General features: G+C 64.1%; 46 protein-coding genes, 1 tRNA gene and 1 pseudogene (1 of these 48 cut by a window edge). 22 read left to right on the forward strand and 26 right to left on the reverse strand.

What is annotated here, in order from left to right; translation table 11 throughout:
• The 3 genes from ACFW0B_RS01830 to ACFW0B_RS01840 form a co-directional block, all read right to left on the reverse strand.
• Window positions 1-21, reverse strand: partial view of an AEC family transporter gene (locus ACFW0B_RS01830; RefSeq protein WP_449146242.1) — the 5' end (the start) only. The gene continues 921 nt to the left of window position 1, outside the view; only the first 21 of its 942 coding nucleotides appear in the window; its start codon is at window positions 19-21; its stop codon lies off the left edge, out of view.
• Window positions 22-137: 116 nt separating this feature from the next.
• Window positions 138-698, reverse strand: coding sequence for a response regulator transcription factor (locus ACFW0B_RS01835; RefSeq protein WP_449146243.1), 561 nt, complete (start codon window positions 696-698; stop codon window positions 138-140).
• 24 nt (window positions 699-722) lie between these two features.
• Window positions 723-1,979: an ATP-binding protein gene (locus ACFW0B_RS01840; protein ID WP_449146244.1), complete on the reverse strand. Its 1,257-nt coding sequence runs from the start codon at window positions 1,977-1,979 to the stop codon at window positions 723-725.
• A gap of 346 nt (window positions 1,980-2,325) precedes the next feature.
• Between ACFW0B_RS01840 and ACFW0B_RS01845 the strand changes: the two genes are divergently transcribed.
• From ACFW0B_RS01845 to ACFW0B_RS01855, 3 genes are all read left to right on the forward strand, one after another.
• Window positions 2,326-3,042: an SIMPL domain-containing protein gene (locus ACFW0B_RS01845; protein WP_449146245.1), complete on the forward strand. Its 717-nt coding sequence runs from the start codon at window positions 2,326-2,328 to the stop codon at window positions 3,040-3,042.
• A gap of 212 nt (window positions 3,043-3,254) precedes the next feature.
• A complete protein-coding gene (locus ACFW0B_RS01850; RefSeq protein WP_449146246.1) occupies window positions 3,255-4,856 on the forward strand; it encodes an ABC transporter substrate-binding protein in 1,602 nt (533 codons plus the stop codon).
• Between the two features lie 55 nt (window positions 4,857-4,911).
• Window positions 4,912-6,492, forward strand: a complete 1,581-nt coding sequence (locus ACFW0B_RS01855) for an ABC transporter substrate-binding protein (protein ID WP_449146247.1) — start codon at window positions 4,912-4,914, stop codon at window positions 6,490-6,492.
• 153 nt (window positions 6,493-6,645) lie between these two features.
• Here the strand turns inward: ACFW0B_RS01855 and ACFW0B_RS01860 are convergent, their stop codons facing one another.
• Window positions 6,646-7,863, reverse strand: coding sequence for a M24 family metallopeptidase (locus tag ACFW0B_RS01860; RefSeq protein ID WP_449146248.1), 1,218 nt, complete (start codon window positions 7,861-7,863; stop codon window positions 6,646-6,648).
• Between the two features lie 161 nt (window positions 7,864-8,024).
• Between ACFW0B_RS01860 and ACFW0B_RS01865 the strand changes: the two genes are divergently transcribed.
• The 6 genes from ACFW0B_RS01865 (at window position 8,025) to ACFW0B_RS01890 (ending at window position 14,660) form a co-directional block, all read left to right on the forward strand.
• The gene (locus ACFW0B_RS01865) at window positions 8,025-8,588 is read left to right on the forward strand and encodes a cupin domain-containing protein (protein WP_449146249.1); all 564 of its coding nucleotides are present in this window, start codon (window positions 8,025-8,027) and stop codon (window positions 8,586-8,588) included.
• A 262-nt stretch (window positions 8,589-8,850) separates the two neighbouring features.
• A complete protein-coding gene (locus ACFW0B_RS01870; RefSeq protein WP_449146250.1) occupies window positions 8,851-10,452 on the forward strand; it encodes an ABC transporter substrate-binding protein in 1,602 nt (533 codons plus the stop codon).
• Between the two features lie 195 nt (window positions 10,453-10,647).
• On the forward strand, window positions 10,648-11,658 hold the full coding sequence (locus ACFW0B_RS01875) for an ABC transporter permease subunit (RefSeq protein WP_449146251.1): 1,011 nt from the start codon (window positions 10,648-10,650) through the stop codon (window positions 11,656-11,658).
• A 12-nt stretch (window positions 11,659-11,670) separates the two neighbouring features.
• Window positions 11,671-12,576 carry an ABC transporter permease subunit gene (locus ACFW0B_RS01880; RefSeq protein ID WP_449146252.1) on the forward strand — a complete coding sequence of 302 codons (906 nt, stop codon included), beginning with the start codon at window positions 11,671-11,673 and terminating at the stop codon, window positions 12,574-12,576.
• 141 nt (window positions 12,577-12,717) lie between these two features.
• Window positions 12,718-13,692, forward strand: coding sequence for an ABC transporter ATP-binding protein (locus ACFW0B_RS01885; protein ID WP_449146253.1), 975 nt, complete (start codon window positions 12,718-12,720; stop codon window positions 13,690-13,692).
• Complete coding sequence (locus tag ACFW0B_RS01890; protein ID WP_449146254.1) at window positions 13,689-14,660, forward strand: peptide ABC transporter ATP-binding protein; 972 nt, start codon at window positions 13,689-13,691, stop codon at window positions 14,658-14,660. The genes ACFW0B_RS01885 and ACFW0B_RS01890 overlap by 4 nt, the downstream gene beginning before the upstream one ends.
• A 141-nt stretch (window positions 14,661-14,801) precedes the next feature.
• Here the strand turns inward: ACFW0B_RS01890 and ACFW0B_RS01895 are convergent, their stop codons facing one another.
• The gene (locus ACFW0B_RS01895; RefSeq protein WP_449146255.1) at window positions 14,802-15,419 is read right to left on the reverse strand and encodes a LysE family translocator; all 618 of its coding nucleotides are present in this window, start codon (window positions 15,417-15,419) and stop codon (window positions 14,802-14,804) included.
• 134 nt (window positions 15,420-15,553) lie between these two features.
• Between ACFW0B_RS01895 and ACFW0B_RS01900 the strand changes: the two genes are divergently transcribed.
• On the forward strand, window positions 15,554-16,036 hold the full coding sequence (locus tag ACFW0B_RS01900; RefSeq protein ID WP_449146256.1) for an Lrp/AsnC family transcriptional regulator: 483 nt from the start codon (window positions 15,554-15,556) through the stop codon (window positions 16,034-16,036).
• A 143-nt stretch (window positions 16,037-16,179) separates the two neighbouring features.
• Here the strand turns inward: ACFW0B_RS01900 and ACFW0B_RS01905 are convergent, their stop codons facing one another.
• From ACFW0B_RS01905 to ACFW0B_RS01940, 8 genes and pseudogenes are all read right to left on the reverse strand, one after another.
• Window positions 16,180-17,100 carry a 5-oxoprolinase subunit C family protein gene (locus ACFW0B_RS01905; RefSeq protein WP_449146257.1) on the reverse strand — a complete coding sequence of 307 codons (921 nt, stop codon included), beginning with the start codon at window positions 17,098-17,100 and terminating at the stop codon, window positions 16,180-16,182.
• Window positions 17,097-17,774 (reverse strand): 5-oxoprolinase subunit PxpB, encoded by a 678-nt coding sequence (pxpB, locus tag ACFW0B_RS01910; protein ID WP_449146258.1) that lies wholly within the window; start codon window positions 17,772-17,774, stop codon window positions 17,097-17,099. The genes ACFW0B_RS01905 and pxpB overlap by 4 nt, the downstream gene beginning before the upstream one ends.
• Window positions 17,771-18,517: a 5-oxoprolinase subunit PxpA gene (locus tag ACFW0B_RS01915; protein WP_449146259.1), complete on the reverse strand. Its 747-nt coding sequence runs from the start codon at window positions 18,515-18,517 to the stop codon at window positions 17,771-17,773. Before ACFW0B_RS01915 ends, pxpB begins: the two co-directional genes overlap by 4 nt.
• A 194-nt stretch (window positions 18,518-18,711) precedes the next feature.
• The gene (locus ACFW0B_RS01920) at window positions 18,712-21,282 is read right to left on the reverse strand and encodes a PepSY domain-containing protein (protein ID WP_449146300.1); all 2,571 of its coding nucleotides are present in this window, start codon (window positions 21,280-21,282) and stop codon (window positions 18,712-18,714) included.
• A gap of 183 nt (window positions 21,283-21,465) precedes the next feature.
• Window positions 21,466-23,673: a TonB-dependent receptor gene (locus tag ACFW0B_RS01925; RefSeq protein WP_449146260.1), complete on the reverse strand. Its 2,208-nt coding sequence runs from the start codon at window positions 23,671-23,673 to the stop codon at window positions 21,466-21,468.
• Between the two features lie 243 nt (window positions 23,674-23,916).
• Window positions 23,917-25,020 (reverse strand): alpha-hydroxy acid oxidase, encoded by a 1,104-nt coding sequence (locus ACFW0B_RS01930; protein WP_449146261.1) that lies wholly within the window; start codon window positions 25,018-25,020, stop codon window positions 23,917-23,919.
• Window positions 25,021-25,168: 148 nt separating this feature from the next.
• Window positions 25,169-26,679 (reverse strand): annotated as a pseudogene (locus ACFW0B_RS01935) (TonB-dependent receptor).
• Between the two features lie 316 nt (window positions 26,680-26,995).
• Window positions 26,996-28,159 carry a type III PLP-dependent enzyme gene (locus tag ACFW0B_RS01940; RefSeq protein ID WP_449146262.1) on the reverse strand — a complete coding sequence of 388 codons (1,164 nt, stop codon included), beginning with the start codon at window positions 28,157-28,159 and terminating at the stop codon, window positions 26,996-26,998.
• 487 nt (window positions 28,160-28,646) lie between these two features.
• On the opposite strand from ACFW0B_RS01940, the gene ACFW0B_RS01945 reads away from it, so the two are divergent.
• From ACFW0B_RS01945 to ACFW0B_RS01955, 3 genes are all read left to right on the forward strand, one after another.
• Entirely contained in the window at window positions 28,647-29,921 is a 1,275-nt protein-coding gene (locus ACFW0B_RS01945) for a cation:proton antiporter (protein WP_449146263.1), read from the forward strand.
• Between the two features lie 143 nt (window positions 29,922-30,064).
• A complete protein-coding gene (locus ACFW0B_RS01950) occupies window positions 30,065-31,648 on the forward strand; it encodes a peptide chain release factor 3 (RefSeq protein ID WP_449146264.1) in 1,584 nt (527 codons plus the stop codon).
• A gap of 468 nt (window positions 31,649-32,116) precedes the next feature.
• Window positions 32,117-32,569, forward strand: a complete 453-nt coding sequence (locus ACFW0B_RS01955; RefSeq protein WP_449146265.1) for an REP-associated tyrosine transposase — start codon at window positions 32,117-32,119, stop codon at window positions 32,567-32,569.
• Window positions 32,570-32,838: 269 nt separating this feature from the next.
• Here ACFW0B_RS01955 and ACFW0B_RS01960 read toward each other — a convergent pair whose 3' ends face one another.
• Entirely contained in the window at window positions 32,839-33,852 is a 1,014-nt protein-coding gene (locus ACFW0B_RS01960) for a M14 family metallopeptidase (protein WP_449146266.1), read from the reverse strand.
• 98 nt (window positions 33,853-33,950) lie between these two features.
• On the opposite strand from ACFW0B_RS01960, the gene ACFW0B_RS01965 reads away from it, so the two are divergent.
• Window positions 33,951-34,574, forward strand: a complete 624-nt coding sequence (locus tag ACFW0B_RS01965) for a TetR family transcriptional regulator C-terminal domain-containing protein (protein WP_449146267.1) — start codon at window positions 33,951-33,953, stop codon at window positions 34,572-34,574.
• Between the two features lie 22 nt (window positions 34,575-34,596).
• Here the strand turns inward: ACFW0B_RS01965 and ACFW0B_RS01970 are convergent, their stop codons facing one another.
• The 4 genes from ACFW0B_RS01970 to ACFW0B_RS01985 all read right to left on the reverse strand — a co-directional run bounded on the left by ACFW0B_RS01970 (window position 34,597) and on the right by ACFW0B_RS01985 (window position 38,933).
• A complete protein-coding gene (locus tag ACFW0B_RS01970; protein WP_449146268.1) occupies window positions 34,597-35,292 on the reverse strand; it encodes an ABC transporter permease subunit in 696 nt (231 codons plus the stop codon).
• A 13-nt stretch (window positions 35,293-35,305) separates the two neighbouring features.
• Entirely contained in the window at window positions 35,306-36,016 is a 711-nt protein-coding gene (locus ACFW0B_RS01975) for an ABC transporter permease (protein WP_449146269.1), read from the reverse strand.
• 61 nt (window positions 36,017-36,077) lie between these two features.
• Entirely contained in the window at window positions 36,078-36,863 is a 786-nt protein-coding gene (locus tag ACFW0B_RS01980) for a transporter substrate-binding domain-containing protein (protein WP_449146270.1), read from the reverse strand.
• Window positions 36,864-36,929: 66 nt separating this feature from the next.
• Window positions 36,930-38,933 (reverse strand): aminotransferase class I/II-fold pyridoxal phosphate-dependent enzyme, encoded by a 2,004-nt coding sequence (locus ACFW0B_RS01985; RefSeq protein ID WP_449146271.1) that lies wholly within the window; start codon window positions 38,931-38,933, stop codon window positions 36,930-36,932.
• Window positions 38,934-39,161: 228 nt separating this feature from the next.
• Here ACFW0B_RS01985 and ACFW0B_RS01990 point away from each other — a divergent pair, with 228 nt between their 5' ends.
• Window positions 39,162-39,935 (forward strand): TatD family hydrolase, encoded by a 774-nt coding sequence (locus ACFW0B_RS01990; RefSeq protein ID WP_449146272.1) that lies wholly within the window; start codon window positions 39,162-39,164, stop codon window positions 39,933-39,935.
• A gap of 247 nt (window positions 39,936-40,182) precedes the next feature.
• On the opposite strand, the gene ACFW0B_RS25965 is transcribed toward ACFW0B_RS01990, so the two are convergent.
• The 4 genes from ACFW0B_RS25965 to ACFW0B_RS02015 form a co-directional block, all read right to left on the reverse strand.
• The gene (locus tag ACFW0B_RS25965) at window positions 40,183-42,213 is read right to left on the reverse strand and encodes a methyl-accepting chemotaxis protein (RefSeq protein WP_459251678.1); all 2,031 of its coding nucleotides are present in this window, start codon (window positions 42,211-42,213) and stop codon (window positions 40,183-40,185) included.
• A gap of 227 nt (window positions 42,214-42,440) precedes the next feature.
• On the reverse strand, window positions 42,441-43,277 hold the full coding sequence (ampE, locus tag ACFW0B_RS02005; RefSeq protein WP_449146273.1) for a regulatory signaling modulator protein AmpE: 837 nt from the start codon (window positions 43,275-43,277) through the stop codon (window positions 42,441-42,443).
• Window positions 43,278-43,293: 16 nt separating this feature from the next.
• Window positions 43,294-43,842, reverse strand: coding sequence for a 1,6-anhydro-N-acetylmuramyl-L-alanine amidase AmpD (gene ampD / locus ACFW0B_RS02010; RefSeq protein WP_449146274.1), 549 nt, complete (start codon window positions 43,840-43,842; stop codon window positions 43,294-43,296).
• Between the two features lie 290 nt (window positions 43,843-44,132).
• Window positions 44,133-46,400 (reverse strand): DUF1631 domain-containing protein, encoded by a 2,268-nt coding sequence (locus tag ACFW0B_RS02015; RefSeq protein WP_449146275.1) that lies wholly within the window; start codon window positions 46,398-46,400, stop codon window positions 44,133-44,135.
• A 320-nt stretch (window positions 46,401-46,720) separates the two neighbouring features.
• Here ACFW0B_RS02015 and nadC point away from each other — a divergent pair, with 320 nt between their 5' ends.
• A complete protein-coding gene (nadC, locus tag ACFW0B_RS02020; RefSeq protein ID WP_449146276.1) occupies window positions 46,721-47,569 on the forward strand; it encodes a carboxylating nicotinate-nucleotide diphosphorylase in 849 nt (282 codons plus the stop codon).
• Between the two features lie 383 nt (window positions 47,570-47,952).
• A complete protein-coding gene (locus ACFW0B_RS02025) occupies window positions 47,953-48,183 on the forward strand; it encodes a hypothetical protein (RefSeq protein WP_449146277.1) in 231 nt (76 codons plus the stop codon).
• Between the two features lie 76 nt (window positions 48,184-48,259).
• On the opposite strand, the gene ACFW0B_RS02030 is transcribed toward ACFW0B_RS02025, so the two are convergent.
• The 4 genes from ACFW0B_RS02030 to ACFW0B_RS02045 all read right to left on the reverse strand — a co-directional run bounded on the left by ACFW0B_RS02030 (window position 48,260) and on the right by ACFW0B_RS02045 (window position 52,387).
• Window positions 48,260-48,335: transfer RNA gene (locus tag ACFW0B_RS02030), tRNA-Thr, on the reverse strand.
• 61 nt (window positions 48,336-48,396) lie between these two features.
• Window positions 48,397-50,190 (reverse strand): PglL family O-oligosaccharyltransferase, encoded by a 1,794-nt coding sequence (locus tag ACFW0B_RS02035; RefSeq protein WP_449146278.1) that lies wholly within the window; start codon window positions 50,188-50,190, stop codon window positions 48,397-48,399.
• A gap of 42 nt (window positions 50,191-50,232) precedes the next feature.
• Window positions 50,233-51,849, reverse strand: coding sequence for a tetratricopeptide repeat protein (locus ACFW0B_RS02040; protein ID WP_449146279.1), 1,617 nt, complete (start codon window positions 51,847-51,849; stop codon window positions 50,233-50,235).
• Window positions 51,850-51,961: 112 nt separating this feature from the next.
• Window positions 51,962-52,387, reverse strand: a complete 426-nt coding sequence (locus tag ACFW0B_RS02045; protein WP_449146280.1) for a pilin — start codon at window positions 52,385-52,387, stop codon at window positions 51,962-51,964.
• Window positions 52,388-52,637: 250 nt separating this feature from the next.
• Between ACFW0B_RS02045 and pilB the strand changes: the two genes are divergently transcribed.
• Genes pilB through yacG form a run of 5 tightly spaced genes read left to right on the forward strand, consistent with a single transcriptional unit; the run spans window position 52,638 to window position 57,244 of the window.
• Window positions 52,638-54,344, forward strand: coding sequence for a type IV-A pilus assembly ATPase PilB (gene pilB / locus ACFW0B_RS02050; RefSeq protein ID WP_449146281.1), 1,707 nt, complete (start codon window positions 52,638-52,640; stop codon window positions 54,342-54,344).
• 2 nt (window positions 54,345-54,346) lie between these two features.
• A complete protein-coding gene (locus ACFW0B_RS02055; RefSeq protein WP_449146282.1) occupies window positions 54,347-55,564 on the forward strand; it encodes a type II secretion system F family protein in 1,218 nt (405 codons plus the stop codon).
• 2 nt (window positions 55,565-55,566) lie between these two features.
• Window positions 55,567-56,439 (forward strand): prepilin peptidase, encoded by an 873-nt coding sequence (locus tag ACFW0B_RS02060; protein ID WP_449146283.1) that lies wholly within the window; start codon window positions 55,567-55,569, stop codon window positions 56,437-56,439.
• Window positions 56,436-57,047 carry a dephospho-CoA kinase gene (gene coaE / locus ACFW0B_RS02065; RefSeq protein ID WP_449146284.1) on the forward strand — a complete coding sequence of 204 codons (612 nt, stop codon included), beginning with the start codon at window positions 56,436-56,438 and terminating at the stop codon, window positions 57,045-57,047. Before ACFW0B_RS02060 ends, coaE begins: the two co-directional genes overlap by 4 nt.
• A complete protein-coding gene (gene yacG, locus ACFW0B_RS02070) occupies window positions 57,044-57,244 on the forward strand; it encodes a DNA gyrase inhibitor YacG (protein WP_151131890.1) in 201 nt (66 codons plus the stop codon). Before coaE ends, yacG begins: the two co-directional genes overlap by 4 nt.
• The last annotated feature ends 427 nt before the right edge of the window (window positions 57,245-57,671 follow it).

The raw sequence follows: 57,671 nt of genomic DNA on the forward strand, positions 1-57,671 counted from the left end.
CTGCTGGACGACGGCGAGCATGGGGCAACCTTGGCGGCGGGAATAGTTAGGCGGCTAAGGATACCAACAGCGGAGGGGAAATTTCCTTGTGGGGGCGATTTCCTTCGTCCCCACAAGGAAGTGGCAAATGCAGGCGGTCAGCGGCGCACCGGCCGCTTCTGCAGCTTGCGTTGCAAGGTCCGGCGGTGCATGCCCAGGGCGCGGGCGGTGGCGGAGATGTTGCCGTCGTGCTCGGCCAGCACACGCTGGATGTGCTCCCACTGCAGGCGGTCCACCGACATCGGGTTTTCCGGCACCAGGCTGTCCAGGTCGGCGTGTTCCGAGAGCAGCGCAGTCAGCACGTCGTCAGCGTCGGCCGGTTTGCACAGGTAGTTGGTGGCGCCGCGCTTGATGGCCTCCACCGCGGTGGCGATGCTCGAATAGCCGGTGAGGATCACCACGCGCATTTCCGGGTCCAGTTCCAGCAGCTTGGGCAGCAGGACCAGGCCGGAGTCGCCGTCCATCTTCAGGTCGAGCACCGCGTAGTCGGGCAGGTCGTCCTTGGCCATCGCCAGGCCTTCCTCGGCGGAGCCGGCTACCGACACCCGCAGGCCACGACGGGTCATCGCCCGGGCCATGACGCGGGTAAAGGTGGCGTCGTCGTCCACCAGCAGCAGATGGGGTTGTTCTTCGCCTTCGATCAGGGGTTCGTCAGTCATCTCGCTTCCTCTTCGTCAAGGCACTCAGGCGACGCCATAGGTGCGCGGCAGGCGCAGCTCCGTCAGGGTGCCGCCCTCCTCATGGTTATAAAGTTTAACCGTGCCGCCGGCACGGGTAACGCTGGCCTGGCTCAGGAACAGGCCAAGGCCGAAGCCCTTGCCCTTGGTGGTGAAGAAGGGCCGGCCCAGTTGCTCGGCAATGGCCAGGGGAACGCCAGCGCCGTGGTCGCGGATGGTCAACACCATCCACTGGTGGTCCCAGTTGATGCGGATATCGAGCTTTTCCGGGCAGGCGTCGGCGGCGTTGTTGAGCAGGTTCAGCAGGGCCTGGGTCAGGTCCGCCGGGGGTTTCAGCCGAGGCGCCACGCCGAGGCCCATGCACTGGTAGCGGTAGGTGGCCTCCGGACGCATCAGGTGCCAGCGATTCAGGGTGACTTCCAGCCACTCGATCACCGATTGCTCCACCACCGCCTGGCGACGATCCGCTTCGGCGGCACGCACCAGTTGCTGGAGGGTGTCCTTGCAGAGCATCACCTGCTCCTGCAGCAGGGCCAGGTCGTCCTGCAGGCCTGGCTTGTCACCGTGCTCCTGGCGCAGTTCCTTGAGCAGCACGCTCATGGTCGCCAGCGGCGTGCCCAGTTCATGGGCGGCGCCGGCGGCCTGGGTGGCCACGGCGAGGAGCTGCTGGTCACGCATGCCTTCTTCGCGGCGCACCGCCTGCAGCTGGTCCTGGCGACGCAGCTCCTCGGCCATGCGGGCGACGAAGAAGGTGATCAGCGCCGCCGCCAGGGCGAAGCTCAGCCACATGCCGTAGATCAGCAGCGATTCGCGCTGGCCGGTAGGCATTTCCAGCGGATGGAACAGCACCAGCAGCAAGGTGTAGGCCGCCAGCGCAAGGCCCGCCAGGGTCACGGTGTAGAGCCAGGGCAGGGTCGCCGCGGCGATGGTCAGCGGCACCAGGTAATAGGAAACGAAGGGGTTGGTGGATCCCCCGGAGAAATACAGCAGCACGCTGTGGATGATCAGGTCGAAGCCCAGCTGCACCGCATACTCCAGCTCGGTCACCGGCCAGGGCCCGCGCAGGCGCAACGCCGAGCCCACGCAAAGGACCAGCGAGACGCCGAGGGTCACGCTCAATGCGACCCAGGGCAGTTGCAGCAGTTGGGTCTTGTAGGCGAGGCCGACCGAGCCGGCCTGGGCGGCCAGGACAAGGATGCGGATCAGGGTCAGCCGCAGCAGGTTCTGGCGGCTGGCAGACAGTAGCTGTACGGGTTCGAGCATGGGCACTCCCTGGAATCGCCGGAGTATAACCAAGGCGCACCCCGGCCCGCCTCTGTGCGGCAACTCGCCGCAGTGGGGATAATTGGCGGATACAACCTAATCCTGTGGGGGCGAATTCATTCGCAAAGAGACGCGCAGCGTTCCCGTTCCTGGCACCAGGGCAGGCCTGCGGCCTGCATAGCAAATAAATCGCCCCCACAAGGCACTCAGCCACCGTCACACTGGAACATCGGTCCCAATTCCTGGTCAATTTGCATCGCCGTTAACCCGAACGGCCGGATACCTTCGTCCACTATGGCGAATCACCGCGCAACCCGTGCGGAACCCTGTCCCACAAGGAGTCGACATGCCCAAGTTCACCCGTCTCGCCGCCGCTCTCGCCCTCTGCGCCGCCAGCCTCGGCAGCCTTTCGGCCCAGGCCGCCGACGAAGCCCGCTACAACCAGGTGGCAGTGCGTGCCGAAGTCAGCCAGGACGTCGCCCACGACCTGATGCACGTCACTCTCTATAGCGAATCGCAGAACACCGACCCGGCCAAGCTGGCCGACGAGATCACCCGCACCCTCAACAGCGCCGTGGAGAAGGCCCGCAAGGCCAAGGGCGTCACCGTCAGCCTGGGCAGCCGCAACAGCTACCCGGTGTATGACGAGAAGGGCCAGAAGATCACCGCCTGGCGCGAACGCGCCGAACTGCGCCTGGAAAGCGCCGACTTCGCCGCCCTGTCCCAGCTCAGCGCCGACCTGATGGGTCAGCTGAAGATGGCCGGCATGAACTTCAGCATCGCCGAGAAGACCCGCAAGACCCACGAAGACGACCTGATCAAGCAGGCCGTGGACGCCTTCAAGGCGCGCGCCCAACTGGCCACCGACGCCCTCGGCGGCAAGGGCTACAAGCTGGTCAACCTGAATCTGAACAGTGCCGGCTTCCAGCCGCCGCAGCCGATCATGATGCGCGCCATGGCCGCCAAGGGTTACGCCGATGCAGCCGCCGTACCGGAGATAGAAGCCGGCAACAGCCGCGTCAGCGTCAGTGCCGACGGCACCATCGAAGTGCAGATGCCCTGATCCGGCACGGGGCGCCATCACATCCGGAGTGGCGCCCTCCCCCTTCCCACGGCCTGGATTTGCAGAATTGCGACAGGCGCTTACAGCTTTATTCCGCCGACTACACTCTTTCCCGTCCGGCTATTGCCTCGGGCATATGCCCTGCATAGCTTCTCGCAAGGCCCCCACAAGGGGCCCCTCACGATGACAAACAGAATAAACATGAGGTCAACATGCGTAAAAACGCCGTCATCCAGGCACTTGTCGCGGCTGGGCTGATCGCCAGCGCACCCTTCGCCAGCGCTGCAAGCAACCTGGTGTTCTGCTCCGAAGGCAGCCCCGCCGGTTTCGATCCGGGCCAGTACACCACCGGCACCGATTTCGACGCCTCCGCCGAAACCGTCTTCAACCGCCTGACCCAATTCGAGCGCGGCGGCACCGCAGTGATCCCGGGCCTTGCCGAGAAGTGGGACGTTTCCCCCGATGGCCTCACCTACACCTTCCACCTGCGCAAGGGCGTCAAGTTCCACACCACCGATTACTTCAAGCCGACCCGCGACTTCAACGCCGACGACGTGCTCTTCACCTTCCAGCGCATGCTCGACAAGGACCACCCCTTCCGCAAGGCGTACCCCACCGAATTCCCCTACTTCACCGACATGGGCATGGACGCCAACATCGCCAGGGTGGAGAAGGTCGACGACAACACCGTCAAGTTCACCCTCAACAGTGTGGATGCAGCCTTCATCCAGAACCTGGCCATGAGCTTCGCCTCCATCCACTCCGCCGAATATGCCGACCAGCTGCTCAAACAAGGCAAGGCCGCCGACATCAACCAGAAACCCATCGGCACCGGCCCCTTCGTGTTCAAGCGTTACCAGAAGGACGCGCAGATCCGTTTCACCGGCAACAAGGACTACTGGAAACCCGAGGATGTGAAGATCGACAACCTGATCTTCTCGATCAGCACCGATGCGTCGGTACGCATGCAGAAGCTCAAGGCCAATGAATGCCAGATCACCCTCTTCCCGCGTCCGGCCGACCTGGAAGCGCTGAAGAACGACCCGAACCTGAAGATGCCGTCGCAGCCGGGCTTCAACGATGGCTACATCGCCTACAACGTCACCCACAAGCCGCTGGACAAGCTCGAAGTGCGCCAGGCGCTGGACATGGCGGTGAACAAGCAGGCCATCATCGACGCTGTCTACCAGAGCGCCGGCCAGTTGGCGGTGAACGGCATGCCGCCGACCCAGTGGTCCTATGACGAGACCATCAAGGACGCCGGCTACAACCCGGACAAGGCCAGGGAGCTGCTGAAAGCCGCAGGCGTTGCCGAAGGTACCGAGATCACCCTCTGGGCCATGCCGGTGCAGCGCCCGTACAACCCCAACGCCAAGCTGATGGCCGAAATGCTCCAGTCCGACTGGGCCAAGGTGGGCATCAAGGCCAAGATCGTCACCTACGAATGGGGCGAGTACCTCAAGCGCGCCAAGGCCGGCGAACACGACACCATGCTGATCGGCTGGAGCGGCGACAACGGTGACCCGGACAACTGGCTGGGCACCCTCTACGGCTGCGACGCGGTGGACGGCAACAACTTCTCCAAATGGTGCGACGCCAGCTACGACAAACTGATCAAGGAAGCCAAACGCACCACTGACCAGGCCAAGCGTACCGAGCTGTACAAGCAGGCCCAGCACATCCTGAAAGACAACGTGCCGATCACCCCGATCGCCCACTCCACCGTCTACCAGCCGATGCGCAAGAACGTGCAGGACTTCAAGATCAGTCCGTTCGCGCTCAACTCCTTCTATGGCGTGAGCGTCGGCGAGTAAGCCGGCAAACGGGGCCTTCGGGCCCCGTTTTCCTCACTGTCCACAAGGAAGACCGATGCGCCGACGCCTATTGCCCCTCGCTCTCTGCCTTCCCCTCCATACCTTCGCCAGCCAGGCACTGGTGGTCTGCACCGAAGCCAGCCCGGAAGGCTTCGACATCGTCCAGTACACCGCCGCGACCACCGCCGATGCCTCGGCCGAAACCGTCTTCGACCGCCTGGTGCAATTCGCTCCCGGCAGCACCCGCTTGCAGCCGGGCCTCGCCGAGAGCTGGACCATCAGCCCCGACGGCCTGGTCTACGAGTTCCAGTTGCGCAAGGGCGTCAGCTTCCACAGCACGCCCTGGTTCACCCCCAGCCGCGAGTTCAATGCCGACGACGTGCTCTGGAGCTTCCAGCGCCAGCTCGACCCCGCACATCCCTGGCACAAGCTCTCTCCGCGCGGCTATCCCTATATGGAATCCATGGCCTTTTCCCAGTTGATCGAGCGTGTCGAGAAGCTCGACGACCACCGCGTGCGCTTCACCCTGAGACACCCGGAGGCGCCCTTCCTCGCCGACCTGGCCATGGGCTTCACCTCCATCTATTCCGCCGAGTACGCCGACCAGTTGCTCAAGACCGGCCAGACCGAGCGGCTCAACCGCGAACCGGTCGGCACCGGGCCTTTCGTCTTCGAGCGCTACCGTAAGGATTCGCAGGTCCGCTTCCACGCCAACCCGACCTACTGGGCAGGCAAGCCGGCTGTGGACAAGTTGTTGTTCGCCATCACCCCCGATCCCAACGTGCGGGTGCAACAGCTCAAGGCCGGCGCCTGCCAGATCGCCGTGTACCCGCGCCCTACCGACATCGCCAGCCTTCGTCAGCAAGCAGGGCTCAAGGTGCTGGAACTGGATTCCCTGCTGGTCGCCTATGTCGGCCTCAACACCCGCCATCCACCGCTGGACGACGTGCGCGTGCGACAGGCCATCAACCTCGCCTTCGACAAACACGCCTACCTTCGTGCGCAGTTCGGCGAAGGCAACGCCAGCATCGCCGTGGCGCCCTACCCGGCCAGCCTGCTGGGCTACAACGACAAGCTGGAACCCTGGCCCCACGATCCCGAAAGAGCGCGCCAGCTGCTGGCCGAGGCCGGCTACAAGGACGGCTTCAAGCTGGCCATCTGGACCCGCCCCGGTGGCGGCCCGACCAACCCCAACCCCGGCATCGGCGCACAGATGCTCCAGGCCGACCTGGCCGCCATCGGCATCAAGGCAGAGATTCGCGTCTATGAATGGGGTGAGTTGATCAAGCGCGCCAAGAATGGCGAGCACGATCTGGTGTTCATGGGCTGGGCCGGCGACAACGGCGACCCGGACAACTTCCTCACCCCCAACCTGTCCTGCGCCGCAGCGCGCTCAGGGGAAAACCAGGCAGGTTGGTGTGACGAGAAATTCGACGCGCTGATCCGCGAGGCCCGCGCCATCACCGACCCCGCCCGCCGCGCCGAACTCTATCGGCAGGCGCTGGCGATCTTCCACGAACAGGCGCCGTGGATCCCCCTCGCCCACCCCAAGCAGTTCGCTGCCGTGCGCGAAGGCGTGGAGGGCTTCCAGTTGAACCCGATGGGCTCGAACAACTTCGCCAGGGTGAAGCTGTAGGGGCGAATTTATTCGCCAAGCAGACCGCAGGTCTGCCCCTGGAAGTCCGAGCGGGCACGACTACCCTCTCCCCAACCCTCTCCCTGAAGGGAGAGGGAGCTATCCGCAGTCCTGTAGCGGCTTCAGTCGCGAAAGCAGGCCGAAGACCTGCCCTCAGGCCTCCAACCCGAACGGATCGTCGATGGAATGGCTCGGCTGGGTAAACCAGCGCGGCCCGGTGGGGGTCATGTAGAAGTGATCCTCCAGGCGAATGCCAAACTCGCCCGGTACGCAGATCATCGGCTCGTTGGAGAAGCACATGCCCTCGGCCAGCGGCGTTTCGTCGCCACGCACCAGGTATGGTCCTTCGTGGATATCCATGCCGATGCCGTGACCGGTGCGGTGCGGCAGGCCCGGTAGCTGGTAATCCGGCCCCAGGCCACCGGCTTCCAGGCAACGGCGGGCGGCGGCATCGACCGAGCCGCAGGGCGCGCCAGGACGCGCAGCCTCGAAGGCGGCCAGTTGTGCCGCCTTCTCCAGGCTCCAGAGTGCGCGCTGGCGTTCGCTCGGCAAGCCGAACACATAGCTGCGGGTGATATCCGACTGATAGCCGTGGAGCTGGCAACCGGTGTCGATCAGCACCATGTCGCCGTCCTTGAGCACCTGCGCATGTTTCACCCCATGGGGGAAGGCGCTGGCCTCGCCGAACAGCACGATGCAGAAGGTGGAACCCGGCGCACCCACCTTGCGGTGCGCCTGGTGGATGAACTCGGCGACCTCGGCGGTGCTGATGCCCTCGCGCAGGATGCTGGCGGCAGCCTTGTGCACTTCCAGGGTCATGTCCTTGGCGCGCTGCATCAGCGCCAGTTCGGTGGCGGACTTGTGGAAGCGGCAGGGATCGATGACACAGGCGGCATTGACGAACTCGAAGGCGGCCCCCAGCCGACGGATGCCGTCGTACATGAAGAAGGCCACGGACGGGCAGAGACCGATGCGGGCCTCGGCAGCGATGCCCATGCCGGCCAGCATGTCCAGCAGCAGGCGGTAGGGGCTCTCGTGTTCGTGCCAGGTGTGGATAACCCCGTCCACCTCACGAAAATCGCGGATGGTGCCTTCCTCGAAGGCCGGGGCGATGTAGACCAGCGGGCCATCGGCGGGCAGCACGGCGCCCACCATGCGTTCGCTCGGGTTCCACTTCACTCCGGTGAAGTAACGCAGGTTGCTGCCGGCGTTCAGGTAGATGGCCGCGATGCCCTGATCACGCATCAGGCCCTGGGCCTTGGCAATGCGCGCCTGATACTCGTCGAGACCGATGGGGCCCATGCCCGCGGCCATGTTCGACAGGCCGGCGAGCGCCTGTTCCGGCGTCTTGCCACCCACTCCTACCGTCATAATTGTTCTCCCGAGTCGTGTTGCGGTGCGCAGAATTTAAGTTCCACTTAAATAACCGTCAACGCCAATTTTCAGTACCACTTAATTTTCAACAAGGCGACAAGCCTTTTCTGCATTGCGCCGCCCGTTATACTGGCGTCCTCGAAACCAGAGCCATGCCAATGACCGTAGAACAGATCGGCGAACGGTTGCGCCGCTACCGCCGCGCCGCCAACAAGACCCTGAACCAGGTAGCCGCCGAATCGGGCCTCACCGCCAGTTTCCTGTCCCAGGCCGAGCGCAACCTCACCGGCGTGTCGATCTCTTCCCTGGCGAACATCGCCAAATCGCTGGGAATTCCCCTCAACGTCCTGTTCGACCAGCCCAGCCAGCACCAGCCCGATTCCCACCAGGGCCAGCGCGTGCGCTACACCATCGGTGGCCAGCCGCTGGCCTACGAGCGCCTGTCCAGCAACTTTCCCGGCAACCAGATCAACGCGGTGAAAATGAGCATGCCGGTGGGCTACCGATCCGAGCTCATTTCCCATGAAGGCGCCGAGTTCGCCTATGTGCTGTCCGGGCAGATCGTCTACACCATCGAAGGCCACGACTATCCCCTGGGCCCGGGGGACTCGGTGCATTTCGATGCAGCCAAACCGCACTATCTCGCCAACTCCGGCGAGGAAGTGGCTGAGGTACTGACCGTCACCACAATGGGCCTTTTCGACGACCACCCCGCGCCCTGAGCCGTCGGCTTTCGGAAGTAAACACCACTGAATTTAAGTTGACCTTAATTTCAGCATCACTTAAGTTCAGCCTCGGCAGGCGGAGGCGCAAGCACTCCTTTCCCCTTCGCCACCATCGCCCGCCCGGGAATACCGGCCTCCGGCCCCGGCTCGCGAATGACGGGCAACCTGCGGCCCACGAAGTCGCAGGATCAGGTGTACAAGACACCGCAGGCTTCAACACCTGATATGCCGCCCTCAGAAAAACAACAACGAGGTTCGCATGCGTCAGAAAACCGCGCTCAAATCCTTGATCGCCGCAGGTCTCATCCTTGGCTCCGGCCTCACCCACGCCGCCAGCAACCTGGTGTTCTGCTCCGAAGGCAGCCCCGCCGGCTTCGATCCGGGCCAGTACACCACCGGCACTGATTTCGATGCGACCTCGGAAACCCTGTTCAACCGCCTGGCCCAGTTCCAGCGTGGCAGCACCCAGGTCGAACCGGCCCTGGCCAGCAACTGGGACATCAGCGAAGACGGCAAGCGCTACGTGTTCCACCTGCGCCCGGGCGTGAAGTTCCACACCACCGATTACTTCAAGCCGACCCGCGACTTCAACGCCGACGACGTGGTGTTCACCTTCCAGCGCATGCTGGACAAGAACCACCCGTTCCGTAAGGCGTACCCCAGCGAATTCCCCTACTTCACCGACATGGGCCTGGACAAGAACATCGCCCGGGTGGAGAAGCTCGACGACATGACCGTGGCCTTCACCCTGAACGAGGTGGATGCCGCCTTCATCCAGAACCTGTCGATGAACTTCGCCGCGATCCAGTCTGCCGAATACGCCGACCAGCTGCTCAAGGCCGGCAAGGCCGCCGACATCAACCTGAAGCCCATTGGCACCGGCCCCTTCGTGCTCAAGCGCTACCAGAAGGACGCGCAGATCCGCTTCACCGGCAACAAGGACTACTGGAAGCCGGAAGACGTGAAGATCGACAACCTGATCTTCGCCATCAACACTGATGCCTCGGTACGCGCCCAGAAGCTCAAGGCCGGCGAGTGCCAGATCACCCTCAACCCGCGTCCCGCCGATATCGAGGCCCTGAAGAAGGACCCGAACCTGCAGGTGCCGAGCGAGCCCGGCTTCAACCTCGGCTACATCGCCTACAACGTCACCCGCGCCCCCTTCGACAAACTCGAAGTGCGCCAGGCGCTGGACATGGCGGTGAACAAAAAGGCCATCATCGACGCCGTCTACCAGGGCGCCGGCCAGCTGGCGGTGAACGGCATGCCACCGACCCAGTGGTCCTACGACGAAACCATCAAGGACCGCGAGTTCAACCCGGACAAGGCCAGGGAACTGCTCAAGGCCGCCGGCGTTGCCGAAGGCACCGAGATCACCCTCTGGGCCATGCCGGTGCAGCGCCCCTACAACCCCAACGCCAAGCTGATGGCCGAAATGCTCCAGGCCGACTGGGCCAAGGTGGGTATCAAGGCGCGCATTGTCAGCTACGAGTGGGGCGAGTACATCAAGCGCGCCCATGCCGGCGAGCACGACGCCATGCTGATCGGCTGGACCGGCGATAACGGTGACCCGGACAACTGGCTGGGCACTCTCTACGGCTGCGATTCGGTGGACGGCAACAACTTCTCCAAATGGTGCGACGCCAGCTACGACAAACTGGTGAAGGCCGCCAAGGCCACCACCGACGTCGAGAAACGCACCGAGCTGTACAAACAGGCCCAGCACGTCCTGCAACAGCAGGTGCCGATCACCCCGATCGCCCACTCCACGGTCTACCAGCCGATGCGTGCCAGCGTGAAGGATTTCCTGATCAGCCCCTTCGGACGCAACAGCTTCTACGGCGTCTCCAACGGACGCTGAGTGAGCGAGGCCGGTCAACCGGCCTCCTTCACATCCTCAAACCGACGCCCAGATCGGACGAGGCCAATCTCACCTGCCACAAAAAACGCAAGGCGACCGCCTCTCGGGGCGGTGCCTTTACCCATGCGGCCTAAACTGCTGGGAACGGTCGGTACGCTGACCGGCAAAACAAAAGATGAGGAGTGATTCGCCCAAATGTTGAGTTTCATCGCGCGCCGACTGGGGCTTCTGATCCCCACCTTCTTCGGCGTTACCTTGCTCACCTTCGCACTAATCCGCCTGATTCCCGGCGACCCGGTGGAAGTGATGATGGGTGAGCGCCGGGTAGACCCGGAAATGCACGCCCAGGCCATGGAACGCCTCGGTCTCAACAAGCCGCTGCCGGAACAGTACCTGGACTACATCGGCAAGCTGGCCCACGGCGACCTGGGCGAATCGCTGCGCACCCGCGAAGGCGTCTGGCACGAATTCCTCACCCTGTTCCCCGCCACCCTGGAACTAGCCATCGCCGCGTTGATCTTCGCCGGCACCCTCGGGGTGCTGGCGGGGGTGATCGCTGCCCTGAAGCGCGGCTCGCTATTCGACCACGGGGTGATGGGCGTTTCCCTGGCGGGATACTCCATGCCGATCTTCTGGTGGGGCCTGCTGCTGATCATGTTCTTCTCCGTGGGGCTGGGCTGGACGCCGGTGTCCGGGCGCATCGACCTGCTCTACGACATCGAGCCGAAAACCGGCTTCATGCTCATCGACACGCTGCTGTCCGAAGAAGAAGGCGCCTTCGTCGACGCCCTGCGCCACCTGATCCTGCCGGCCATCGTGCTGGGCACCATCCCGCTGGCGGTGATCGCCCGCATGACCCGCTCGGCCATGCTCGAAGTGCTGCGCGAAGACTATGTGCGCACCGCCCGCGCCAAGGGCCTGTCGCCCGCCCGCGTGGTCTTCGTCCACGGCCTGCGCAACGCGCTGATCCCGGTGCTGACCGTGTTCGGCCTGCAAGTGGGCACCCTGCTCGCCGGCGCGGTGCTGACCGAAACCATCTTCTCCTGGCCGGGCATCGGCAAATGGCTGATCGAAGCCATCGGCGCCCGTGACTATCCGGTGGTGCAGAACGGCATCCTGCTGATCGCCTGCCTGGTAATCCTGGTGAACTTCGTCGTGGACATCCTCTACGGCCTGGTGAACCCCCGCATCCGTCATCAGCGTTAAGGAGGCCTGAACATGAATGCCATGCAACCTCAGGTCGACCCTAGCGTCCTCTATCCCTCTCCCCTCAAGGAATTCTGGAAGGCCTTCGCCCACAACAAGGGTGCTGTCGGCGGCCTTGCCTTCATGATCCTGATCATCTTCTGCGCCCTTTTCGCGCCCTGGGTCGCCCCCCATGACCCGAGCGAGCAGTTCCGCGACTTCCTGCTGACCCCGCCGGTGTGGCTGGAAGGCGGCCAGGCGCAGTTCCTGCTCGGAACCGACGAACTGGGCCGCGATCTACTCTCGCGCCTGATCCACGGCGCCCGCCTGTCCCTGCTGATCGGCCTGTCTTCGGTGGTGATGTCGCTGATTCCCGGCATCCTCCTCGGCCTGGTGGCGGGTTTCTTCCCACGCCTGCTGGGCCCGTCGATCATGCGCCTGATGGACATCATGCTGGCTCTGCCGTCCCTGCTGCTGGCGGTGGCCATCGTCGCCATCCTCGGCCCGGGCCTGATCAACACCGTGATCGCCATCGCCATCGTCTCCCTGCCCTCCTACGTGCGCCTGACCCGCGCCTCGGTGATGGGCGAGCTGAACCGCGACTACGTCACCGCCTCGCGCCTGGCCGGCGCCGGCCTGCTGCGCCTGATGTTCGTCACCGTGCTGCCCAACTGCATGGCGCCGCTGATCGTCCAGGCCACCCTGAGCTTCTCCTCGGCCATCCTCGACGCCGCCGCCCTGGGCTTCCTCGGCCTCGGCGTGCAGCCGCCGACTCCCGAGTGGGGCACCATGCTGGCCTCCGCGCGCGACTACATCGAACGCGCCTGGTGGGTGGTCTCGCTGCCCGGCCTGACCATCCTGCTCAGCGTGCTGGCGATCAACCTGATGGGCGACGGCCTGCGCGATGCGCTGGACCCGAAACTCAAGAATGCAGTCTGAGGAGCCCGCCATGAGAATTTCCGTTCCGCGCCGGCTCCCCGTAGGAGCCAGCTTGCTGGCGAACCTGCAGCCTCCCTTCGCGAGCAAGCTCGCTCCTACAACGCCGCGTTCAAGCATTGCGCATCGCCCGGAGACCGCCGCATGAGCCTCCTCGAGATCAACAACCTCAGCGTGCGCTTCGGCGACGCCAACGCCGTCCCGGTGGTGGATGGCCTCGACATTTCGGTGAACAAGGGCGAAGTACTGGCCATCGTCGGTGAGTCTGGCTCCGGCAAGTCGGTGACCATGATGGCGCTGATGGGCCTGATCGACGCTCCCGGCCGCATCACCGCCGACAGCCTGCGCTTCGACGGCCACGACATGCTCAAGCTCAAGGGCAAGCAGCGTCGGCACATCGTCGGCAAGGACCTGGCGATGGTCTTCCAGGACCCGATGACCGCGCTCAACCCCAGCTACACCGTGGGCTTCCAGATCGAGGAAGTGCTGCGCCAGCACCTCGGCCTGAAGGGCAAGGCTGCCCGCCAGCGCGCCCTTGAGCTGCTGGAACGGGTGGAAATCCCCGGTGCCGCCAGCCGTCTCGATGCCTATCCGCACCAGTTGTCCGGGGGCATGAGCCAGCGCGTGGCTATCGCCATGGCCATCGCCGCCGAGCCCAAGCTGCTGATCGCCGACGAACCCACCACCGCCCTGGACGTGACCATACAGGCGCAGATCATGGACCTGCTGCTGGACCTGCAGCGCGACCAGGGCATGGCCCTGGTGCTGATCACCCATGACCTGGCCGTGGTCGCCGAAACCGCCGACCGCGTGTGCGTGATGTACGCCGGCCAGGCCGTGGAAATCGGCGAAGTACCGCGCCTGTTCGACGCGCCCACCCATCCCTATACCGAAGCCCTGCTCAAGGCGATTCCCGAGCACAGCCTGGGCGCCCGTCGCCTGTCGACGCTGCCCGGCATCGTGCCCGGCCGCTACGACCGCCCCCACGGCTGCCTGCTGTCGCCGCGCTGCCCCTACGGGCAGTCCAACTGCGTGGCCCGGCGCCCGACACTGGACCCGCACGCCCATGGCGCCGTGCGCTGCTTCTACCCCCTTAACCTGATCGAGGTGGCGCGATGAGTGCCGTATTGACCGCCCGCGACCTGCACCGCCACTACGAAGTCTCCCGTGGCCTGTTCAAGCCCCACGCCCTGGTACGCGCCCTCAATGGCGTGTCCTTCGAACTGGCAGCCGGCCGCACCCTCGCCGTGGTCGGCGAGTCCGGCTGCGGCAAGTCCACCCTCGCCCGCGCCCTGACCCTGATCGAGGAACCCTCCTCCGGCTCCCTGCAGATCGCCGGCCGCGAAGTGGCGGGCGCCAGCAAGGAAGACCGCAAGCAACTGCGCCGTGACGTGCAGATGGTGTTCCAGAACCCCTACGCCTCGCTCAATCCGCGGCAGAAGGTGGGCGACCAGCTGGCCGAACCGCTGCTGATCAACACCGGCCTGTCCCGTGCCGAGCGCCGCGAACAGGTGCAGGCGATGATGCAGCAGGTGGGCCTGCGCCCCGAGCATTACCAGCGTTATCCGCACATGTTCTCCGGCGGCCAGCGCCAGCGCATCGCCCTGGCCCGCGCCATGATGCTCAACCCCAAGGTACTGGTGGCGGATGAGCCCACCTCGGCCCTCGACGTGTCGATCCAGGCCCAGGTGCTCAACCTCTTCATGGACCTGCAGGAGCGCTACAACACCGGCTACGTGTTCATCTCCCACAACCTGGCCGTGGTGCGCCACGTGTCCAACGATGTGCTGGTGATGTACCTCGGCCGCCCGGTGGAAATGGGCCCCAGCGAACTGATCTACGAGCGTCCGCTGCATCCCTATACCAAGGCCCTGCTCTCGGCCACGCCGGCCATCCACCCGGACCCGGCCAAGCCGAAGATCAAGATCGCCGGCGAACTGCCCAATCCCCTCGACCCGCCGCCCGGTTGCGCCTTCCATAAGCGCTGCCCCTACGCCACCGAGCGCTGCAGGGTGGAAGTACCGGAACTGCGCCTGCTCGACGCCCGCCAAGTGGCCTGCCACAACGTGGAAACCATCAACGGCTGAAACTCGACAGGGAACGACCCGCTTCATTGTGGAGCGAATTCATTCGCTGAGGGGCGCGCAGCGGCCCCATTCCGCATTGCCGGGCAGGCCGTTGGCCTGCTTCGCGAATGAATTCGCCCCCACAAGGAAAAGCACCCGGGATCACAGCTCCCGCAACACCGCCAGCCTCACCCCGAACCCCACCAGCACCCCACCGAACAGCCACTGCTGCACCCGCTGCACCAGCGGCCGGCGTCCCAGCCAGTGACCCAGCCCTTGTCCCGTCAGCGCATAGAGCGAATCGAAGGCCAGCCCCACCGCGACCAGAACGGCCCCCAGCAGGGCGAACTGCAACCCCAGAGGGACGGTGTCCGGGCTGACGAATTGCGGCAGCAGCACGGAGCAGAACACCAGCGCCTTGGGGTTCAGCAGGTTGGTCAGCAGGCCACGGCGCAAGGCCTGCCCGTAGGCCCTCGAAAGCTGGCGCCCGGCATCCATCCGCAATGCCGACGCCTCTGCCTGGAACAGCTTCAGGCCCAGCCAGAGCAGGTAAGCGGCACCCGCCAGGCGAACGACATCGAAGGTCCAGGGCGCGGTCTTGAACAGTACCGCCAGGCCGAGACCGGCCAGCGCCACGTGGCAGCCACGCGCCAGCGCCAGCCCGAGCGCGGTTGCCAGGGCCATGGCGCGCCCCTGGCGGGCGCCGGTTTGCAGCAGGAGGATCATGTCGGGTCCGGGCAGCAGGTAGACCACCGCCAGGGCGATCAGGAAAGCGCTCATGTCGTCCGCTCCGAAGCAGCCTGTGGAGCGAAGATTCTAGGGCCGAAGGTCAGGGCAGGTGCTTGCGTATTTTACTGACCCTGCCATGATAAATGGCATTTTATGCCAATCATACACAGATAAACTGATTAATCATGCCAAAACTTAAACTCGACTCCCTGGACTATCGAATCCTCGGGGCCCTGCAGCGTGATGGCCGCCTGACCAATGTGCAGCTGGCCAACGAGATCGGCCTCTCAGCCTCCCCCTGCCTGCGCCGGGTGCGGCTGCTGGAAGAAGCCGGGGTGATTCGCGGCTATCACGCCAGCCTGGACCGTGACCAGGTCGGGCTGGGCCTGACGGTATTCGTGGGGATCAAGGTGGAGCGCCATCACCAGGAACAGGCCGACGCTTTCCGCGAAGCGGTGATCAGCCTGCCGGAAGTGATCTCCGCGCATCTGGTCTCAGGCGAAGCGGATTTCCTGCTGCAAGTGGTGGTACCGGACCTGCGCGCCTACGAGCACTTCCTCACTGGCACCCTGCTCAAGCTCCCCGGCGTCAGCGATATCCGCAGCAGCTTCGCCATCCAGACGGTGAAGGCAGCCTCGCCGCTACCGCTGAACCACCTGCCGAAATAGTCCCCTGCACGCTCGGACTACTTTTCTGTGGGGGCGAATTCATTCGCTAAGGGTTGCGCAGCAACCCCCTTTGGCTATCGAAGGGCAGTCCTGCGGACTGCTTCGCGAATGAATTCGCCCCCACAAGCACGGCACAAGAAAACCTACCGCCCGAAGAAGCTATAGAACTCCCGCAGCTCGGCCTGTGCGTCCTCCAGGCTCATGACGATGAAGCGCAGAATCTGGTTCGCCGGGCATTGCGCCAGGCGCCCGAGATCCAGCGGATGGACCCAGCCGAGGATGGGGTAGCCGCCCATGGTCTGGCGGTCGGCCATGAGGATGATCGGCTGGCCGTCCGGCGGCACCTGGATGGCGCCGCTGACTACGCCCTGCGACCACTGGAGTTGCGGCGCGACCAGGGGATCGCCCGCCAGCCGCGCGCCCATGCGGTCGGATTGCGGGCTGAGCTGCCAGGGCCTCTCGAAGAAGGCCCGCGCCTGCTCCTCGTCGAAGCTGGCCGCATCGCCGCCGAGTATCACCCGCAGCAATTGCGCCGCCTTGTAATCCGGCTGCCAGGGCCAGGGCACGCTGGCGCCCCAGGGAAATTCGCCGTCACCACCGGCGAGCAAGTCACCCTCGGCCAAGCGCGTCCCCTCGCCATCCAGCCCGCCCAGGCCTTCGCGCAACTGACAGGCGACGCTGCCCAGCACGGGCTCGGCGCGAATCCCGCCGACCAGCGCCAGGTAGCCGCGTTGTCCGCTGCGGGCGAAGCCGATCTGCAAGCGTTGCCCGGCCTCAAGACGAAAGCGCGACCAGTTGAGGCGCAGTTCGCCATCCACGCTCAGCGGCATATCGGCACCGGTGAACGCTACCCAGAGCGCTTCCTCGGCCTCCAGCTCCACGCCGCCCAGGGCGATTTCCAGCACTGCGCAATGGCGCGGATTGCCCAGCAAGCGGTTGGCCCAGGCCGCCGCCTGCGGGTCCATGGGACCGGCCGGCGACACGCCCAGGTGCTGCCAGCCGAAACGGCCAGCGTCCTGCAGCAGGCTCAGCGGGCCGGGCTTGATCACCCGCAGGCCGCTCATGCCTCGCCGCCCTCGGCGCGGTAGCGGGCTTCGTCGATGGCGAAGAATCGCACGCGGTCGCCCAGCTCCAGCGGACAGGGTGGCTCACGGCGGGCGTCGAAGAGTCGCCAGGGGCACAGCCCGAGCAGGTGCCAGCCCCCCGGGGAGGCCTGTGGATAAATGGCCGTCTGCCGTTCGGCAATGGCCAGGCTGCCCGCCGGCACACGGATGCGCGGGCGGCTGCGTCGTGGCAGGGCCAGACGCGGGTCAAGACCGCCCAGGTAGGCGAAACCGGGGGAAAAGCCGATGGCACCGACCCGGTATTCGGCACTGCTGTGGATGTCCACCAGCTCAGCGACCGACAGGCTGCAGGACTCGGCCACCCAGGCGAGGTCCTCGCCGCAGTACCAGATGGGAATCTCATGCAGACGGCCGGCCCTCGCTGCAGCCCCCTCCGCCAACCAGGCTTCCAGCATGGGCTCGATGTGCCGCACCAGGGCTTGATGGTCGGTGCGGGTGATGTCGTAGTGCAGCAGCAAGGTGGTCCAGCCGGGCACCAGGTCGAGCAGCAGGTGGCCCAGATGCTGGCGCAGGGTCGCGGCCAGCACGGCGATGCGTTCCGGCAAGCGGGCGTCCGGCTCATCGGCCAGAACCAGCAGCAGGGCTTCAGCGCCAGCGGGCTCGAGGCGGATCATAAGGCGTCCAGCTTGCCTCGCAGACGACGCAGCACGGCCAGGGATTCCGGGTTGTCGCCATGCACGCAGAGGCTGTCGGCGGTAAGCCGCAGCGGCTTGCCGTCGATGTCCGGGAAGGGCTCGCCGGCGGCAATGGACAGGGCCTGGTCGAGGATGCGCTCGGGGTCGTGGTGCACGGCACCGGCCAGGCGCCGGGGTGCCAGCTGGCCGTCGGACAGGTAGGCGCGATCGGCGAAGGCCTCGAACATCAGCGGCACATCGGCCGCGTCGGCCAGTTGCAGCTCACGGCTGTTGTCGGCCAGCGCCAGCACCATCAACGGCAGCCCCTTGCGGTAACTGCCGCAGGCATCGAGCACCGCGGCGAGCAGGGCATCATCGCGCACCAGGTCGTTGTACAGGGCGCCGTGGGGTTTGACGTAGGCCACCTGGGTGCCGACGACGCGGCAGAAGGCTTCCAGCGCGCCGATCTGATAGAGCACCAGGGCGCGAACCTCGTCCGGCGAGCAGGCCATGTGGCGCCTGCCGAAACCGGCAAGGTCCGGATACGCCGGATGGGCACCGATGCGCACGCCGTGGCGCAGCGCCAGTTCGACAGTGCGTTGCATGGTCAGGGGATCGGCGGCATGGAAACCGCAGGCGAGGTTCGCCTGGTCCACCAGCGGCATGGCGTGTTCGTCGTTGCCCATGCGCCAGGCGCCGAAGCTTTCCCCCATGTCGCAGTTCAGCAGGATTCGTCTGTTCATGAAGCGGATTATGGCTAAAAGCCGGCGCTCTGGCTGGGAACAATTCATTCGCCGTGAAAAGCGCCCTCTCCCTTCTGGGAGAGGGTGCTGCGGGCGAATCACCAGACCTTTCGCCTGCGCAAAAAAACCGCCCCGCGCTGGGCGGGGCGAAGGTTCCCCAGGAGCAGGGATCACTCGGTCAGGCGCTGACGCCGTCAGTACACGTCGCGGCGGTAGCGGCCATCGTCATTCAGTTGCTGCAGCGCTGCATCGCCCAGAATCTCGCGCAGGGCGAGGTCGACGCCTTCGGCCATGCCCTGCAGGCTGCCGCAGACGTAGATCACCGCGCCCTCGGCCAGCCAGGCGCGCAGCTCGTCGGCGGCCTCGCGCAGACGGTCCTGCACATAGACCTTCTCGGCCTGGTCGCGGGAGAAAGCCAGGTCCAGGCGCTGCAGTTCGCCCCGGGCCAGCCAGCCCTGCAGCTCATCGCGGCAATAGAAGTCATGGGCCTGGTTGCGCTCGCCGAACAGCAGCCAGTTGCGGTTGCGGCCAGCGGCGATGGCGGCCCTGAGCAGGCTGCGCAAACCGGCAAGTCCAGTGCCGTTGCCAATGAAGATCAGCGGGCGGTCTTCCTCGATCAGATGGAAACGACTGTTGCGGCGCAGACGCAGGGGCACGGCGGCACCGACCGACAGGTAATGGGTCAGCCAGCCGGAAGCGATGCCCAGGGTGCCGTCGGCATGCTGTTCCTGGCGCACGATCAGCTCCAGCGCGCCGTCGCTGGCCAGGGAAGCGATGGAGTACTGGCGCACCGACAGGCCGATCAGTGCCTGCACCAGCGCTTGCGGCTGCAGGCCAACCAGATGCTCGAACGAACTCGGCAGCAGGCGCCCCGCCAGCGCCTGGCGCAGCGGCTGGCGCTGGCCGTCCAGTTCGACCTGGGCATTGCCGTCTAAGTGGTGCCTGGCCAGCCACGCGTCGACGACCGGCTCGGCCTGGCTCGGCAGGATTTCCACCAGATCGCCAGCCTGCCAGTCCAGCTGGCTGCCGGCCGGGGCGCGCAGGCGCAGGAGCCAGGTGGATTCGCCCTGGCTGCCCGGGTTGAGGTGCTCGCGGCCCTCCAGCGTCCAGCTCTCGAAAGCCGGGCCGTTCCAGGGGGTCAGCATGGCGCCGCCGGAAATCTGCGCCAGTTGCTGCTGCCATTGCTGCAGGGCGCCGCGGTCGCCATTGTCCACTTCCACCGGATCGAACAGCTGGCTCGCGCCCTGCCCTTTCAACCAGCTCTGCAGGCGGCGGCCGAAACCGCAGAAATGCTCGTATTGACGATCACCCAGGGCGAGTACGGCAAAGCGCAGGCCGGCGAGCTGGGAAGCCTGTCCCAGCACCTTGCGCTCGAAGCCGCGGGCGTTATCCGGCGCCTCGCCGTCGCCGAAGGTGCTGACCACGAAGAGTGCGTTGCGGGCTTTGGCCAGGGTGCCGCCATCCAGCGAGGCCAGGGGTTCGACGCGCACCGGCAGGCCGGCGGCCTGGAGCTGGCCGGCGCTCTGCCAGGCCAGTTGCTCGGCCAGGCCGCTCTGGCTGGCGAAGCCGATCAGCCAGGAACCCTCGCCGCTGCTCTCGGCCAGGCCGCCACGGGCGGCCCGGGCCGCGCGCTTCTTGCGCCGACGGTCGAGGTAGAGCAGCCAGCCGGTAATGAAGAACAGCGGCATGGCCAGGCTCGCCAGCATCACCAGGATGCGCCCCGCCAGGCCGAAGTACTCGCCCACGTGCAGCGCATAGATGCTGGCCAGCAGTTGCGCCTTGAAGCTCTTGTCGGTGTAGAGGCTGCTGCGGGCGACCTTGCCGGTGGCCGGATCGAGGACGATCTGGTTCAGCGCGCGCGGGTGCGCGGCGTCTTCCAGCAGGTAGAACACCTGGGCCGGCTGGCCACCCACCGGGGGCAGACGCAGGTTGTAGGCACTCAGGGTCGGCCCGGCGGTTTCGCGGATGCTCTTCCAGACGGCGTCGTAGTCCACCACCAGCGGCGGACCGGAAGGCGCCTGCATGCCAGGGCGGCCACGGCCCTCACCGCGGCCTTCGCCACGGCGCTCGCCCGGCTTGCCCTGCTGGCCGGCGGGGGCGTCGGAGAGCAGGCGGTTGAGGCCTTCGCGGTACCACTCGTAGGACCAGAACAGGCCGGTGAGCGCGGCCAGGAGATAGAACAGCAGGCACCAGGTGCCGGCGACGGCATGCAGGTCCCAGTTGAAGCTGCGGCCCTTGCGTGACCAGTCGAGGGTCAGCCAGGCACGCCAGCTGCCGGCCTTGCGCGGCCAGCGCAGATACAGGCCGGAGAGGCAGAAGAAGATCAGGATCAGGGTACAGGCGGCGGTGATCTGCTTGCCGAACTCGCCCATGGCGAGAAAGCGGTGCAGTTGCAGCATCAGGCCGAAGAACTTCTGGCCCACCGGATCGCCCAGCAGTTCGCCGGTGTAGGGGTCGAAGTAGCGCATCGGGCCGCGGCGCTCGCCCGGCGGCGGCGTGAAGAAGACACGGGCAGCCTGGTCGCCGCTGGTTCCGACCCAGAGGCCGGACACCTTCTTGCCTTCCGCCGCTTCGATCTTGCTCACCAGCTCGGCAGGCGGCAGCACACCGCTGTCCTGCACCCGGACCGTCAGGGTCTCGGGGTTGAGCAGGCGGAGGATTTCCTCCTGGAAGCTGTAGGCGGCCCCGGTGATGCCCATCAGGGCGAGTACCAGCCCGGCACTGATTCCGAACAGCCAGTGCAGCTGGAACAGGGTCTTCTTCAACACGTGTTATCCCTCGGATACGCGCCTGGCGACGCGTCGAATCGCAGTTTCCCGGTCGGCCCAATGCCTGACCGGGAAGCGATTTTATTTGAGAACGGGATGCATTAAACCAGGAATCGAAGCTTTTACTTTTTATTTACAGCCGCGCGGGCCCTGCTCCAGTCAGGGCCCGCGTCCCGATCGTCAGAACGAGTAGCTGGCGGTCAGGATCGCCGAACGGGCATCGCCGTATTCGATGGCGGAAGAACGCGCGTCGGTGCCGGTCTGCTGACGCACACGCTCCACGTAGTCCTTGTCGAACAGGTTGTTCACGTTCAGCTGCAGGTCCAGGTTCTTGCTGACCTTGTAGCCGACCATGGCGTTGTGCAGCCAGTAGGCATCCAGCTTGGCGGTAGTGCTGGAGCTCACGTTACGCTCGCTCACGTAGCGTGCGCCGTAGCCCAGGGTCCAGCCTTCCGGCAGCTCGTAGGTGGTCCACAGGTTGAAGGAGCGCGGCGGAGTGTTGCCCAGCGCCTGGCCTTCGCGAGCGATACCAGCGGCTGTGTCGGCGGCCTTGAGGGTCTCGCTCGACTGGAAGGTGTAGTTGGCGAACACATCCCACTGCTCGGTGATGTGGCCGGTCAGGCCCAGTTCCACACCCTCGACACGCTGCTTGCCGGCCAGTTGGGTCGAACCATCGGCCATGGTTTCACGTGCATTGGTCTTCTCCACGCGGAACAGCGCGCCGTCCACTTCCAGGCGGCCATCCAGCAGCTCCCACTTGGTGCCCAGTTCCCAGGTCTCGTTCTTTTCCGGATCCAGGTTCTCGGTGTTCGCGTTCAGGCCGCCACCGTTGGCGGCGATGCCTTCGGCGGTGGGGTTGAAGGAGTTGCCCCAGGCCACATAGAAGCGACCGTTTTCCACCGGCTTGTAGACCAGGCCGGCGCGGCTGCTGAGCTTCTCGTCCTTGGAGGTGAAGTCACCGGTCTGCTGGTGGGTCGCATTGAAGGTATCGCTGTGGCCCTTGAACCAGTCGTAGCGCAGGCCGACGTTGAAGTCCCACTGCTCGTTCAGGGCGATGGTGTCGAAGACATACAGCGCCTTGTCGTCCAGCTGGTTCTCGGTGTAGCCGGTGATGGTCTTGTTGACCGGGCCATCCCAGTGGCCGGGCGGGTTCGACAGGTCGAAGCCATCCGCCGGGTACAACGCATTGCCCAGGCCGTGGTTGTAGCTCTTGAGGTCGAAGTCCTCGCGGGAAATCTCGGCGCCGGTGACCAGCTCATGGCCCAGGCCGAAGGTGTCGAAGCTGGCGCGCAGGTTGGTCTGGTTGATCCACATCTCGGTGGTGGTATCGCGGCCGGAAGCCTGCGGGCCGGCGGGGCGGTAGCGACCCGGCGGGACACCCTGGATGTTCACATGAGAGGCCGAAACGATGGTGTTGCGGTCGATGCGGCTGTAACGGGTCAGGTTCTGCAGGCGCAGGTTGTCGTTGAAATCGTGCTCGAGGTTCGCGGTGAAGGCGTTCTGCTCGATTTCGTCCTTGTCCAGGTTATCCCAGCCGAAGTAGTCCTCGCGGCTGACACCGCCGAGCTTCTTGCCATCGCGGGCCGGCACGCCGTAGTCCGGCAGGTTGTCGTCGGTCTGGTGGAAGGCGCTCAGGGTCAGGCGGGTGGAGTCGTTGAAGCCCAGGCGCAGGGAGGGCGCGACACCCCAGCGCTCGCGGTCGATCTCGTCGCGGCCGGGCACGTCGTTCTCGTGGGCCATCAGGTTTATACGGAAGGCGCTATTGCTGCCCACGCCTTCCAGCGGCTGGTTCGCATCCAGGGTCAGGCGATGGTAGTTGTCGGTGCCGAGGCCGCCACCCAGCGTGGTGAAGGCGCGGTCCATGGGCTGCTTGCTGATGATGTTGATGCTGCCACCGGTGGTGCCGGCGCCGCCGAACACCGAGTTCGGGCCCTTGATGACCTCGACCTGCTCGATGTTGAAGGTGTCGGTACGGCTGGTCTGGGCGCTGTCGCGCAGGCCGTCGATCTGGATGTTGTTGTTCGCGGAGAAGCCGCGGATGTTGATGCTGTCGCCGGAGCCACCGCCACCCTCACCGGCGTTGAAGGTAATGCCGGATACGTTGGACAGCACCTGGCGCAGGCTCAGGGCCTGCTGCTCCTGGATCACTTCCTTGGGCACCACGGTGATGGTCTGCGGGGTGTCCAGCAGCGGGGCGGTGTATTTCGCCGAGGAGGATTGATCGACCTTATAGGTCTTCTTTACCGCCTTGCCATCGACATTCACGCTGTCCAGTTCAATGGCCTGGCCTTGCTCGGCGGCAATCGCCAGACCGGCGGTCGAGAGGGTGGCAATGCCAACGGCGGATGCCAGAAGCGCACGCGGCGGCAGATTGTTCTTTTGGTTCATAAGAATCACTCCCCAGTGAATTTGAGGCGCGATTCTATTTGCGAATGTTTATCAGTAAATAAAAACCTACGAAATTTACCCAATCTTTACATTTCTCCGGATCAGGCCGGATTCACTGGATCAGCCAGAGCTGCGAGATAGATCTCGATTCAGGCGCTATTTTCGGCAATAGAGACGGAAAATCGGAGAAACCAAGCTGCCGCCGCACTGCCTGTCGTCCACCGTGAGGCCAGGTGAGACGCTTCAGCGCCAGAGGGACGAGGCGTCGATGTCGGCCAGTCTGGCGCAGCCGGTAAGCGCCATGGCCACCTCCAGCTCAGTGCGCAGCAGATGAAGCACATGGGCCACACCGGCAGCACCAGCGGTAGCCAGCCCATGAACATAGGGCCGCCCGATCATCACGGCGCTGGCCCCCAGCGCGAGGGCCTTGAGCACATCGGTGCCCCGGCGAATGCCGCCATCCAACAGGATCGGCACCCTGCCCTGCACCACGCTGGCGATGGCCGGAAGCACATCCAGGGTCGCCGGCATGCTGTCCAGGGTGCGCCCGCCGTGATTGGACACCACCAGGCCCGCCACGCCCTGCTCCACGGCCCTTGCCGCGTCCAGGGGGTTCATCACGCCCTTGACCAGCACCGGCAGGTGCGTGAGCGATTGCAGCCACTCCAGATCCTTCCAGGTGGGAGCATGCTCCAGCAGCGGGCTGCCGAAGAGCGGGCTGGCGCCCGGCTGCGCGACGCTGGGCGGCAGGCTGCGCATGCCCTTGAGGTTGACCGCCTCGACGCCCTCCGGCAGGGCGAAGGCCGCGCGCTGTTCGCGGTTGCGCATGCCGCTGACCGGCGCATCCACCGTCACCATCAGGGCGCGATAGCCGGCGGTTTCGGCACGCCGCACCAGCTCGCGGGTGAAGTCGCGGTCCGGCTGGATATAAAGCTGGAACCAGAGCGGCGCATGCGCCGCCTGGGCGATGTCTTCCAGGCTCACGCTGGCCTGGGTGCTGACCACCATGGCCGCGCCCATCGCCGAAGCGCCCAGGACGCTGGCCAGTTCGCCGTCCGGATGGGCCAGCTTCTGGAAAGCCACGGGGGCGAGGAGGATCGGGTAGTCGAGGTCGAGCCCGCAGAGCCGGAGTCGCGAATGGCCGCCCTGCAGGTTCTCCAGCACCCGGTTGAGCAGACGCATGCGCCGGAAGGCAGCAAGGTTCTCCGCCAGGGTCAGCTCATCGGCCGCACCACCGTTGAGGTAGGCCCAGGCCGAAGGCGTCATGCGCTCACGGGCGAAGGCTTCGTAATCGGCAACGGCGACGATTTCGGCGGGTATCTGCGAGAGCTTGGGAAGAGATGTCATGGCGTAGGTTGCCCTCCACGGCGGTGCCCGCCGACAGAGCCGACTGACAAGCGTTCGCCAATAAAAGTGGCGCTCATCTTACTGGGGCGGAACAGCCCGGAGAAACTAGGCCTTGTGCCGCACCGGGTAGCGCGGCACAAGGCAAGACTCAGAACGACAGCGTCGCGGAGAACACGGCTGAGCGGGCATCACCGTACTCGACGGCCGAGGAACGTGCCGCGTTACCCAGCGTGGTACGCACACGCTCCACATAGTCCTTGTCGAACAGGTTGTTGAGGTTCAGCTGCAAGTCCAGATTCTCGCTGGCCTTGTAGCCCAGCATGGCGTTGTGCAGCCAATACCCATCCAGCTTGATCCGGTCGTCCGACGAGGTGAGGTTGCGCTCGCTGACATGATGCGTGCCATAACCGACACGGACATTGCCCGGCAGGTCATAGGTGGTCCACAGGTTGAAGGAGCGTGGCGGCGTGTTGGCCAAGGCCTGTCCCACGGTTGCAAGGCCCTTCGGGGTATTGGCGTCCTTGCGGGTTTCACTGTCGAGGTAGGTGAAGTTGGCAAACAGGCTCCACTCGTCGGTGAGCTTGCCGCTGGCCGACAGTTCGAAGCCCTGTACGCGGCGGTCGCCGGCCAGGGCCGTGGAGCCGTCGGCCATGGTTACCCGCGCATTCGCCTTCTCCACCTGGAAGATGGCGGCATCCAGTTCCAGGCGACTGTCCATCAGCTCCCACTTGGTGCCCAACTCCCAGGTTTCGTTCTTTTCCGGGCCGAGCTTCTGGGTCGCTTCGCTGAGGCCTGCACCGGAAGTGGCGAGGTTCTCCGCCGACGGGTTGAAGGAGTTGCCCCAGGCGACATAGATGCGGCCATTGGCCAACGGCTTGAACACCAGCCCGGCGCGGCTGCTCAGGCGCTCATCGCTGGAGCTCAGGCCAAGGGCCAGGGACGGCGCCAGCCCCCAGCGCTGGCGCTCGATCCCTTTGCGCTCGGGCACGTCGTTCTCGTGGGCCATCAGGTTGAGGCGGAACGCGCTGCCGTTGCCGATGCCGTCCAGCGGCTGGTTGGTGTCCAGGGTAAGGCGGCGGTAGCTATCGGTCCCCAGGCCCGCGCCGATGCGGGTGAAGGTTTCACCCATCGGTTGCTTGGTGATCTGGTTGACCGTGCCGCCGGTGGTACCCATGCCACCGAATACCGAGTGGGCCCCTTGATCACCTCCACCTGCTCGATGTTGAAGGTGTCGGTGCGGTTGTTCTGCGCACTGTCGCGCAGGCCGTCGATCTGCATGCTGGAACTGGCCGAGAAGCCGCGGATGTTGATGCTGTCGCCGGAACCCCCGCCGCCCTCGCCGGCGTTGAAGGTGATGCCGGAGACGTTGGACAGAACTTCGCGCAGGCTCAGGGCCTTCTGGTCCTGGATCACCTCCTTCGGGACCACGGTGATGGTCTGTGGGGTGTCCAGCAACGGTACCGCGTACTTGACCGAAGCGGAACGCTCGACCTTGTACGCTTTGTCGCGCTTGCCATCGACAGTCACGCTGTCGAGCTGCATGGCCTTGTCCTGCGCTTCGGCCATGGCTTGACTGCCCTGACTGGTGAGGGCGATGCCGACTGCGGCGGCCAGCAGGTTGCGCGACGAAAGCTTGAGTGGTGCGGTTTGGTGCTCCATGAGAGGTCTCCCCAGTTGAATGGAGAGCGACTCTATTTAGGAACGATTATCACTAATAATGGGTCTACGGAGGTTCGGAAACGCCCTTGTTGAGATCGGAAATCCCCTACAACCAAGGTGGTCCTCCACCCCCAGGCAGCAACCTTGTGGGGGCGAATTCATTCGCTAAGGGCAACGCAGTTGCCCCATTGGAATCCTCAGGGCAGTCCTTCGGCCTGCTCAGCGATTGAAATCCCCCCACAGGGGAAAACACCGCCCAGCCGCGCAAATGACAAGGCCCGCCATGCGGCGGGCCTTGTTCGAAACGTATTCAGCCTTACAGGTAGTAGGCCTTCAGCGGCGGGAAGCCGTTGAACTCCACTGCGCTGTAGCTGGTGGTGTAGGCGCCGGTGGACAGCCAGTAGAGGCGGTCTTCGGCGGCCAGGTTCAGCGGCAGGCCGTACTTGTAGTTCTCGTACATGATGTCGGCGCTGTCGCAGGTCGGGCCGGCGATCACCACTTCTTCCACTTCGCCCTTCTTCTCGACCCAGATCGGGAACTTGATGGCCTCGTCCATGGTTTCGATCAGGCCGGAGAACTTGCCCACGTCGGTGTAGATCCAGCGCTCGACGGCGGTGCGCGACTTGCGCGCCACCAGCACCACTTCGCTGACCAGGATGCCGGCGTTGGCGATCAGGGAACGGCCCGGCTCCAGGATGATTTCCGGCAGATCGTCGCCGAAGTCTTCCTTGAGGAAGCGGATGATCTCTTCGGCGTAGGTTTCCAGGCTGTTGGTGCGCTGGATGTAGTTGGCCGGGAAGCCGCCGCCCATGTTGATCATCTGCAGGGTGATGCCGTCTTCTTCCTTCAGGCGCTCGAAGATCACCTTGACCTTGGCGATGGCGGCGTCCCAGACGTCGATGTCGCGCTGCTGGCTGCCCACGTGGAAGGACACGCCGTAAGGCACCAGGCCCAGTTGCTTGGCGAGGACCAGCAGGTCCAGGGCCATGTCCGGGTTGCAGCCGAACTTGCGCGACAGCGGCCAGTCGGCCGAGGTGGAACCCTCGGTGAGGATGCGCACGTAGACCTTGGAACCCGGTGCGGCCTTGGCGATGTTGCGCAGGTCGGCTTCGGAGTCGGTGGCGAACAGGCGCACGCCCTTCTCATAGAAGTAGCGGATGTCGCGGGCTTTCTTGATGGTGTTGCCGTAGCTGATGCGCTCCGGGCCGACGCCGGTCTTCATCACCTTGTCCAGCTCATAGATAGAGGCGATGTCGAAGTTCGAGCCCTTGTCGCGTAGCAGTTCGGTGATCTCGGTGGCGGGGTTCGCCTTCACCGCGTAGTAGACCTTGGCGAAGGGGAAGCAGCTCACCAGCTGGTCGTAGGAATCGGCGATGGTCTGCTTGTCGATCACTACGAACGGGGTTTCTTGCTTGTCGGCGAACGCCTTCATGCGCTGGAAAGTTTCACGCGAGAAATAGTCTTCGACCTTGATCGACATGCGGGGGACTCCATATGGCAAAACAGACAAAGGTTGTTAGGGGTGGCCCGGTGTTGCGTTGGACAACAGGCCGGAACGTCTGATCAGTTTCCCCACTTTGGTTCGCCTACTTCCCAAGGCATGTCGCCGAGGATTTTCAGTCTTCCAGGACCTCAAACCTCTCGTCGTCAGTACTTGAGCCGGATGGATCGTTGCCAGCATGGACGTTCGGGCGCGAACTTTAGGACCACAGGAACCGCAGATCAATCAAAAATTGCCGCTTTGCCGCATCCCTTTGTCGCATCACCTGTTGAACGTTTCAAATACTCAACAAAGTGCATGGAATACCGCACAAAACAGGATCCACCACCGCCTTCCCCCTTCGATCACCGCTGACGGTTATGATTCGCCGTCCCGTTCTTTCACGGGCCACTTATTTCGGACGTGCCCCCGGTCCATGGATTGGCCACTGGGGCCCGGTGCCTACCGTTCCAGGAGTACCCTCGCCATGCTCGATCTCGCTGCGGCGTTCATCGCCCTGACCACCCTGCTCACCTATGTCAATTACCGCTTCATCCGCCTGCCGCCGACCATCGGCGTGATGGCCACCGCGCTGGTCTTCTCGCTGATCGCCCAGGGTCTGTCGCTGCTTGGCTATCCGGTGCTGGAAGTGGAAATGCAGGAGATCATCCGCCGCATCGACTTCTCCGCAGTACTGATGACCTGGTTCCTCCCGGCGCTGCTGTTCGCCGGCGCGCTGCACGTCAACCTCGCCGACTTGCGCAACTACAAATGGCCGATCGGCCTGCTCGCCACCCTCGGCGTGCTGATCGCCACCACGGTGATCGGCGTCCTCGCCTACTACACCTTCGCCCTGTTCGGCTGGCACGTGGACTTCATCTACTGCCTGCTGTTCGGCGCACTGATCTCGCCCACCGACCCGATCGCCGTGCTCGGCATCCTCAAATCGGCCGGCGCGCCGAAGCCGCTGGCCACCACCATCGTCGGCGAATCGCTGTTCAACGATGGCACCGCGGTTGTGGTGTTCACCATCCTGCTGGGCATCCTGCAGCTCGGCGAAACGCCCACCGTCAGCGCCACCACCTGGTTGTTCATCCACGAGGCGGTCGGCGGCGTGCTGTTCGGCGCGGCGCTGGGCTACGGGGTGTTCCTGATGATGCGCGGCATCGACCAGTACCAGGTGGAGGTCATGCTCACCCTGGCCCTGGTGATCGGCGGGGCGGCATTGGCCGCGCGGCTGCACGTGTCGGCGCCGATCGCCATGGTGGTAGCCGGCCTGATCATCGGTAACCACGGGCGCAACTACGCGATGTCCGACGAGACCCGCCGCTACATCGACAAGTTCTGGGAGCTGATCGACGAAATCCTCAACGCCCTGCTGTTCGCCCTGATCGGCCTGGAGCTGCTCCTGCTGCCGTTCAACTGGCTGCACGTGGTCGCCGCCTTCGCCCTGGGTGGCGCGGTGCTGGTCTCGCGCCTGCTGACCGTGGCGCCAGCCATCGTGATTCTCCGCCAGCACGCCGCCGGCCGCCGCCAGGTTCCCCGTGGGACCATCCGCATCCTCGCCTGGGGCGGCCTGCGCGGCGGCGTCTCGGTGGCCCTGGCGCTGTCCCTGCCGCTGGGCGAACAGCGTGACCTGCTGCTGAGCCTGACCTATGTGGTGGTGCTCGCCTCGATCCTGATCCAGGGCCTGTCCATCGGCCCGCTGGTGCGCTGGATCTACCGAGGCGAAGCCCCGGTGGCGAACACCGAGACGCACTGAAGCCCCGTTCCGTAGCCAGCGCGCCCCGGCCGCGGCGCGCTGGCTTCGGACTGCTGGTCTCGAAGCGGCCCGGTTTCGCGCTATAATCCCGCGCTTTTCCGGGCCGTCCGCGCCCCGCCACCGATTCCAACGGGCATCAATCCATGACCATCCAGGCCGCCGAAGTCGCGAAACGCCGCACCTTCGCCATCATTTCCCACCCCGACGCCGGTAAGACCACCATCACCGAAAAGCTGCTGCTGATGGGCAAGGCCATCGCCGTGGCCGGTACCGTGAAGTCGCGTAAATCCGACCGTCATGCCACCTCCGACTGGATGGAGATGGAAAAGCAGCGCGGCATCTCCATCACCACCTCGGTGATGCAGTTCCCCTACCGCGAGCACATGATCAACCTGCTCGACACCCCCGGCCACGAAGACTTCTCCGAAGACACCTACCGCACCCTGACCGCGGTGGACTCGGCGCTGATGGTCCTTGACGGCGGCAAGGGCGTCGAGCCGCGCACCATTGCCCTGATGGACGTCTGCCGCCTGCGCGACACGCCCATCGTCAGCTTCATCAACAAGCTGGACCGTGACATCCGCGACCCCATCGAACTGCTCGACGAGATCGAAGCGGTGCTGAAGATCAAGGCTGCGCCCATCACCTGGCCGATCGGCTGCTACAAGGACTTCAAGGGCGTGTACCACCTGGCCCAGGACAAGGTCATCGTCTACACCCCCGGCCACGGTCACGAGCGCACCGAGATGAAGGTGATCGACAAGCTCGACTCGGATGAGGCCCGCGCCCACCTGGGCGACCTCTACGAGCGCTTCATCGAGGAACTGGAACTGGTGCAGGGCGCCTGCCACGAGTTTGACAAGGACGCCTTCCTCAAGGGCGAGATGACCCCGGTATTCTTCGGTACTGCGCTGGGCAACTTCGGTGTCGACCAGGTGCTCGACTGCATCGTCGACTGGGCGCCGCAGCCGCTGTCGCGCGCCACCCATGAGCGCAGCGTCGAGCCTACCGAAGAAAAGTTCTCCGGCTTCGTGTTCAAGATCCAGGCGAACATGGACCCGAAACACCGCGACCGCATCGCCTTCATGCGCATCTGCTCGGGCAAGTACGAGAAAGGCATGAAAATGCGCCACGTGCGCCTGGGCAAGGACGTGAAGATCGCCGACGCCCTGACCTTCTTCTCCAGCGAGCGTGAGCAACTGGAAGAGGCCTATGCCGGCGACATCATCGGCCTGCACAACCACGGCACCATCCAGATCGGTGACACCTTCACCGAAGGCGAGGCGCTGGGCTTCACCGGTATCCCGCACTTCGCCCCGGAACTCTTCCGCCGCGTGCGCCTGAAAGACCCGCTCAAGTCCAAGCAGCTGCGCCAGGGCCTGCAGGAACTGGCCGAGGAAGGCGCTACCCAGGTGTTCTTCCCCGAGCGCAACAACGACATCATCCTCGGCGCCGTGGGCGTGCTGCAGTTCGATGTGGTCGCCAGCCGCCTGAAGGAGGAATACAAGGTGGAATGCGCCTACGAGGCGATCAACGTCTGGTCGGCGCGCTGGATCGAGTGCAAGGACGAGAAGAAGCTCAAGGAGTTCCAGGACAAGGCCTTCGAGAACCTTGCCGTGGACGGCGGCGGCCACCTCACCTACCTGGCCCCGACCCGCGTCAACCTCAGCCTGATGGAAGAACGCTGGCCGGACGTGAAATTCCGCGCCACCCGCGAGCACCACTGACGACACCGCCGCAGGAGCGAGCTTGCTCGCGAAAAGGGCCCCGCCCATTCGCCAGCAAGCTGGCTCCTACATATTGTGCCCCTGCACCATCCGGCACGCCCCCTGCCCGCGCTGATCCTGTAGGAGCGAGCTTGCTCGCGAAGCAGCCACATCCATTCGCCAGCAAGCTGGCTCCTACAATGCGTGCCTTGCACCATCCGGACTGCCTCCCTGCCCGCGCTGATCCTGTAGGAGCGAGCTTGCTCGCGAAGCAGCCCCATCCATTCGCCAGCAAGCTGGCTCCTACATATTGTGCCCCTGCACCATCCGGCACGCCCCCTGCCCGCGCTGATCCTGTAGGAGCGAGCTTGCTCGCGAAGCAGCCCCATCCATTCGCCAGCAAGCTGGCTCCTACATTACGTCCCCTTGTGCCATCCGGCCTGCTCACGCAACGCTCCCCGTCCCGGTCCGGATAGAGGAGCGCAATCGATGCGCTATCAAGGACGAAACCTGCGCAAAGGCCGCCTCTCCGAGCCCGGCCGAATCTACCTGCTGACCACCGTTACCCACAAGCGCGCTCCGCTGTTCGCCCATTGGGAAAATGCCTGCGTGGTCGCGCGGGAAATCCACGCCATGCAGGATCCGGCAAGGCTGGAAACCCTCGCCTGGGTGCTGATGCCGGACCATCTGCATTGGCTCGTTCGACTGAACTCCGGGGCCCTGGGAGAACATGTCCGGCGAATGAAGTCACGCTCTGCCATAGGCGTGAATAAATTGCGGAATAACAGCGGCCGGTTCTGGCAACAGGGCTTTCACGACCATGCCCTTCGCAGGGAAGAGGATTTGAAGGATGTCGCTCGCTACATCGTCGCCAACCCTCTGCGTGCCGGACTTGTCAAGAAACTGGCTGACTATCCGTTCTGGAACGCTGTCTGGCTGTAACTGTAGGAGCGAGCTTGCTCGCGAAAAGGCCCCCCATTCGCCAGCAAGCTGGCTCCTACAATGCGTGCCTTGCACCATCCGGACTGCCTCCCTGCCCGCGCTGTGCCTGTAGGAGCGAGCTTGCTCGCGAAAAGGCCCCCCCATTCGCCAGCAAGCTGGCTCCTACAATGCGTGCCTTGCACCAGCCGGACTGCCTCCCTGCCCGCGCTGTGCCTGTAGGAGCGAGCTTGCTCGCGAAAAAGCCCCCCCATTCGCCAGCAAGCTGGCTCCTACGGATCGAGCGCGCCCGAGGTCCAGGTGCTCGAAGTTTCGGAGCCGGTGAACTTGGCGGCAATCGCTCCCGCCTGGATCAGCCGGTCACCATGGCGAGTGACCATCAGCCCGCTCTGCGGCGCCAGCAGCCGATGCTCGCTGGAAGGATCACCGGGCACGGCGACGATGCGCGCGAAACACTCTCCCGCCTGAACCACATCACCCAGTTCGCGCTCGAATACCAGCACCCCGGATACCGGCGCGAAGACCGTTTCCATATGCCCGATGGGCACCGCCCGCCCCTGCCATGAGGGCAACTGCGCCGGCTCGGCGATCAGCCCGCGGACGCAGAGGAAGCGGTAGATCCCATCGGCATCCTGCTGCGCCAGGGCGTCGCTCACGTCCCCCTGGCCGCGCAGCTCGACGGTGGACACCAGGCGCCCCTCGAAGCGCCCTTCCGCGAGCCAGGGCGCAATCACCACTTCCTCGAAGGCGCCATCGCTGTCGCCTTCCCAGATGATCGCCACTTCGGCCCCGAGCGCCGCCGCCAGGTCCTGGCCGGCGGGCCAGAAGCACTGATGCAGGTAGACGTACGGCAGCGCCTGCTCATCCGTGTGCAGGTCGAGGACGATGTCGGCGTCCGCCGCGAGCACGGCCAGCGCCTTCTGCCAGACCGCCAGGTTGCCGACCGGCCTGGCCTGCGCGAGCGACTCCGGGAACCCACGGTTGAAGTTCCTGCCGCTGGCCTCGTGCAGCCGCCCGAGGATGCGCCCCTGGCGGAACTGGCCGATGCCCAGCGGATTGGCCTGGGGCACCACCGTCACGCAGCCGCGCAGCAGGCCCTTCTCGGCGGCCTCGATCAGGCGCGGCAGCAACTTGTGCAGCACCAGCATGCCGGCGATCTCATCGGCATGGACACCCGCCTGCAGATGAACCCTGGGGCCCGGCCTGCCACTGTCCAGGCGCCAGGCCGGCACCCGCAGCATGGCGCCGGAATCCCCCGGCACGCAGAGCGATACGTCTTCGATCATGTCCTGTCTCCTCATGGTCGCCGGAGCGCTCCGGACGGTTGGTTTGTCATCGAGCCAGGCGCTACTATCCCGGCCTATCGAGCGAAGGAAATCGCCCCTTGGATACACCCCGCGAAAGACAGCCCCGCACCAACCCTGACGAACGCCGCGAGCATCTGGTGCGCGCCGCCCTGCGCTGCCTGGTCGCCGAGGGACATGCCGGCATTTCGGTGCGCCGCATCGCCAGGGAGGCCAATGTCGCCGTTGGACTGATCAATCACTACTTCGGCAGTATCGACGCCCTGGTCGCGCAGGCCTACGAGACCCTCGCCAGCGAGGTCAACCAGGCCCTGATGGCACGCATCGAAGCCGCCGGACCGGCGCCTGCCGCGCGCCTCGAAGCCTACCTCACCGGCTACTTCTCGCCGCTCACCCTCGACCCCGACCTGCTCAGTCCCTGGGTGGTGTTCTGGAGCCTGATCCGCCATTCCCCGCAAGTGAACGAAGCCCACGAACGCACCTACGGCGGTTCTCTGGTGCTGCTGGAGCAACTGCTCTCGGAGCTGGCCAGGGAAGAAGGTTTTGCCATCGCCAAACCACGCCTGGCGGCCATCGCCCTGTCGGCCATGCTCGACGGCCTGTGGCTGGAATGGTGCCTGAACCCCGCCAACTTCAGCGCCGAGGAAGGACTGGAAATCAGCCGCCGCTGGGTCGACAGCCTGCGCCGCGGCGCTTACGCCTGAACCCTACAAGGTAAAGCTCCTCCTAATTCGCCCGGCGAAACATGCTGCGTCGCTCCGCCAAGCCGAAACCCGTTTCGATCATGAACGTCAGGCAGATGTAGATGCCCGCCACCAGCAGCAATGGCTGGTAGACCTGGAAGGTCTGCGCACGCACCACGTTGGCGGCGCCCAGCAGGTCCACCACTGCCACGGTCGAAGCCAGCGCCGTGGACTTGAGCAGCATCACCGTTTCACCGGCCAGCGTTGGCAATAGCAAGCGGAGCGCCCGGGGCAGCCAGACCCGGAACAGCACCAGGCGCTGGCGCATGCCGAAGGCGGCGGCGGCCTCCAGTTCCCCCCGGGGCACCGACTTCATGCCCCCGCGAATCACCTCCCCCACATAGGCCCCCACCGAGAGCACCAGGGCGATGACGATGTACCAGAAACCATCGCGCAGGTAGGGCCAGAGGAAGCTGCCGCGGATCAGCGGGAACTGGGCGAACAGGCTGCCCAGGCCGTAATAGAAGATGTAGATCTGCACCAGCAGCGGCGTGCCGCGAATCACGCTGGTGTAGGCGAGGCTCGCCCCCGCCAGCAGCGGGTTGCGTGACATCCGCGCCAGGGCGACCAGCAGTGCCAGGGCGAAGCCCAGCACGGCGGAGATGACGAGGATGAGCAAGGTGGTGCCGAGGCCGCTGAGCAGCAGTTTGCCGTAGTCGAAGATCCAGGTAGCGGTCATTGCCTGCCCTCGCTCACACCGACGGGGTCCAGCGACGGAAGCGCCGCTCGAGCCAGCCAGACAACAGGTTGGAGAGCACCGTCAGCAGGTAATAGAACGCCGCCGCGGTGAGATAGAAGGTCAGGTAGGAGCGTGTGGACCCGGCCGCCTGTTTGGCGGTGAAGAGCAGTTCGTTGGTGCCCACCACGCTGATCAGGGCGCTGTCCTTGATCAGGTTGACCCAGAGGTTGGCCATGCCCGCCAGCGCGTTGGGCGCCATGATCGGCAGGGTCACGCGCCGGAACAGGCTGAAACCGTTCATGCCGAAAGCGCGTGCCGCTTCGATCTGGCCATGGGGGATTGCCTGGATGGCACCCCGGAAGATTTCCGAGGCGTAGGCGCCCTGCACCAGCCCGAGCACCGCGATCGCCACCACGGTGCCGTTGAGCTTGACGTCGCCGTGGCCAAGCCAGGCGAACAGCTGGTTCAGCCCCATCGAACCGACGTAGTAGAGCAGGAGGATCAGCAACAGCTCGGGCACCGCCCGGCACAGGGTCGTGTAGCCGCGCATCAGTTGCGCCACGGGGCGCGGGCCATTGAGCTTGCCCATGGCGACGGCCAGGCCGATCAGCATGCCGACCAGGAAGGCGCCGACGGAAATCTGCAGGGTTACCCACAACCCCTTCAGCAGCGCCGGTCCCCAGCCCTGGGCACCGAAGCCGACCAGTTCAAAGTAAGACTGCATTGCAGGCCCTCATCCAGGCGAAAAGCGCGCCATCCCGACCAGGCCGGGATGGCGTCGGAGGTCACTGCTTCGGCGCAACGCTGACGTCGAAGTACTTGGCGGAGATGGCCTTGTAATCCTCGCTGGCCAGCAGCTTGCCGATGGCCTCGTCGAGCCTGGCCTTGAGGGCGGTGTCTTCCTTGCGCAGGCCGGCCCCCACGCCACGGCCGAACAGCGGGTCATGGGGCACCAGGCCCTTGTTCTCGATACCCGCGGCCTGCGCATCGGGGGATTTGAGGAAGGCGCTGATGGCAATGCCATCGGCCATCATCAGGTCGATGCGCCCCGCCACCAGGTCGGCGTTCACCGAATCCTGGGTGTCGTAGTAGCGCACGTCGGCGATGCCGTCGTAGTACTTCTTCAGGTAGTTGGAACTCACGGTGGAGAGCTGCACGCCGATCGCCTTGCCCTTGAGTCCTTCCGGGGTGATGGCGATATCCAGCGCTGCGGGGGCGGCCACTGCCACCGGGGTGTCGTAGTAGGCGCGGCTGAAGGCGATCTGCTTTTCGCGCTCCTCGGTAACCGACATCGAGTTGAAGATCACGTCGACCTTCTTCGCCATCAGCGCGGGAATCAGCCCGTCCCAGGCCACCTCGTCGATCTCGCACTCGGCCTTCATCTGCGCGCAGAGGGCGTGGATCAGGTCAGGCTCGAAGCCCGCCCACTGGCCATTCGGCTGTTTGCTGGAGAATGGCGGGTAGGGTTCGGCCGCCATCGCGAACTTCAGGGTCTCGGCCTGGGCGCCTGCCGCGCCGGCCATGAGCATTACCGCACCTGCCATCCAACGTGCCAGTTGAGACTTCTTCATGGTTTCCGCCCTGCTTGATGTTGTTGTGGTTAGAGCTTTTCGAACTGGCCGCACCGGCGGCCGGAGTCAACGATTCTGGTGTGCCGTGACGAACTGCCGGCAACGCTCGCTGCGCGGCCGCAGGAAGACCTCCTGGGGTGGCCCTTCTTCTTCGATGCGCCCCTGGTGAAGGAAGGCGACGTGGCTGGAAACGTCGCGGGCAAAGGCCATTTCGTGGGTGACCAGGATCATGGTGCGGCCCTCTTCGGCCAGGGAGCGGATCACCCGCAACACCTCGCCGACCAGTTCCGGGTCGAGCGCCGAAGTGGGCTCGTCGAACAGCATCACCTTGGGCTCCACCGCCAGCGCACGGGCAATAGCCACCCGCTGCTGCTGGCCACCGGAAAGGAATGACGGGTATTCGTGGCGCTTGGCGGCCAGGCCGACCCGCTCCAGCAGGGCCTCGGCGCGATCGATGGCTTCGGCGCGGGTTTCGCGCAGGACCTGGATCGGCGCTTCGATGAGGTTCTCCAGCACGGTGCGGTGGGGCCAGAGGTTGAAGCTCTGGAACACCATGCCGAGCCGCGAGCGGATGCGGGTCAGTTGCTTCTGGTCCGCCACCACGGGCTCGCCGATGCGGTTGGTGGTGAGGCGGATGCTCTCGCCGTCGACCTTGACCGTGCCCTGGTTGGGAATTTCCAGCATGTTGATGCAGCGCAGCAGGGTGCTCTTGCCCGAGCCGCTGGCGCCGATCAGGGAGACGACGCCACCCTCCCGCGCGGTCAGCGAAACGCCCTTGAGCACTTCGAACTGGCCGAAACGTTTGTGGATGGAATCCACCTCCACCATCTTCGGCACCTCCGCTGCGGCCGCACTGGCGCCAGGTGCAGCAGTGGTGATGACCTCGATGACCGGGGCCGGCTTCAGGCCGGAGGCGAAGCGGCGGATGCGTGCACAGGCGTCCGCCAGCTGCTCCTCGCCCAGGCTGTAGGAGATCCGCACGAAACCGCTGGCGGCAGGGCCGAAGGCGGCGGCATCGAGGACCGCGACACCGGTTTCGCGGAACAGCTGCCAGGCGAATTCCAGGGAGCTGAGGCCGCTGCCCCGCACATCCAGCAGAACGAACATGCCCGCCTCGGGCCTGAGTACCTTGAGCGGCGCGCAGTCCTGCAGCGCGTCCACCACCAGGTCGCGGCGACGCCGGTAGAGCTCGCGCATCCCGGCAGTCACCTGGTCGTAGGCGAGCACCGCGGCCAGCGCGGCTTCCTGCACGAAACCCGGGAGCCCATAGAGCATGTTGAGCGCAAGGTTCTCGATGTGCGCCACCAGCGCCGGGCTGGCGACCACCCAGCCGGTGCGCCAGCCGGTCATGGCGTGGGACTTGGACAGGCTGCCGATGCTCACGGTGCGCTCGCGCATGCCGTCGAGGGTGGCGAAGTACTGGTGCGGCTGCTCGAAGGTGAGGCTCTCGTAGACCTCGTCCACCACCACCCACAGATCGTGCTGCCGGGCCAGGTCGGCGATGGCCTGCATCTCTTCCGCACTCAGCACCACGCCGGTCGGGTTGTTCGGGTTGGCGAAGAAGATGGCTCGGGTACGCTCGCTGATGGCGCCCTTCAGGGCCTCGAGGTCGGGACGGAATCCGCCCGCTGCCGGACAAGGCACCCGCACCAGACTGGCGCCGGTCGCCTTCAGGGTGGCTTCGTAGGTGACGTAGACCGGGTCGAAGACGATGACTTCATCCCCCGCTTCCAGCAGGCACATGGCGGCCGCATAAAGGCCGTTCTGCGCCCCCGCCACGAGGATGGCGCTGTCTGCCGAAACCGCCTGCCCGGTGAGGCGGCCATGCAGCTCGGCAATGGCCTGGCGCAGCTCGGGGCGGCCGGCGACGTCGCAGTAATGGGTATCGCCGGCGCGAAGGGCTTCGATGGCGGCGTTGGTGATGGGTTCGGGGGTGGCGAAATCCGGGTCGCCAATGCTGAGGACTATCACGTCCTCGCCCGCGCGCTGGGCGGCGATGGCCGCGTAGTGAATATCCCAGGCTGCTGTGCCTGGCCCTGCCATTCTCTCCACAAGCGAAGCGAAACGCATGTTCGGGCCCCATTGCAAATGGTGGAATCCGGGTCACGTGGTTGCATCGGCGAACCGGCGAGTGGCCCAACCATAGCCAAGCATGAACGAGTGTTCAATAACTTTTTTCGCCCTGCTCCAGCGGCCTCGCGCAATGCCCCGAGACAGAGCGGATGCACCATAAAAAACGCCCCGAAAGCCCCGGGAATGGGCATGCCAGGCGGGTTCCGGCGGTATATGCTGGCGACCATGCTGATCGATACCCACAACCACCTGGATTTCCCCGATTTCGACGCCGACCGCGACGAGGTGCTGGCGCGCTGCCGCGCCCTGGGCGTGCTGCGCCAGGTCCTGCTCGGGGTGTTCCGCGACAACTGGCAGCGGGTCTGGGACCTGGCCAACGCCGAGGACGGCTTCTACACCACCCTCGGCCTGCATCCGGTCTATCTGGCGCACCACCGGGACCAGCATCTGCTCGAACTGCGCGAGTGGCTGGAACGCCATGCCGGCCACCCAAAGCTGTGCGCCGTGGGGGAAATCGGCCTGGACTATTTCGTCCCCGAACTGGACCGCGACGCCCAGCAGCGTCTGTTCGAAGCCCAGCTGGCCCTGGCGGCCGAGTTCGAATTGCCGCCCCTGCTCCATGTCCGGCGCAGCCACGCGGCGGTGATCGCCACCCTCAAGCGCTTCCGCCTCAAGCGCCCCGGCATCGTCCACGCCTTCGCCGGTAGCGTTGAAGAAGCGAAGGAATACCGCAAGCTGGGCTTTCGCCTCGGCCTCGGCGGTGCCCCCACCTGGCCCCAGGCCAATCGCCTGCGCAAAGTGGTGGCCCAGCTGCCGCTGGAAGACATCGTGCTGGAAACCGACTCGCCGGACATGGCGCCCGCCATGCACCCTTACGGGCGTAACAGTCCGGAGTTCCTGCCGGACATCTGCGCGGCACTGGCACAGATTCGCGGCGTCACGCCCGAGGAACTGGCCGAGGCCAGCACGCGCAATGCCTGTGAGGTGTTCGGCTGGTAGCCCTGCCGGCGGGGCGGCTTCTTCCCTGTGACACCCGGCAAGACTGTGGGCTTCAGCCCACCATCGCCGGTCCGCGTGGGCTAAAGCTCACCCTACCAGGCTGGCAGCACTGGCAGCGGAGCGGCTCCTCCTTGTGGGGGCGAATTCATTCGCTAAGCAGACCGCAGGTCTGCCTTGGAGCCCGGGGCAGCTGCGCTGCCCTTCGCGAATGAATTCGCCCCCCACAATGGCACCCGGCAAGTCAGAGTCACACGCGGAACGCGCCGATCAACTGTTTGAGCTGAGCCACCTGGCCGGAGAGTTCGCGGCTCGCCTGCTCGGTCTGGTTCGCCCCCTGGGCGGTGCGCTCGCCGGCGTGGTTGATCTCGACAATGTTGCGGTCGATATCGTGGGCCACGGCGGTCTGCTGCTCGGCGGCGGCGGCGATCTGCTGGTTCTGGTCGACGATCATGCCCACCGCGCCAAGGATGTTCTCCAGCGCCGCCTGCACCCTGCCGGACTGGCTGACGGTGCCATCGGCCATCTGGTGGCTGGTGTTCATCGCCTTCACCGCCGCGCCGACGCCACCTTGCAGCTTGACGATCATCTGCTCGATTTCCTCGGTGGACTGCTGGGTACGCTTGGCCAGGGTGCGCACCTCGTCCGCCACCACGGCGAAGCCGCGCCCCTGCTCGCCGGCGCGCGCCGCTTCGATGGCGGCGTTCAAGGCCAGCAGGTTGGTCTGCTCGGCAATGCCCTTGATCACTTCCAGCACGCGGCTGATGGAGGCGCTGTCCGCCGCCAGCTGGTTGATCACGCTCACCGACTGATCGATTTCGCTGGCCAGCTTCTCGATGCTGCCCAACTGCGATTCCACCAGCGCACGGCCGCTGACGGTTTCCTGGTTGACGCTTTGCGCGCTGTCCACCGCCTGGGCGGCGCTGCGCGCCACTTCCTGCGCGGTGGCGGACATCTGGTTCATCGCCGTGGCCACCTGTTCGATCTGGCTGCGCTGCCCGGCCACCGCCTGGTTGCTTTCGCCGGAAACCTGCTCCACGCGGCCGGCCTGGCGTTCCACTTCGGCCACGGTATGGCCCACCAGCTCGATCAGGTCATGGATCTTCGCCACGGTGCCGTTGAACACCTGGCCCAGCTCGCCCAGTTCGTCGCGGCTTTCGGCGCGGAAGCTGACGGTCATGTCACCGGCCGCGACCTGGTCCATCACCTTGCCCAGGCTCTTCAGCGTGGTGCGGGTGGAGACGTAGAAACCGCTGTAGAGGTAGAGGATGGCGAGGAACACCACCAGCAGCGCGACAACCAGCAGCACGGTCTGCATGCGCTTGTCGGCGAGGCGGCTTTCCAGCTCGGCCTTGAGGAAGGCCAGGGCGCCGTCGTTGAGCTGATAGGTCTTCTCCAGCGAAGCGCTGACCTGGTCGTAGAACTGCTGCCAGGGCGTGCTGAGGGTGTCGGCCATGATCACCTGCTCTTCGAACAGCGAGGCGCTCTGTTTGAGGGTGTCGCGGCTGGCCGCAGTCAGGCCGTCCAGAGCCTGGTGGCCACGCGGACTGCCCTCCAGGGCATCGGCGATCTTCAGGCCGTACTCGGCGTTGAGCTTGTCCAGATCCAGCAGCAGGTCGTCCAGCTTGGTGCTGGCGGCCGAGTTGAGGAAGCCCTGGCCAAGGGAATAGGCGCCTATGGCGCGGCCCTGGCCGAGGGTCCGGGTCACCTGCGGCGTGGCGGTGGTGATCAGCTCGGTGATCTGCCGCACGTCGGCCTGCTCGTCCTGGCTGAGGCCCGCCTGGACCGCGACGAACTTGATGAAGACCTGGGCATTGCCCAGCAGCTTCTCGATCATCGCGCTCTTGCTCTGCAGCGAGGTTTCCACCTTGGCCGCCTGCAGGGCACCGAGCAGTTCGTCGCGCTTGCTGTTGAAGGCCTCGACCTGCGCGGGTTCGGAAGCCACCGGCGCCAGCCCCTGGAGGGTCGATAGCAGTTCCTGCTCGAGCGAGACGATACGCTTTTCCAGGTCCCCGGCCTGACCGGACTGGCCGATCATCGCGTTGATCAGGACCAGGTCGTTGAGGCTCTCCAGGCTGCGGCGCACATTCAGGCTGGCGCCCAGCAGGTCGAGGCTCTGCAGTTCGGAGCGGGTACTGACGAATTGGCGGTAGGCGTCGCGCACCAGATAGAAATTGGTGATCGACATCGGCAGGAAAAACAGAACGCTGATCAGACTGAACTTCATCCCGAAGCTGAGGCGGTTCATCAGCGCGATGGCAGGATACAACAGGGTCTTCACAAGACTTCTCCTGTTTTCATTTATTGTTCTGGGCGCGCTCAGCCAGCGCCATGCAGCGTCCCCACGCTGCATGGCGCCGTCCGACTCACTCAGATGAATCCGTGAGCCAAGTCAGAAAATTCCGGCGCGCCCAACTGTGTACGCGATATCGGCAGGAGTTTCTGTAATTAAAGGTTAAGCGAGGCGGGACCCGCCCGGCGGTAGCTCGGGCGGGCGAACGGTGGACGTCAGAACAGCAGGGCCCAGACGGCGAAACCGGCGTACCAGAGCACGGCGGCGCGAACCAGCAGTTGCCAGAGGGCGTCGAGGGTTGCGACACCCAGGTCGCCGGTGGTGGGCTCCGGCAATTCGGCGGCGGCGCGGCCAGCCAGTTCGATGTAGCGCCGCGCTGGAATTTCCCAGCTCAGCAGCTCATGCAACAGCACCCGGCTGACACCGACGAAATTGCCCACCAGCGAGAAACTGGCCGCCAATACGCGCACCGGCAGCCAGTCGAAGGCATGGCGGATCATCTCGGCGCGTTCGCGCAGCGCGGGCGCGGCGGCATGCTCCGAGGCCAGTGCGAGCAGCCGGTAGGCCAAGGCCGCCACCGGGCCGAGCAGCGCGTACCAGAAAATCACCGCGAAAAAGCCCTGATAGGCCTGCCACAGCTGATAGCCCTGCACTTGCTGCAGCAGGTCGCTGCCCTCGTCCGCTTCCAGCCCGAGGTCGCGCTCGGCGACATGGTAGGCGCCCTGGGTATCGCCGCGCCGCCAGGCATCGCGGAAGGGGCCGATATCGGCCAGCACGTCGCCGCGGCCCAGGCTGTAGATGATCACCAACAAGTGCACCGGCAGCGCCAGCCAGCCATAGGCAAACGGCTCCAGGGCCAGCAGCACCAGCGCCAGCAACACCAGGGGCAGCAGCACCAGCAGCGCCAGGATCGCCCAGGGGCGCCCACTCATGCGCGGATTGGCTTCGGCCCTGGCCAGTTCCCTGAGCCAGAAACCATCCTGCTGGATATGCCGGCGCCAGGCGGAGAATTTCTCGATCCAGAGCACCAGCAACAACACCAGAAAATACATGGGTCCCTCCTTGTTCCTATTGTTTGAGCGCGGCCCGCAAACGCTGCCAGTCGAACGCCGGCCCCGGGTCGGTCTTGCGCCCGGGAGCGATGTCGCTATGGCCGCAGATGCGTTCCGGCGTGATGGCCGGATAGGCAAGCCGCAACTGCTCCACCAATGCGATCAGCGAAGCGTACTGAGGTTCCGTGAACGCCAGGTCATCGGTGCCTTCCAGTTCAACGCCTACGGAAAAGTCATTGCAGTTGTCCCGCCCCTCGAACAGCGACACACCGGCATGCCAAGCACGTTCCCGGCAGGAAACGAACTGGGTGACGGCGCCATCGCGCTCGATCAGGAAATGCGCCGACACCCTGAGGTCGCAGATGCCCTCGAAATAGGGGTGCTCGCTGGGGTCGAGACGATTCTGGAAGAATTCCTGCACCTTGCCCGTGCCGAACTGGGCAGGCGGCAGGCTGATGTTGTGGATCACCAGCAGGGACACTTCCCCCTGCGGGCGACTATTGAAGTTGGGCGATGGGCAATGGCTGATGCCCTGGCACCAACCGGATGCGGGGTCCAGCTGCATATCGGCTCCTTGGTCTGCCGCCCACTTTAGGCGCGGTGGAGCCATTTTAGCGAGAGGAAAACACCGCCGGAGCGGTGGCAACCCATTCGTAGCCTGGATGCAATCCGGGATCATCCAACCATCGGGCCGGCTCTTCTGTGGGGGCGATTTCAATCGCCAAGGGCAACGCAGTTGCCTCTTCGGCCATGGCGGGCAGACCTGCGGCCTGCCTGGCGAATGAATTCGACCCTACAGCGAACGGTGCCGATGCGATTCGCGAGCAAGCTCGCTCCTACAGGGCGGTACCCCGATCAGGCCCCCTTGAGCCGCCGCAGATTGCCGATCACCGACTCCAATGCGCGGTCGAACAACAACGCATCGTCCAGCAGCCGGATGGCCTTGCGACGGAACTCCACGGCCAGGCTCATGCGGGTCTTCTCCAGCACCTTCATGCCGGTGCGGTTGACGAAGATGTACTTGCCGGTGGGCTTGATCAGCGCCGCCAGCTTGCAACGCAGCTTGTGCTCTTCGTCTTCCTGGAATTCGACCCAACTGCCAACCCGCAGGTTGTCGACGAAAGCGAGGGCTTCTTCGTCATCCGCGAGGCAGTCCTCGGGTTCCTGCGCCGGAGCCTCGTCGGGCGAGGCCAGGACGATCTCCTCGACCACCGCGACCATGGCCGGCGCCGCTTCCTCGTCCACGTTTTCCGCGTCCGCCAGGTCGAGCAGCGGCGGCGACGCCAGGCCGTCGTCCACCGGCTCGCGCTTGCCGAAACGCTGGAAGGCCTGGATGTGCAAGGTTTCCAGCTGGCTGAAGAATTCGCTGGTGGAGAACGGATCGAACGCGGCGCTGGCCAGCCCCTCGCGCAGGGACTTGAGCAGCCCCGGCACCAGCTCCAGCAGGCGCGCCCGGGCTTCCGGCGCTTCGTGGGGTTCCACGCTCCAGATCAGGTCATCCAGGGTCTGCAGGGCGCACTGCCATTCGGCCGACTCCACGCCGTGCTTGAGGCAGGTCAGCAGCATGACCTTGCTCCAGGCTTCCTGCAGCAGGCGCACCACCACTTCCGGCAAGGTGCGGCCGAGCAGGCGCTGGTTGAGGGCTTCTTCCACCTGCCGGCGGGCCAGTTCGGTCCGGGCGCGGCCTTCTTCGGCGTCGCGGGTACGCTGTTCCAGCAATTCGCTGCGACGGCGCTCATCGCCGGTATAGGCAAGGAATTCGGCGAGCAGCTCGGAGAAGATCGCCGGGTCGTCGACGAAATCGTTCAGCAGGCGCTGCACCACCTGTTCGATGCGGTGGTAGAGGCTGTCGCGCTTGGCGTCATCCTGTTCCACCCAGCCCAGGGCGGCGGAGGCGATCTCGTTCAGCAGGCGGCGAGCCGGGTGGCTGCCGCGGCTGAAGAAGGTCTTGTCCAGCAAGGCGACCTTGAGCATGGGGATCTGCATCCGGCCGATCAGCGCCTTGAGCGAATCCGGCAGGGTGCGGTCGTCGAGGATGAACTCGAACAGCATGGACACCAGGTTGATGACGTCGTCGTCCACCTGCCCCACCACCCGCACCCGGCCGCTGCGGGCGCTGGCACGGGTGAGCAACTGGTCGAGGCTCACCCGCAGGTCGTAGTCATCCTCGTGCTGCTGCGGCAGGTGCTGTTGCAGGTGCGAAAGAATGCGCATCAGGTCGAGGCTGCTGACCGGCACCGCACCGGCCGGATACTCCCGGCGCGGCAACACACCGCTGCCGCGCACCTGGGACAGCAGGTCCTGGAGCACGCCAAAGACTTCCTGCACGCCTTCTTCGGAAACCTGGCTACTGCCTGCTGCAGTGCCCGTCTGGGCCTGGGCTGGGCGCGCGGCGGTGCTGGAACGCTCCGGCTGGCGCCGGGCCGGCGCCGAGCGCAGTTCCGGAAGCACGCCGACGGTGACCAGAATCTGGTTGGCCTCGGCGTAAACCTGGTCGAGCTCCGCCAGGACGTATTTGTCGAACAGCTTGAGGATGATCAGCTTGACCCTGATCTCCACGCCCAGGCTGTGGCAGGCGTCGAGGAAGGCCTCGCACAGCGGGCGCGGGCCCAGCGGGCTGTTCTTGTTTTCGATCTTCTTGCTGACCAGGGCATTGAAACGCGCCGTGAGGTGGCCGAGGGCGATGCCGTCGCGGTTCATCACCTTGGCAACCATGGCGTCCAGCGCCACGGTTTCCTCCAGCTCGTCGTTCTGCACCAGGGACAGGCTGTCGAAAGACACCGCGTCCAGCTTCGGCACCACGCCTGTCTCGTACTGATTGAGGGAAGAGAATGACTCGAAGACCTTGTGCAGGAAGGTCCGCTCGATGCTCTTGCGCTTGAGGCGCAGGTCGCGCATCGCCTCGAAGAAGGCATTCTGCTCGGAGTTGCTGGTGGCACGATCCGCCATCTCGAAGAGCGTGTCGTCGGCATTGTCGAACAGCACCTGAAGCGCCTGCCTCAGCTGCAAGGCCGCCTTGTCGCGCACCTGGGTCAAGGCCACCGGCAGCCTTGTTGCCGATGGGGTTGGCGATGGCTGGGCATCCCCCTTGTTCAGCGGCACTACCTTAGCGTCGGTCTGCATCACGAGCCTCCCGCAGGCCGGGCCCTTCCGAAGGGTTCATCGGACCGCAATCGAACATGGGGAGTCATCCATAACGTCAATTGGCTGGCGTCAAAAATATAAAGTTCCGACGCATTATATGGATGATGCCGTGACAACCAAGCGAAGATTTCCTACAGACATGACTCAAATCACAGACGCAGGAATTCCCGCCGACCAACGCACAGCACACCGGACGCACTCATGAGTACTAGCAGAAAGCACCAACCGCTTGTTCCCCGGCACTGCGCCAGTCGTCGGCAGCCTTTATAATCGCCGCCATCCTGCCTGCGGAGCCCACCATGCCCAACCTTCTCCTCGCTGACCTCACCGCCGAAATCGAGGCCAACGTACGTACCGCCCTCAAGGAAGACATCGGCAGCGGTGACATCACCGCCCAGCTCATCCCCGAGGACCGCCAGGCCCGCGCCAGCGTGATCACCCGCGAAGCGGCCATCATCAGCGGCACGGCCTGGGTGAACGAGGTATTCCGCCAGCTCGACCCGCGCGTGAAGGTGGAATGGCAGGTGCAGGACGGCGATCGCGCCGAGGCCAACCAGGCCCTCTTCCACCTCGAAGGCCCGGCCCGCGCCCTGCTCAGCGGCGAGCGCAGCGCGCTGAACTTCCTCCAGTGCCTGTCGGGCGTCGCCACCCGCGTCGGTCACTACGTGGAACTGGTGAAAGGCACCCAGGTGAAACTCCTCGACACCCGCAAAACCCTGCCCGGCCTGCGCCTGGCGCAGAAATACGCCGTGACCTGCGGCGGCGGCCACAACCACCGCATCGGCCTCTACGATGCCTTCCTCATCAAGGAAAACCACATCGCCGCCGCCGGCGGCATCGCCCAGGCCATCGCCGCCGCCCAGCGCATCGCCCCCGGCAAGCCGGTAGAAGTGGAAGTGGAAAGCCTGGACGAACTGCAACAAGCCCTCGATGCCGGCGCCGACATCATCATGCTCGACGAACTCAGCCTCGACGACATGCGCACCGCCGTCACCCTCACCAACGGCCGCGCCAAGCTCGAAGCCTCCGGCGGCGTCAACGAAACCACCCTGCGCACCATCGCCGAAACGGGCGTCGACTACGTTTCCATCGGCACCCTGACCAAGGATGTGAAGGCCATCGACCTGTCGATGCGTCTGACGCTCTGATTCCCGCCTGGCCAAGCCTCGGGGCGTTGCCATGCGCCCCGGGTGCCGCTATGGTGCGGCCGTCCTGGCAAATTCCAGGGCCGGGCGTCGCGGCCCGAAATGCAAAAGGCGCACAAGCGCCGACCATCTGATTGCTGGCGCTTCTTTGTGCCCGCAACCTCGAGTCATGGCGGCTGTGCGCGGGAGACCGAAAGGTCTGCCGGGTTCCTTTTGCCCCGGTCCGCGAACCCGTGCACAGCTGCCACCCCAAATCGTTTCGCGGCGATTCGTGGCAGCTCCCAGGCAAAAGGAGCTTTGACCATGCACACCCACATCCCCGCAAGGAATGCACGCATCCGGGTATCTACCGCCACCCCAAACCGGAAAGCCGCTGGAGGTGAACCATGAACACCTTCGCCCGCATTGCCGATCGCCACGGCGACCGCCTTCTGACAGCCAGCTACGCCCTCAACACCCTCGCCGACCTGCTGGGCTGCGACGGCCTGGAACACCACCTGAGCGACCGCGACCTGAAAGGCCTGCACCACGCCATCAAGGCCATCTCGGACCTGATGCAGTGCTCGGCGATGGAGCTGTACGGCACCGCTGAGAAAATCGACCGGAAGGCCAGGTAGCAGCGCAGCGGAAAACCTTCCAGCCCGCAGAAAACAAAAAGCCCCGCAGAACCTGCGGGGCTTTTTGCCTGGATCATGGTGCCGGTAAGAGGAATCGAACCCCCGACCTTCTCATTACGAATGAGCTGCTCTACCGACTGAGCTACACCGGCGGCGGGCGTAAATTAGCACCACGATGGTATGGCGGGCAATCACCTGTCAGATGCCACCCCATTACCTCGCCGTAAGCGCCACCTCCGTAGTTTTCAAACAGCGTTGCGGGATCTGAAGCTGGTAGCTTTTCGAGAAATCGAACACACCTGACTTGGCCTGTGCAATTTCTCCACGTAATGACTCATCCTTGTCTCGCAAGAATTCCGCCAGGTTCCTCTGCAGAAGCTTGTCATCAATCCCGGGATAAACCCGATAACGACTCCTGATTACGCTCAGCGCAAACTCTCTTTCTCCACGCAACAGCGCCTCCAGCGCCATGTGGTCAAGCAACTCGGGTCCCGGCAAAACGTAATTGAGATCAACCAGACGGCAGAACAGCAGAGGACTCTGCCCCGGACGCAGATAGCCAAGCGAAACAAGGTCTGACGAGTAGGTCAGCAGCGGGTTGGCCGCGAGCCTGCTCATTTCCCGCAAACGCTGGATGTTCACCTGCTGGTCACTGGTCGGCGCCGTGTAACGAACCAGACGCACGAACCCATCCAGGGACCAAGCAGAGAATCCCAGAGCAGAAACCACGATCAACGCCGTAACCCCTCGCATCCACGCAGTTGGCACATAGCTGACCACGCTCTTCGCCGGCACCATCGCGGCAACGGATACGAATAGATAGAGTCCCCATACGTACCAGAGCGGGAACTCCAGATTGCTGTGTATGAACAGCACACCGAAGGTGACGAACAGGAACAGCCAGCCGCCCTCCTTCCTGGGAGCTGCCATAACCTGGAGCACCAAAACCAGCATCACCATCACGGGTAGCAGCGCGGCCAATCCCAGCTCGGCAAAGAGGTTCAGAAAGATGTTGTGAGCATGGCTCCAGTTGTTGTCCGCGGCGGCCTGGCTCGCTCCCTGCAGCTGGACCAGGAAGCTATTCGGAGCGTACCGCCACCAACCAACCCCTGCGGGGAAACTGTGCTGGATGATTTGCCAGGCTTTGGACCATTCGGCCAGGCGGATCGACTCACCAGCGGCAGCGCGCTCAACACCGCTGACAGCATTCGGCACCAGCCATCCCAAGGCCCACTGCGTGGCCAGGAAACCGAGCGCGATCAGGATGAAGAACGCCAGGTAGCGCTGGCCGTGCGGATGCCTCCGCCCCCAGCACACGAACCAGACAATCGAAGCGATCACACCCCAGAACAGGTAGAGCAATATCGAACGGGAACCACTGGCGGCCAGTAGCAGGCCAACCGGAAGACTCAGCAAAGCAAGCACGAACAACGAGCCGCCCCGCTTGAGTCTGGCCAGTCCAAATGCCATGAAACCGATAAACACGTAGCTGCAGAAAAGATTTCGCTGGGCAATATTGCCCACAACATTCAACTCGTCCGGTCTGTTGTCACTGAACACATATCCAGGAAAAGCCCACTCCAGCCCATAGAGCTGTATTGCTCCTGCCAGCAGATTGAAAAGCGCCCCCGCCATCACCCCCAACATGAGCGCATCTACCAGCAACTTCCTGCTACCCAGAGCGACCGTCGAACGCAGAACTATCCCGAGCACGCCTGCCACAAGGACTACGACGAAACCAACCTGTGCTGGTGCTCCATCACCCGCGACATAGATCAGTGCAGCGAACGCCAGCAAGCCCAAGTCGAACAGACCGACCTGCAGACGAGGCAGGCAGGCGATACCCGCCAACAGGATCGCCAGAGCCAGAACGAAAGCACTGGTCTGCGAAATGAAGTCGGCGTCCGGATAAAAATGGAACGGCAAGCAGAACGGCACCGATACAAGCAGCGCCAGCAACCCGGCCAGGACAGCTGCCCCGCGGGGACTTATCGAATCCGAATTCAACGACTCACTCCAACCAGAGCTGAAAATAATCCATCGTACGAACTACTTCTGCGCCTGGAGCTTCTCGCAGATAGCTCCGGCCCCCAGGTCGCACGCCTGCTGCAAGACTTGCCTCGCCTCGTCCGCACGACCGACTCCCTCCAATGCCTGGGCTTTGCCAAGATAGGCCTTGAAGAAAACCGGTACCAATTCGATGGCCTTGTCGAAATCAGCCAGGGCAGCAGACCAGTTTTTCTGGTTCAGATAGATGATGCCCCGATTCAGGTAAGCCATCGTATAGGTTGGATTGCGCGCCAATGCCTGGTTGTAGTTCTCCAGGGCCTCTTCGCTACGACCGATCTCTTCGAGCGTAACGCCCACGTTGTAATAGATCCGATAGCCGCCCAGAACTCCGGGGCCTTCGCCGGAACGCTCGAGCAAGTCCCGAGCCTCCAGCCAGACCAACTGAGGCCGTGACAACACACTCAGGCGATCGAAGGACAGCGCCACGAAGAACAGCATCATCACGGGGACCAGCAGCACTAGCATGCGACGTAGTCTGCACAGACCTAACGCCAATGCGATAAACGCGCCGGGCATCCACAAGTAGCTTCGATAAAGCACGAAGCACTCCTGCAGCCTCACGGTCGATAACTCCGTGGCGAATAGAACCCCCGGAATCAGCACAGCCAACCCCAGCAGGCCGACAGCTCCACCCCGCCAAAGCAACAGCCCTCCCCCCAGCATGTACCCCACGAAAACCAGGGGTCCAAGCCAAAGCATCGGATCGCCGAAGCCCAACGGAAAAGCCTCACGCATGTCCACCGACAACCAGGCAGGATTGGGTAGCAGCCATAGGCCCAGATACTTGAAGAACAAACCCAGCTGATTGAGAACACTCAACGGGTAGAGCATTTCTTGTGGCAGATTCAGCTCCCCTTGCAGCATTTCGCCGGTCAACTGCTCATAGGGATTAGCCACCAACCACCACCTGAAGCTCAGGATCACAAGCACGGATAGGGTGAGCTGCAGGAGAAGCACAATGGCGACTTCGCGCACCGAATGGTTTTGCACCGCAGCACTGCGCTTATAAAGCACCCAGAGCAGTGCTGCCACGAACGGCATCATGACTACATGCTCTTTGGCCATGATGGAAACCGCGAACAGCGGCAGCGAAAGCCAGAGAGATGCCCGGGAGCCCCCCAGGCCGCGCCAGAATGAATAAAGGCTGAGCAGGGCGAACAAGGTCGCGCAGATTATCGTCCGCTGGACCAGATAAGCCTGCGTATAGATCGCCAGAGGGTGAATGGCAAAGAAGGCCGCTGACAACATCGCAGCCGCATCTTTCCCGAGAAATTTATCCGGTGCCTTATCCAGATCATGCAGAAGACGGCGAATCAACAGATACAGGACAAAGCTTACGCCCACGTGCGCAAGCAGATTACCGAAGCGCATCCATAGGAGAGTGTCATTGAACACTTTGCTGGTCAGGGCAAAGGTTTCAAATACCCAGGCTCGTGGTGCGAATTGCCCCCCCTGCGAGCTCATGGACTCCAGGGCACCAGCCCTGAAAGCGTGCAGGTCATCAAAGATTAGCGGACTTTGCAGAAACGGCGCGCACAATGCCAACAGCGCACCAAACAGAAGGGCGAACGCAGAAGTGCGCGCAATCGATTTCATCGAATCACCACCAGACATCTCATAAAACAATGCCCCGCATCGCGGGGCATTGTCAGGAGAGCATGTATCTAAGCCATCATCTTGGTGAGGGGATACAAGCCTGCCCCATCACTTACTGCTTGACGTAACCAGCAGTCACACAGGCGCCGGAGAATTGCCAGGCCAGGATGCTACCTGCCCCCACAGAGGGAGTCAGAACACAAGTCTCAGAAGTCTGAATGCCCTTGACGGCGTTCGGAATGCCCGTAATTACGCCGTTGGCACCAACTTGAATCTCCTCGAGTACGCCCGAGGTGCGACCACTGAACGCCGGCGGAATGCCGTAAGAACCGGCAGTAGCGCAAGTGGCGAGGGCACCCTCGGTCTGGAAGCACTCGGTGACACCCACCTTGTAGGGTTCCATACCGGCGGTCACTTCGGAATAGGCAGCACGTTTGATGTAGTTCTGGTAAGCCGGCAGAGCAATGGCAGCTAGGATACCGATAATGGCAACCACGATCATGAGTTCAATCAAAGTAAAGCCTTTTTGAGCCTTCATTATGTATTCTCCAATTAGTTGAAGGTCGAACGACCTGCGCATTGAAAGGCACTTACCGTGCCAACTCACCAGATACCATCATTCCGCACTCATAATCCTTCCTGGACCGTAGCCAGCCGTATTGGCAACAGGCCCGACAGGGCATGAATAGCCATTTACTGCCCAATTTTGTCACCCACCGACTGACGATTTGGCGCCCCGTGTCATCTACGTTATAAGGCAATGTCAAATCCATTGATCGACTCTTGTCATGACCGAGACTTCACCCACGCTTTCCGGCCTTGCCAAACAGCTGGTTCTCACCAATCTGCTGGATGAACGCAGCGCACTTCAGGCCCACACCCAGGCACAGCGCAACAAGATTCCACTGATTACTTACCTGGTGCAGAACAAGCTGCTGAAGAGTCGGGACCTGGCCGAGATGGCGGCGGAGCAGTTCGGCGTCGCATTCCTGGATTTGAGTTCCATCGATAGAGATGTGCAGCCCAGGGAACTGGTCAGTGAGAAGCTGATTCGGCAGCACCGGGCCCTACCCCTCTGGCGTCGAGGCAACAAACTGTTCGTCGCCATTTCCGACCCCACCAATCACCAGGCAGTTACCGACATCCAGTTCAGCACCGGCCTGAACACCGAAGCCATCCTGGTGGAGGACGACAAGCTAGGCGACGCCATCGAGAAGTACTTCGACAGCGCCAACAGCGGCATGGAGGACCTGGGTGATGTCGATCTGGATGGAGTTGATGTCGAAGCGGTCGATGATGACAAAAGAGACGGCGCAGTCGGCGTGGATGTCGACGATGCCCCCGTGGTGCGCTTCGTCAACAAGATGCTGCTGGATGCCATTCGCGGCGGCTCTTCGGACCTGCACTTCGAGCCCTATGAGCGCTCGTACCGGGTGCGCTTCCGTACCGACGGCATGCTGCATGAAGTGGCGAAGCCACCTGTCCAGTTGGCCAGCCGCATTGCTGCCCGACTCAAGGTAATGGCGGCACTGGATATTTCCGAGCGCCGCAAGCCCCAGGATGGGCGGATCAAGATGAAGATTTCCAAAGCGAAATCCATCGACTTCCGCGTCAACACCCTGCCCACCCTGTGGGGCGAGAAGATCGTGATGCGGATTCTCGACCCCACCAGTGCGCAGATGGGCATCGACTCCCTCGGTTACGAAGAGGACCAGAAAGAACTCTATCTCGCAGCCCTGAAGCAACCCCAGGGGATGATCCTGGTGACCGGCCCCACCGGCTCTGGCAAGACGGTTTCCCTCTATACCGGCCTGAATATCCTCAATACTGTGGATATCAATATTTCCACGGCTGAAGATCCGGTGGAGATCAACCTCGAAGGCGTCAACCAGGTCAACGTCAACCCCAAGCAGGGCATGGACTTCGCCCAGGCCCTGCGCGCCTTCCTGCGTCAGGACCCGGATGTGATCATGGTGGGGGAGATTCGCGACCTGGAAACCGCCGAAATCGCCATCAAGGCCGCGCAGACCGGCCACATGGTGCTGTCCACCCTGCACACCAACAGCGCCGCGGAAACCCTGACCCGCCTGCGCAATATGGGCGTGCCGGCCTTCAACATCGCCACCTCGGTGAACCTGATCATTGCCCAGCGCCTGGCACGCAAATTGTGCAACCACTGCAAGAAGGAACATGAGGTTCCCCGGGAAACCCTGCTCAAGGAAGGCTTCCCGGAAGAGCGGATCGGCAGCTTCAAGCTGTACAGCCCGGTGGGCTGCGAAAACTGCAACCAGGGTTACAAGGGCCGAGTCGGTATTTATGAAGTGGTTAAAATCACGCCGGCCATGCAGCAGCTTATTATGGAAGAAGGCAACTCCATCCAGATCGCCCAGCAGGCGCGCCGCGATGGCTTCAATGACCTGCGAACCTCCGGCCTGGTGAAAGCCATGAATGGCATCACCAGCCTTGAGGAAGTCAACCGCGTGACCAAGGATTAACCATGGCGGAAAAAGCGCTTAAAACCAGCACCTTCGTCTGGGAGGGTACGGACAAGAAAGGCTCGAAGGTCAGGGGAGAACTCAGCGGGCAAAACCCGGCGCTGGTGAAGGCCCAGCTGCGCAAGCAGGGCATCAACCCCATCAAGGTGCGCAAGAAGTCTACTTCTCTGCTGAGCGCGGGGAAGAAGATCAAACCCATGGACATTGCGCTGTTCACCCGGCAGATGGCCACCATGATGAAGGCCGGTGTTCCGCTGATGCAGTCGTTCGACATCATCGGCGAAGGCTTCGAGAAGCCGGCCATGCGTACCCTGGTGAACGAGGTCAAGCAGGAAGTATCCGCCGGTAACAGCCTGGCCAACTCCCTGCGCAAGAAGCCTGAGTATTTCGACGAACTCTATTGCAACCTTGTTGACTCCGGCGAGCAGGCGGGCGCACTGGAAACGCTGCTGGACCGGATCGCCACCTACAAGGAAAAGACCGAGGCGCTGAAGGCCAAGATCAAGAAGGCGATGAACTATCCGATCGCGGTGATCGTTGTTGCCATCGTTGTTTCAGCAATCCTGCTGATCAAGGTTGTGCCGCAGTTCGAGATGGTCTTCGAGAACTTCGGAGCGGAGCTTCCCGCGTTCACACTGATGGTGATTGGGCTTTCGGAAATACTTCAGGAGTGGTGGTTTGTCGTGCTTGTGTTGTTCTTCGTCGCGGGTTTCGCTATTCAACGCGCGCACAAGAGCTCCGAGAAGTTTCGCGATTGGACTGATCGCTCAGTGCTGAAGCTCCCGATCGTTGGCGACATCCTCTATAAATCGGCCGTGGCCCGCTTTGCCCGTACGCTGGCGACCACCTTTGCCGCTGGTGTGCCGTTGGTAGAAGCCCTCGACTCAGTTGCAGGCGCGAGCGGCAACGTGGTGTTCAAAAACGCTGTTCTCAAGGTCAAACAGGACGTTTCCACCGGTATGCAACTGAACTTCTCCATGCGCACCACTGGCGTATTCCCAGCTATGGCGGTGCAGATGACCGCCATCGGCGAAGAGTCAGGCGCTCTGGACGATATGCTCGACAAGGTCGCCAGCTTCTATGAACAGGAAGTGGATAACGCCGTCGATGGCCTGACCGCCCTGATGGAGCCCATGATCATGGCCGTGCTCGGTGTGCTGGTCGGTGGCCTGATCATCGCCATGTACCTCCCCATCTTCCAGCTGGGCAGCGTCGTCTAAACATGCAGTTGATCGATTTTCTGGCCAGCCATGCGCTGGCCTTTGTTTTATGCGTGCTCCTGCTGGGCTTGCTGGTGGGCAGCTTCCTCAATGTGGTGATCCATCGCCTGCCGCAGATGATGTTCCGCGACTGGCAGGAGCAGGCCCGCGAGGCGCTGAGCCTGCCGGCCGAGCCCAAGGGGCCGGTGTTCAATCTCGTTCTGCCGAATTCCCGATGCCCCCATTGCAGCCATGAGATTCGCGCCTGGGAGAACATCCCGCTGGTGAGCTACCTGGCGCTTGGCGGCAAATGCTCTTCCTGCAAGGCGCCCATCAGCAAGCGCTACCCCCTGGTGGAACTCGCCTGCGGCCTGCTGTCGGCCTATGTCGCCTGGCATTTCGGTCTCAGCTGGCAGGCTGCGGCCTTCCTGGTGCTGACCTGGGGCCTGCTGGCGATGAGCATGATCGACGTCGATCATCAGTTGCTGCCGGACGCGCTGGTCCTGCCGCTGCTCTGGCTTGGCCTGATCCTCAACAGCCAGGGCCTGTTCGCCAGCCTGGAGGATGCGCTGTGGGGCGCCGTGGCCGGCTATATGAGCCTGTGGTCGGTGTACTGGCTGTTCAAGCTGGTGACCGGCAAGGAAGGCATGGGCCACGGCGACTTCAAGCTGCTGGCGATGCTCGGCGCCTGGGGCGGCTGGCAGGTGCTGCCGCTGACCATCCTGCTGTCGTCCCTGGTGGGCGCCGTGCTGGGTGTGATCATGCTGCGCCTGCGCAATCAGGACACCGCCACACCGATCCCCTTTGGTCCCTACCTGGCGATTGCCGGCTGGATTGCGCTGCTCTGGGGTGATCAAATAACGGCGACCTATCTGCAGTTCGCCGGTTTCAAATGAACAAACCCTGGATCCTTGGCCTTACAGGCGGCATCGGTAGCGGCAAGAGCGCCGTAGCCGCCCATTTCAGCGACCTTGGCGTGCATCTGGTGGATGCCGACCAGGCCGCACGCTGGGTGGTGGAGCCGGGCCGCCCTGCCCTGGCGAAGATCGCCGAGCATTTTGGCCGAGAAGTCCTGCTGCCGGACGGCCAGCTCGACCGCGCCGCCCTGCGCCAGCGCATTTTCGAGAACGTGGACGAGCGCCGCTGGCTGGAAAGCCTGCTGCACCCGCTGATCCGCCAGGAGATCAGCCAGTACCTGGCGCGGGCCGAGTCGCCCTACGCCATTCTCGTCTCGCCGCTGCTGGTCGAGTCCGGCCAGCACCAGCTCACCCAGCGCGTGTTGGTGGTGGACGCCCCGGAAGCCATACAGATCCAGCGCACCATGCAACGGGACAAAGTGCCCGAGGAGCAGGTCCAAGCCATATTGAAGGTCCAGGCCAGTCGTGAGGAACGCCTGAAACACGCCCACGACGTACTGCTCAACGACCGCGGCCTGGACTGGCTGCGCGCCGAAGTGGAGCGCCTGCACAACTTCTACCTGACCCTACGAGGAGGCCAGCCATGAGCCAACCCGTCACTGTGGAGTGCCCGACCTGCGGCGCTCCGGTGGAATGGGGCCCGCAAAGCCCTTCCCGTCCCTTCTGTTCCGAACGTTGCAAGCTGATCGACCTGGGCGCCTGGGCCGCCGAGGAACACGCCATCCCCGGCGACAACCTGGAAGACGACCTCTTCTCCGGCGACCTGCCACCGCGCGAGCATTGATCCGCGCCTCCCGGGCCAGATCATCGCCTTGTAGGAGCCAGCTTGCTGGCGAATGGGCGATATCCCGGAAAGCTTCGCGAGCAAGCTCGCTCCTACAACAACCGCAACACCCTGTAGGTTGGTCCGAGCGCAGCGAGGCCCGACGTGGCCGGCATCAGCCGCGAACTGTTGGGTTTCGTTCCTCGCGGAGCGCCGCCCGACCCAACCTACAAGCTGCGACGATTCGAATGCTCGGGCTGGCAGGATGAGGCTGAACGGGTAGGGTGCGCCGTGCGCACCGGCGGTTTGGCCGGGTGGCGAGGCGGGGCCTGAAATCGGTGCGCAAGGCGCACCCTACGACCTGGGCCATATCATCACCTTGTAGGAGCCAGCTTGCTGGCGAATGGGCGATATCCCGGAAAGCTTCGCGAGCAAGCTCGCTCCTACA

Source organism: Metapseudomonas phytobenefica, assembly GCF_043392685.1.
Taxonomy (GTDB): Bacteria; Pseudomonadota; Gammaproteobacteria; order Pseudomonadales; family Pseudomonadaceae; genus Metapseudomonas.

Bases quoted from the DNA above. Each gene is read 5' to 3' on its own strand.
- ACFW0B_RS01960 (WP_449146266.1), bottom strand. From the start codon at position 33,852: ATGATCGAAGACGTATCGCTCTGCGTGCCGGGGGATTCCGGCGCCATG.
- ACFW0B_RS01970 (WP_449146268.1), bottom strand. From the start codon at position 35,292: ATGACCGCTACCTGGATCTTCGACTACGGCAAACTGCTGCTCAGCGGC.
- ACFW0B_RS01875 (WP_449146251.1), top strand. From the start codon at position 10,648: ATGTTGAGTTTCATCGCGCGCCGACTGGGGCTTCTGATCCCCACCTTC.
- pxpB (WP_449146258.1), bottom strand. From the start codon at position 17,774: ATGATCCGCCTCGAGCCCGCTGGCGCTGAAGCCCTGCTGCTGGTTCTG.
- ACFW0B_RS01845 (WP_449146245.1), top strand. From the start codon at position 2,326: ATGCCCAAGTTCACCCGTCTCGCCGCCGCTCTCGCCCTCTGCGCCGCC.
- ACFW0B_RS01990 (WP_449146272.1), top strand. From the start codon at position 39,162: ATGCTGATCGATACCCACAACCACCTGGATTTCCCCGATTTCGACGCC.
- ACFW0B_RS01855 (WP_449146247.1), top strand. From the start codon at position 4,912: ATGCGCCGACGCCTATTGCCCCTCGCTCTCTGCCTTCCCCTCCATACC.
- ACFW0B_RS01905 (WP_449146257.1), bottom strand. From the start codon at position 17,100: ATGAGCGGCCTGCGGGTGATCAAGCCCGGCCCGCTGAGCCTGCTGCAG.
- ACFW0B_RS01865 (WP_449146249.1), top strand. From the start codon at position 8,025: ATGACCGTAGAACAGATCGGCGAACGGTTGCGCCGCTACCGCCGCGCC.
- yacG (WP_151131890.1), top strand. From the start codon at position 57,044: ATGAGCCAACCCGTCACTGTGGAGTGCCCGACCTGCGGCGCTCCGGTG.
- ACFW0B_RS01885 (WP_449146253.1), top strand. From the start codon at position 12,718: ATGAGCCTCCTCGAGATCAACAACCTCAGCGTGCGCTTCGGCGACGCC.
- pilB (WP_449146281.1), top strand. From the start codon at position 52,638: ATGACCGAGACTTCACCCACGCTTTCCGGCCTTGCCAAACAGCTGGTT.
- ACFW0B_RS01915 (WP_449146259.1), bottom strand. From the start codon at position 18,517: ATGAACAGACGAATCCTGCTGAACTGCGACATGGGGGAAAGCTTCGGC.
- ACFW0B_RS01850 (WP_449146246.1), top strand. From the start codon at position 3,255: ATGCGTAAAAACGCCGTCATCCAGGCACTTGTCGCGGCTGGGCTGATC.
- ACFW0B_RS01870 (WP_449146250.1), top strand. From the start codon at position 8,851: ATGCGTCAGAAAACCGCGCTCAAATCCTTGATCGCCGCAGGTCTCATC.
- ACFW0B_RS02015 (WP_449146275.1), bottom strand. From the start codon at position 46,400: ATGCAGACCGACGCTAAGGTAGTGCCGCTGAACAAGGGGGATGCCCAG.
- ACFW0B_RS01950 (WP_449146264.1), top strand. From the start codon at position 30,065: ATGACCATCCAGGCCGCCGAAGTCGCGAAACGCCGCACCTTCGCCATC.
- ACFW0B_RS01835 (WP_449146243.1), bottom strand. From the start codon at position 698: ATGACTGACGAACCCCTGATCGAAGGCGAAGAACAACCCCATCTGCTG.
- ACFW0B_RS01840 (WP_449146244.1), bottom strand. From the start codon at position 1,979: ATGCTCGAACCCGTACAGCTACTGTCTGCCAGCCGCCAGAACCTGCTG.
- ACFW0B_RS01945 (WP_449146263.1), top strand. From the start codon at position 28,647: ATGCTCGATCTCGCTGCGGCGTTCATCGCCCTGACCACCCTGCTCACC.
- ACFW0B_RS01890 (WP_449146254.1), top strand. From the start codon at position 13,689: ATGAGTGCCGTATTGACCGCCCGCGACCTGCACCGCCACTACGAAGTC.
- ampD (WP_449146274.1), bottom strand. From the start codon at position 43,842: ATGCAGCTGGACCCCGCATCCGGTTGGTGCCAGGGCATCAGCCATTGC.
- ACFW0B_RS01895 (WP_449146255.1), bottom strand. From the start codon at position 15,419: ATGAGCGCTTTCCTGATCGCCCTGGCGGTGGTCTACCTGCTGCCCGGA.
- ampE (WP_449146273.1), bottom strand. From the start codon at position 43,277: ATGTATTTTCTGGTGTTGTTGCTGGTGCTCTGGATCGAGAAATTCTCC.
- ACFW0B_RS01980 (WP_449146270.1), bottom strand. From the start codon at position 36,863: ATGAAGAAGTCTCAACTGGCACGTTGGATGGCAGGTGCGGTAATGCTC.
- ACFW0B_RS02060 (WP_449146283.1), top strand. From the start codon at position 55,567: ATGCAGTTGATCGATTTTCTGGCCAGCCATGCGCTGGCCTTTGTTTTA.
- ACFW0B_RS01860 (WP_449146248.1), bottom strand. From the start codon at position 7,863: ATGACGGTAGGAGTGGGTGGCAAGACGCCGGAACAGGCGCTCGCCGGC.
- ACFW0B_RS02055 (WP_449146282.1), top strand. From the start codon at position 54,347: ATGGCGGAAAAAGCGCTTAAAACCAGCACCTTCGTCTGGGAGGGTACG.
- ACFW0B_RS01975 (WP_449146269.1), bottom strand. From the start codon at position 36,016: ATGCAGTCTTACTTTGAACTGGTCGGCTTCGGTGCCCAGGGCTGGGGA.
- ACFW0B_RS01955 (WP_449146265.1), top strand. From the start codon at position 32,117: ATGCGCTATCAAGGACGAAACCTGCGCAAAGGCCGCCTCTCCGAGCCC.
- ACFW0B_RS01985 (WP_449146271.1), bottom strand. From the start codon at position 38,933: ATGCGTTTCGCTTCGCTTGTGGAGAGAATGGCAGGGCCAGGCACAGCA.
- ACFW0B_RS01880 (WP_449146252.1), top strand. From the start codon at position 11,671: ATGAATGCCATGCAACCTCAGGTCGACCCTAGCGTCCTCTATCCCTCT.
- ACFW0B_RS01900 (WP_449146256.1), top strand. From the start codon at position 15,554: ATGCCAAAACTTAAACTCGACTCCCTGGACTATCGAATCCTCGGGGCC.
- ACFW0B_RS01930 (WP_449146261.1), bottom strand. From the start codon at position 25,020: ATGACATCTCTTCCCAAGCTCTCGCAGATACCCGCCGAAATCGTCGCC.
- ACFW0B_RS02040 (WP_449146279.1), bottom strand. From the start codon at position 51,849: ATGAAATCGATTGCGCGCACTTCTGCGTTCGCCCTTCTGTTTGGTGCG.
- ACFW0B_RS02045 (WP_449146280.1), bottom strand. From the start codon at position 52,387: ATGAAGGCTCAAAAAGGCTTTACTTTGATTGAACTCATGATCGTGGTT.
- ACFW0B_RS01940 (WP_449146262.1), bottom strand. From the start codon at position 28,159: ATGTCGATCAAGGTCGAAGACTATTTCTCGCGTGAAACTTTCCAGCGC.
- ACFW0B_RS02025 (WP_449146277.1), top strand. From the start codon at position 47,953: ATGAACACCTTCGCCCGCATTGCCGATCGCCACGGCGACCGCCTTCTG.
- coaE (WP_449146284.1), top strand. From the start codon at position 56,436: ATGAACAAACCCTGGATCCTTGGCCTTACAGGCGGCATCGGTAGCGGC.
- nadC (WP_449146276.1), top strand. From the start codon at position 46,721: ATGCCCAACCTTCTCCTCGCTGACCTCACCGCCGAAATCGAGGCCAAC.
- ACFW0B_RS01925 (WP_449146260.1), bottom strand. From the start codon at position 23,673: ATGAACCAAAAGAACAATCTGCCGCCGCGTGCGCTTCTGGCATCCGCC.